Origin of the sequence: Streptomyces sp. E-08, from assembly GCF_049913095.1 — a bacterium.
Classification (GTDB): Bacteria; Actinomycetota; Actinomycetes; order Streptomycetales; family Streptomycetaceae; genus Streptomyces.
In genome coordinates this window covers 5,829,894-5,887,564 of record NZ_CP183971.1, presented here as the reverse complement: position 1 = coordinate 5,887,564, position 57,671 = coordinate 5,829,894, and the positions used below count along the sequence as shown (strand labels likewise).

At 72.7% G+C, this 57,671-nt stretch carries 43 protein-coding genes, 1 pseudogene and 2 riboswitches (2 of these 46 cut by a window edge); of the genes and pseudogenes, 19 read left to right on the top strand and 25 right to left on the bottom strand.

From position 1 onward, the window contains the following. From ACN9MM_RS27275 to ACN9MM_RS27250, 6 genes are all read right to left on the bottom strand, one after another. Positions 1-325, bottom strand: the beginning of a protein-coding gene (locus ACN9MM_RS27275) for an ABC transporter permease (protein WP_426366267.1). It extends 674 nt beyond the left edge of the window; 325 of the gene's 999 nt are visible here — the first part of the coding sequence; its start codon is at positions 323-325; its stop codon lies off the left edge, out of view. A 114-nt stretch (positions 326-439) separates the two neighbouring features. Then, positions 440-2,203, bottom strand: coding sequence for an ABC transporter substrate-binding protein (locus ACN9MM_RS27270; RefSeq protein WP_426366265.1), 1,764 nt, complete (start codon positions 2,201-2,203; stop codon positions 440-442). A 110-nt stretch (positions 2,204-2,313) separates the two neighbouring features. Beyond that, the gene (locus ACN9MM_RS27265; protein ID WP_382870071.1) at positions 2,314-3,333 is read right to left on the bottom strand and encodes an ABC transporter permease; all 1,020 of its coding nucleotides are present in this window, start codon (positions 3,331-3,333) and stop codon (positions 2,314-2,316) included. A gap of 362 nt (positions 3,334-3,695) precedes the next feature. Next, positions 3,696-4,487, bottom strand: coding sequence for an enhanced serine sensitivity protein SseB C-terminal domain-containing protein (locus ACN9MM_RS27260; protein WP_426366264.1), 792 nt, complete (start codon positions 4,485-4,487; stop codon positions 3,696-3,698). A gap of 78 nt (positions 4,488-4,565) precedes the next feature. After that, on the bottom strand, positions 4,566-5,306 hold the full coding sequence (locus ACN9MM_RS27255; RefSeq protein ID WP_382870067.1) for an enhanced serine sensitivity protein SseB: 741 nt from the start codon (positions 5,304-5,306) through the stop codon (positions 4,566-4,568). Positions 5,307-5,601: 295 nt separating this feature from the next. Further along, on the bottom strand, positions 5,602-6,261 hold the full coding sequence (locus ACN9MM_RS27250) for an AAA family ATPase (protein WP_426366262.1): 660 nt from the start codon (positions 6,259-6,261) through the stop codon (positions 5,602-5,604). A 162-nt stretch (positions 6,262-6,423) separates the two neighbouring features. After that, positions 6,424-6,523: riboswitch (glycine riboswitch) on the top strand. 1 nt (position 6,524) lies between these two features. Next, positions 6,525-6,623, top strand: a riboswitch (glycine riboswitch). Between the two features lie 61 nt (positions 6,624-6,684). Between ACN9MM_RS27250 and gcvT the strand changes: the two genes are divergently transcribed. The 4 genes from gcvT (at position 6,685) to ACN9MM_RS27230 (ending at position 11,097) form a co-directional block, all read left to right on the top strand. Further along, positions 6,685-7,809, top strand: a complete 1,125-nt coding sequence (gcvT, locus tag ACN9MM_RS27245) for a glycine cleavage system aminomethyltransferase GcvT (RefSeq protein ID WP_426366260.1) — start codon at positions 6,685-6,687, stop codon at positions 7,807-7,809. A gap of 77 nt (positions 7,810-7,886) precedes the next feature. Further along, on the top strand, positions 7,887-8,264 hold the full coding sequence (gene gcvH / locus ACN9MM_RS27240) for a glycine cleavage system protein GcvH (protein ID WP_426366259.1): 378 nt from the start codon (positions 7,887-7,889) through the stop codon (positions 8,262-8,264). A gap of 31 nt (positions 8,265-8,295) precedes the next feature. Continuing rightward, positions 8,296-9,564 (top strand): serine hydroxymethyltransferase, encoded by a 1,269-nt coding sequence (gene glyA, locus ACN9MM_RS27235; protein ID WP_383798347.1) that lies wholly within the window; start codon positions 8,296-8,298, stop codon positions 9,562-9,564. Between the two features lie 162 nt (positions 9,565-9,726). Further along, entirely contained in the window at positions 9,727-11,097 is a 1,371-nt protein-coding gene (locus ACN9MM_RS27230) for an L-serine ammonia-lyase (RefSeq protein ID WP_426366257.1), read from the top strand. Between the two features lie 112 nt (positions 11,098-11,209). Here the strand turns inward: ACN9MM_RS27230 and ACN9MM_RS27225 are convergent, their stop codons facing one another. Next, positions 11,210-12,430 (bottom strand): FAD-dependent monooxygenase, encoded by a 1,221-nt coding sequence (locus tag ACN9MM_RS27225; protein ID WP_426366256.1) that lies wholly within the window; start codon positions 12,428-12,430, stop codon positions 11,210-11,212. 312 nt (positions 12,431-12,742) lie between these two features. Between ACN9MM_RS27225 and ACN9MM_RS27220 the strand changes: the two genes are divergently transcribed. Both ACN9MM_RS27220 and ACN9MM_RS27215 read left to right on the top strand, forming a co-directional pair. Then, positions 12,743-13,732: an ABC transporter ATP-binding protein gene (locus tag ACN9MM_RS27220; RefSeq protein ID WP_426366254.1), complete on the top strand. Its 990-nt coding sequence runs from the start codon at positions 12,743-12,745 to the stop codon at positions 13,730-13,732. Further along, positions 13,729-14,607: an ABC transporter permease gene (locus ACN9MM_RS27215; RefSeq protein ID WP_426366252.1), complete on the top strand. Its 879-nt coding sequence runs from the start codon at positions 13,729-13,731 to the stop codon at positions 14,605-14,607. Before ACN9MM_RS27220 ends, ACN9MM_RS27215 begins: the two co-directional genes overlap by 4 nt. Here the strand turns inward: ACN9MM_RS27215 and ACN9MM_RS27210 are convergent. Further along, positions 14,592-14,807: an EF-hand domain-containing protein gene (locus tag ACN9MM_RS27210; protein WP_426366251.1), complete on the bottom strand. Its 216-nt coding sequence runs from the start codon at positions 14,805-14,807 to the stop codon at positions 14,592-14,594. The two genes, ACN9MM_RS27215 and ACN9MM_RS27210, sit on opposite strands and share 16 nt — an antisense overlap. A gap of 74 nt (positions 14,808-14,881) precedes the next feature. On the opposite strand from ACN9MM_RS27210, the gene ACN9MM_RS27205 reads away from it, so the two are divergent. Continuing rightward, positions 14,882-15,520, top strand: coding sequence for a GNAT family N-acetyltransferase (locus tag ACN9MM_RS27205; protein ID WP_361736020.1), 639 nt, complete (start codon positions 14,882-14,884; stop codon positions 15,518-15,520). A gap of 116 nt (positions 15,521-15,636) precedes the next feature. Here the strand turns inward: ACN9MM_RS27205 and ACN9MM_RS27200 are convergent, their stop codons facing one another. The 6 genes from ACN9MM_RS27200 to ACN9MM_RS27175 form a co-directional block, all read right to left on the bottom strand. Further along, the gene (locus ACN9MM_RS27200; RefSeq protein ID WP_426366249.1) at positions 15,637-16,815 is read right to left on the bottom strand and encodes a YncE family protein; all 1,179 of its coding nucleotides are present in this window, start codon (positions 16,813-16,815) and stop codon (positions 15,637-15,639) included. Continuing rightward, positions 16,815-17,579, bottom strand: coding sequence for a polysaccharide deacetylase family protein (locus ACN9MM_RS27195; protein ID WP_426366247.1), 765 nt, complete (start codon positions 17,577-17,579; stop codon positions 16,815-16,817). The genes ACN9MM_RS27200 and ACN9MM_RS27195 overlap by 1 nt, the downstream gene beginning before the upstream one ends. A 386-nt stretch (positions 17,580-17,965) precedes the next feature. Further along, entirely contained in the window at positions 17,966-18,472 is a 507-nt protein-coding gene (locus tag ACN9MM_RS27190; RefSeq protein WP_382870010.1) for an ATP-binding protein, read from the bottom strand. Between the two features lie 119 nt (positions 18,473-18,591). Next, positions 18,592-19,359, bottom strand: coding sequence for an enoyl-CoA hydratase/isomerase family protein (locus ACN9MM_RS27185; protein ID WP_376515348.1), 768 nt, complete (start codon positions 19,357-19,359; stop codon positions 18,592-18,594). Positions 19,360-19,440: 81 nt separating this feature from the next. Further along, positions 19,441-20,703: a L,D-transpeptidase gene (locus tag ACN9MM_RS27180; protein ID WP_426366245.1), complete on the bottom strand. Its 1,263-nt coding sequence runs from the start codon at positions 20,701-20,703 to the stop codon at positions 19,441-19,443. A 347-nt stretch (positions 20,704-21,050) separates the two neighbouring features. Further along, positions 21,051-22,292 carry an Ig-like domain-containing protein gene (locus ACN9MM_RS27175; RefSeq protein ID WP_426366243.1) on the bottom strand — a complete coding sequence of 414 codons (1,242 nt, stop codon included), beginning with the start codon at positions 22,290-22,292 and terminating at the stop codon, positions 21,051-21,053. A 164-nt stretch (positions 22,293-22,456) separates the two neighbouring features. Between ACN9MM_RS27175 and glgX the strand changes: the two genes are divergently transcribed. Beyond that, positions 22,457-24,661: a glycogen debranching protein GlgX gene (gene glgX / locus ACN9MM_RS27170; protein WP_426368839.1), complete on the top strand. Its 2,205-nt coding sequence runs from the start codon at positions 22,457-22,459 to the stop codon at positions 24,659-24,661. Between the two features lie 533 nt (positions 24,662-25,194). On the opposite strand, the gene ACN9MM_RS27165 is transcribed toward glgX, so the two are convergent. From ACN9MM_RS27165 to ACN9MM_RS27150, 4 genes are read right to left on the bottom strand one after another with little or no spacing between them, the layout of a single operon-like run. Then, entirely contained in the window at positions 25,195-25,836 is a 642-nt protein-coding gene (locus tag ACN9MM_RS27165; RefSeq protein WP_426366242.1) for a response regulator, read from the bottom strand. Continuing rightward, positions 25,833-27,131 carry a sensor histidine kinase gene (locus ACN9MM_RS27160; RefSeq protein ID WP_426366240.1) on the bottom strand — a complete coding sequence of 433 codons (1,299 nt, stop codon included), beginning with the start codon at positions 27,129-27,131 and terminating at the stop codon, positions 25,833-25,835. Before ACN9MM_RS27160 ends, ACN9MM_RS27165 begins: the two co-directional genes overlap by 4 nt. A gap of 15 nt (positions 27,132-27,146) precedes the next feature. Next, positions 27,147-27,896 (bottom strand): ABC transporter permease, encoded by a 750-nt coding sequence (locus ACN9MM_RS27155; protein WP_426366239.1) that lies wholly within the window; start codon positions 27,894-27,896, stop codon positions 27,147-27,149. After that, positions 27,893-28,795: an ABC transporter ATP-binding protein gene (locus ACN9MM_RS27150; RefSeq protein WP_426366238.1), complete on the bottom strand. Its 903-nt coding sequence runs from the start codon at positions 28,793-28,795 to the stop codon at positions 27,893-27,895. Before ACN9MM_RS27150 ends, ACN9MM_RS27155 begins: the two co-directional genes overlap by 4 nt. Before the next feature lie 137 nt (positions 28,796-28,932). Between ACN9MM_RS27150 and ACN9MM_RS27145 the strand changes: the two genes are divergently transcribed. Beyond that, entirely contained in the window at positions 28,933-30,711 is a 1,779-nt protein-coding gene (locus tag ACN9MM_RS27145; protein WP_426366237.1) for an ABC transporter ATP-binding protein, read from the top strand. After that, positions 30,708-32,507, top strand: a complete 1,800-nt coding sequence (locus ACN9MM_RS27140; protein ID WP_426366235.1) for an ABC transporter ATP-binding protein — start codon at positions 30,708-30,710, stop codon at positions 32,505-32,507. Before ACN9MM_RS27145 ends, ACN9MM_RS27140 begins: the two co-directional genes overlap by 4 nt. 3 nt (positions 32,508-32,510) lie before the next feature. Here the strand turns inward: ACN9MM_RS27140 and ACN9MM_RS27135 are convergent. After that, positions 32,511-34,009: pseudogene (locus tag ACN9MM_RS27135) on the bottom strand (MFS transporter). A 132-nt stretch (positions 34,010-34,141) separates the two neighbouring features. Between ACN9MM_RS27135 and ACN9MM_RS27130 the strand changes: the two are divergent. The 4 genes from ACN9MM_RS27130 (at position 34,142) to ACN9MM_RS27115 (ending at position 39,497) form a co-directional block, all read left to right on the top strand. Then, positions 34,142-35,035, top strand: coding sequence for a TetR/AcrR family transcriptional regulator C-terminal domain-containing protein (locus tag ACN9MM_RS27130; protein ID WP_426368838.1), 894 nt, complete (start codon positions 34,142-34,144; stop codon positions 35,033-35,035). Positions 35,036-35,239: 204 nt separating this feature from the next. After that, positions 35,240-37,264: a M4 family metallopeptidase gene (locus tag ACN9MM_RS27125; protein ID WP_426366234.1), complete on the top strand. Its 2,025-nt coding sequence runs from the start codon at positions 35,240-35,242 to the stop codon at positions 37,262-37,264. 75 nt (positions 37,265-37,339) lie between these two features. After that, the gene (locus ACN9MM_RS27120) at positions 37,340-37,996 is read left to right on the top strand and encodes a response regulator (RefSeq protein ID WP_426366232.1); all 657 of its coding nucleotides are present in this window, start codon (positions 37,340-37,342) and stop codon (positions 37,994-37,996) included. Continuing rightward, positions 37,989-39,497, top strand: a complete 1,509-nt coding sequence (locus ACN9MM_RS27115) for a sensor histidine kinase (RefSeq protein ID WP_426366231.1) — start codon at positions 37,989-37,991, stop codon at positions 39,495-39,497. The genes ACN9MM_RS27120 and ACN9MM_RS27115 overlap by 8 nt, the downstream gene beginning before the upstream one ends. A 38-nt stretch (positions 39,498-39,535) precedes the next feature. Here ACN9MM_RS27115 and glgP read toward each other — a convergent pair whose 3' ends face one another. The 6 genes from glgP to ACN9MM_RS27085 form a co-directional block, all read right to left on the bottom strand. Then, positions 39,536-42,091, bottom strand: coding sequence for an alpha-glucan family phosphorylase (gene glgP, locus ACN9MM_RS27110; protein ID WP_426366229.1), 2,556 nt, complete (start codon positions 42,089-42,091; stop codon positions 39,536-39,538). A gap of 98 nt (positions 42,092-42,189) precedes the next feature. Continuing rightward, positions 42,190-43,524: an FAD-dependent monooxygenase gene (locus ACN9MM_RS27105; protein ID WP_426366228.1), complete on the bottom strand. Its 1,335-nt coding sequence runs from the start codon at positions 43,522-43,524 to the stop codon at positions 42,190-42,192. Positions 43,525-43,557: 33 nt separating this feature from the next. Next, positions 43,558-44,664, bottom strand: a complete 1,107-nt coding sequence (locus ACN9MM_RS27100) for a monodechloroaminopyrrolnitrin synthase PrnB family protein (RefSeq protein WP_426366226.1) — start codon at positions 44,662-44,664, stop codon at positions 43,558-43,560. Between the two features lie 113 nt (positions 44,665-44,777). Then, entirely contained in the window at positions 44,778-46,214 is a 1,437-nt protein-coding gene (locus tag ACN9MM_RS27095; RefSeq protein ID WP_426366225.1) for an MFS transporter, read from the bottom strand. Further along, a complete protein-coding gene (locus tag ACN9MM_RS27090; RefSeq protein ID WP_426366223.1) occupies positions 46,211-47,641 on the bottom strand; it encodes a 4-hydroxyphenylacetate 3-hydroxylase family protein in 1,431 nt (476 codons plus the stop codon). Before ACN9MM_RS27090 ends, ACN9MM_RS27095 begins: the two co-directional genes overlap by 4 nt. Positions 47,642-47,778: 137 nt before the next feature. Next, positions 47,779-48,777 carry an AraC family transcriptional regulator gene (locus ACN9MM_RS27085; RefSeq protein WP_426366221.1) on the bottom strand — a complete coding sequence of 333 codons (999 nt, stop codon included), beginning with the start codon at positions 48,775-48,777 and terminating at the stop codon, positions 47,779-47,781. A gap of 118 nt (positions 48,778-48,895) precedes the next feature. On the opposite strand from ACN9MM_RS27085, the gene ACN9MM_RS27080 reads away from it, so the two are divergent. The 5 genes from ACN9MM_RS27080 to glgB all read left to right on the top strand — a co-directional run. Next, entirely contained in the window at positions 48,896-49,837 is a 942-nt protein-coding gene (locus ACN9MM_RS27080; protein ID WP_426366220.1) for an SDR family oxidoreductase, read from the top strand. A 328-nt stretch (positions 49,838-50,165) separates the two neighbouring features. After that, entirely contained in the window at positions 50,166-52,151 is a 1,986-nt protein-coding gene (locus ACN9MM_RS27075; RefSeq protein WP_426366219.1) for an alpha-1,4-glucan--maltose-1-phosphate maltosyltransferase, read from the top strand. Continuing rightward, complete coding sequence (treS, locus tag ACN9MM_RS27070) at positions 52,148-53,842, top strand: maltose alpha-D-glucosyltransferase (protein WP_382872795.1); 1,695 nt, start codon at positions 52,148-52,150, stop codon at positions 53,840-53,842. The genes ACN9MM_RS27075 and treS overlap by 4 nt, the downstream gene beginning before the upstream one ends. A gap of 246 nt (positions 53,843-54,088) precedes the next feature. After that, on the top strand, positions 54,089-55,432 hold the full coding sequence (locus tag ACN9MM_RS27065; protein ID WP_426366218.1) for a maltokinase N-terminal cap-like domain-containing protein: 1,344 nt from the start codon (positions 54,089-54,091) through the stop codon (positions 55,430-55,432). A 184-nt stretch (positions 55,433-55,616) separates the two neighbouring features. Then, positions 55,617-57,671: the 5' portion of a 1,4-alpha-glucan branching enzyme gene (gene glgB / locus ACN9MM_RS27060; RefSeq protein WP_426366217.1), read on the top strand. It continues 180 nt past the right edge of the window; 2,055 of the gene's 2,235 nt are visible here — the first part of the coding sequence; the start codon lies at positions 55,617-55,619; its stop codon lies off the right edge, out of view.

The window sequence follows — 57,671 nt, the reverse complement described above, 5'->3', positions numbered from 1 at the left end:
TGCTCCAGACGTCCTGCTCGGTACGGAACGAGTACCCGAAGCAGGGCGCGGCGCAGTGGATGGTGTCGCCGCCGCCGGTGTAGTCCCGGCCGACGAAGATGCCGGAGACGAAGTGCCAGAACTGCACCAGGATCGGCTCGTCCAGGCCCAGCTTCTGCCGGATGGCCTCGATGGAAGCCGGATCCGCCTGCTTGCCGACGAACATCGCGGCAGGGTCGCTGCCGGTCATCTTGGGGATGAGGAAGAAGATGCTGAGCGTCACCAGTGTGACGACGAGCAGCATCACGACGACTGCGAAGAGCCGTCGGACTATGTATGCAAGCATGCGGTCGGCCGGCCGGCGGCCGGGGAACCCGATCGGGTTCCCCGGCCGCCGCCAACGGCCATCACCTGCCCTTCGGACCTGGCGGCGGGTGGTGCGCCGGTGAAGCGGGTCGGATTACTTGACGACGCCGAGCGACGCGTAGTCGTAGCGGCCGTTGTAGGCGTCCGCCGTGTAGACGTTGGTCAGCCGGGAGCTGCGCCAGATGATGTTCTTCTCGTGGGTGAAGGGCAGGTAGACCGCGGCCTCCGACACCTTCGTGTTGATCTGCTTGTAGAGCTCGCCGGCCTTGGCCGGGTCGGTCTCCTTCAGCGCCTGGTCGAACAGGCCGTTGACGGCCTTGTCGTTCAGCTCCGAGAAGTTGTTGTTACCGCTCTGGAGGATGAAGCGGCCGTCGACCAGCGGCTGGAGGAAGCCCTGACCGGTCGGGAAGTCGGCGCCCCAGCCCATGATGATGATGCCGTAGCCCTTCTCCTTGACCACCTTCGGCGAACCGATGATGCCCGAGGTCTGGGCTCCGTCGAACTGGTCGATCTGGGCGTCGATGCCGACGGCCTTCAGCGACTGCTGGAGGGACTCGGCGGTCGCGATCTCGATCTTCTTGTTGTTGCGGACCGCGATCGTGGTCTTGAAGCCGCCCGGCTTACCGCACTTCTTCAGCGCCTCCTTGGCCTTGGCCAGGTCCGGGGCGCCACCGAGCTTGCCGTACGGGTCGGCCTTCGGGTCGGCACCCTTGATCGCCGGCGGCAGCATGTTGGAGGCGATGTCGCCACCGGCCTGCGGGCCACCACGGGCGGTCTGGAGGGACTTCGAGTCGGCGGCGTAGATGATCGCCTTGCGGCACTCGATGTTGGGGATCACCGTCTGCGGGAAGACCGCGTAGCGGATGAAGCCCGTCTGCGGGTTGTCGACGTTGTCCTTGTGCTGCTGGAGGACCTTCTGGCGCGCGGCGGCGCCGACGCCCGTCGCGTTGATGTCGAGGTCGTACTCGCCCTCGACCAGACGGTTGTCCATGTCGTCGGCGTTCGTGGTGAACGTGACGCTGATCTTGTCCGGCAGGGCCTTGCGGACGGTGTCCGTCTTGGCGTCCCACTTGTCGTTGCGGACGAGCTTGATGGACTTGTTGGGGGTGTAGGAGTCCCACTTGTACGGGCCGGAGGAGAAGGGCTTCAGGCCGTACTTGGCCTTGGTGTCCTTGTCCTGGCGGACCGGGGAGGCGGCCGGCATGGCCAGCATCTGCAGGAAGTCACCGTTGGCGACCGGCAGCTTGAAGACGATGGTCTTGTCGTCCGGGGTCTCGATCGCCTTCAGGCCGAGCTTGTCCGCGGAGGTGTCCTTGTACGGACCCTTGTACTCGCCCTTGGGGTCGAGGACCTGCTGGAGGTAGATCGGGCCGCCGGAGATGACGTCCTGGGCCCAGATGCGCTCGATGCCGTACTTGATGTCCTTGGAGGTGATCGGCTTGCCGTCCTCCCAGGTCACCCCGTCCTTCAGCGTGAAGGTGTAGGTGAGGCCGTCGGCCGAGACCTTGCCGGCGTCGGTGGCGAGGTCCGGGACCAGCTCGGTGGAGGCGGCGCCCGGCTCGGCCTTGAAGGTGACGAGCTGGCGGGTGTAGTAGCGGGCGAAGTCCCACACGAAGCCGTAGTAGCCGCGCTGCGGGTCCCAGTTGTCGGCCTCCTGCGAGCCGATGAACTTCAGCTCGCCGCCCTTCTTGTCGGACGCGTTGGCGACCTTGTTCACGGCGGCGTTGAAGCCGGCCGCGCCCGCCTTGCCCTTGTCGCCACCGTCGCCGTTGCCGCCGCCACAGGCGGTGGTGACGACCATCGTGGCCGCGGCAAGCAGCGCGCCCGCGGCGATTCTGCGCTGAGAGCTCTTCAGCATGGGTCCAGCAACCTCCGGGATAGTGGCGGGGCCGTCACGGCGGTCCGCCGATTGGGGTGGGCCTCCTGTCGCCTGCGGCAGGGGCGGTCTTGCGTGTCGTCGGCGAACGATCAGCGGGAGCCCTTCGGGTCGAGCGCGTCACGCACGCCGTCGCCGAAGAGGTTGAACGCCAGAACGGTGATGAAGATCGCGAGGCCGGGAATCACCATGAACAGGGGATCCGACTCGTAGGTGGTGATGGCCGTCGACAGCATCTGGCCCCAGGAAGCGGTGGGAGGCTTCACACCCGCGCCGAGGAAGCTGAGCGCCGCTTCGGTGAGGATGTTGGTGGGGATCATCAGGGTCGCGTAGACCATGATCGGGGCGAGCAGGTTGGGCAGCAGCTCGCGGCGCAGGATGTAGAAGCGTCCCGCGCCCAGGCTCTGGGCGGCCTCGACGTACTCGCGGTTGCGCAGCGAGAGGGTCTGGCCGCGGACGATGCGGCCGACGTACGGCCAGCCGAAGAAGCCGATCACGACGACGAGCGCCGCGATGCGCACGCCCGATCCGTCCAGGCCGAGGAGCTCGTTGGGAAGCACCGAGACCAGGGCGATCGTGAAGAGCAGCTGCGGGAACGCGAGCATGACGTCCATGATCCGGCTGAGGGCCGCGTCGACCCAGCCGCCGAAGTAACCGGCGATGACGCCGAGGACGGTGCCGAGGAAGACCGCGAAGACCGCAGCGAGGAAGGCGACGAGCAGCGAGATCCGGGCGCCGTAGACGATCCGGCTGAAGACGTCGCGGCCGTTGACGGGCTCGACGCCGAAGAGGAAGTCGGAACTGACGCCGCCCCAGGAGCCGATCGGCGTACCGAACAGCGGGTCGATCTGGTCCTCGTGGAACTCGTCCGGCGGGTGGCCGAGGAGGCCCACGATGACCGGCGCGAAGATCGCGACGAGGATGAGGAAGACGACGACGAAGGCGCCCGCGAGGGCCAGCTTGTCGCGCTTGAGACGGGTCCAGGCGATCTTCCAGGGCGAACGCCCCTCGATCGCCGTGCCGGAGTTGTCCGGAGTGCCGGGAGCGTCGGGCGCGCCGTCGACGGTGGCGGTCGCCTCGCCCGCACTCGTCTCGTGCAGTGGTGCCGTCATCGTGGTGAGGACCCCTCTCGGCCGCCGGTAGCCGGCCCTTGCCCGCCGCGGGTAGCGGCTCGGTGGAACAACATGCTGGGCACCTGCTCGAAAGGAGCCGAACGCCCGGTGTTCCGGGGAGTCTTCAATGCGCTTGTGATCACCCGCCAGCCCTGACGGGGAATGTTTGCTCAAACGTGATGCGGTGCTGCGACTTCCGTTATCCGGACGTCGCGATCATGTGAGCGGACCAACCGGGGCCCTCTTCCCCGCAATCGGACATGCCGCTCAACTCGTGCCGTGTCCTGCCGTATCGGGGTGAACGAAGGCCTCCGGAGCGGACTCCGGAGGCCTTTGCCGACAAGGGGGACACGAGGGACGTCTCAGTATCCGGACGGGGTCTGTGGCGGGTATCCGTACCCCGGCGCGGCGGCCGAACCGCGCCCGGCGTGCGCCTCGCGGTCGTAGAAGGGACGCGCGTTCGCCCGCAGCCAGAGCGCCACCGGGTCGTACGCGTCGGAGAGGGCGACCGTCGAGACGGGTAGCCCGTCGGGGACGGAGCCGATCGACTGCCGCATCATCGAGCGGACCGTGTCGACGGCCGCGGCGGAGGTGTCGTACAGGTCGAGACCGATGGCGAGGTACGGGGAGCCGAGCGCCGGCTGCACCCAGCCGCGGCGCAGTGCCCGGACGGCCGGGGTGCGGTGCGCGTTCTGCGTGAGCAGGGCGTAGAACTGGGGCATCTCCAGGGCGGGCTCGGTGACGCGCAGCGGCCCGGCGGGCATCCGGTCGAGACCGGTGGCGATGCGCCGCAGGTCGGCCCAGGGGATGCCGACGCCGCCGTTGGGGGCGTGCGGATTCAGCCAGACTCCCCAGCGGTCGGGGTAGAGCGCGCGGGCGATGTCACGGCCGGTGACGAGCTCGTGGGCGCGGTTCCAGCCGGAGGCGGCGAGTTCCTGGGCGGAGGTGACGCAGGGCGCGTAGCCGAAGCCGTCGACCTCCATGTTCCCGTACTGGGCGTCGGGCGCGCCGGGGGCACCCTGCCAGAGCAGCATCCAGAGCTCGCCGTCGGCGAGGGCGTGCAGCAACTGCTCGTACGCGTCGTAGCGTCCGGGTGCCACCTGCCCCAGCATGTGCTCGACCGTCCCGGTCGAAGCGGTGCCTGACGCGCTCACCCTGGGTCCCGCCCCTCTTCCGTCCACCACGTACGTCTGTCCAGCGATCCAGTCAGTTCAGCTTAAACAGGGGGCCGCTCACACGGCGGCGCGCTGGTAGAAGGGACGCACCCGCTCCAGCATCCAGTCGCCGACCGGGTCCTGCGCCATGTCGAGCAGGATCAGGTTGACCGGCCAGGCGACCTCGACCCGGCCGAGGGCCCGGCCCAGGGCGTCCAGGGGGGCGTTGCGGTCGACGCCGTCCCAGCCGGCCAGCTGGACGCCGACGAAGAGGGCCGGTTCGGTGCCCTCGACGCTGGCGAGGGCGCGGCGGGCGGTGACGACGACCCCGGTGGCCTCGAACTCCGCGGAGGCGGCTGCGAGGAAGTCGACCGGGTCGTCCTGCCAGTCGGGCTCGAAGAGCCGGACGCGGCCGCCGCTGGCGGGGCCGTCGAGCGGGGTGCGGCCCGCGCGGCAGAGCTCGGCGACGGCGGGCGGGGGCAGCGGGACGCCGACGGTGCCGCCGGGGTTCACGGCGATGCCGAGCTGCGGGGGCAGGCCGCGGGCGAAGTCACGGGCGGGGGCGACGGTGAAGGACATGTGGTCGCCGACGCACGCGAGGAACTGCTGCTCGGAGCTGAAGACGGGGACGTAGGCCGCGCCGTCGATCTCCAGGGTGGCGAGGTCGAGGCCGGGGCTGTCGGGGCCGCCGCCGTTGGGCAGGGGCACCCAGACCGGGCTGCGGCCCAGCACCTCGACCAGCCGGCCGCCGGCCCCGGGGTTGCCGAGTGAGGCGGCAAGGACCTCTTCGAGCTCGTTGCCCGGCCACGTCACGTCCACGGTCGCGTTTCCCCTTCTCGCACAGCCTGCCGCACCGGCCGCCGGGCAGCACCCTAACGCCGCCCCGGTGCCGCCGTGGCCAAAAGGGAAGGGTACGGGCGTCCCGGGACGGGCCGGGACGCCGGCCGCGCCCGGGACGCCGTCTCGGGCGGACGCCGTCTCGGGCGGACGCCGTCTCGGGCGGACGCCGTCTCGGGCCACCTCGCCCGCCTCGGCCCGGCCCCGTCTCGGGCGGGCGCCGTCTCGGGCCGCCTCGCCTCTCGGCCCGGCCCGGCCTGAGACGGGCCGCCCCGTCTCAGGCCGCCTCGCGGAAGCCGATCCGGTGGAGGGAGTCGGCCGCGTCCCGGTCGAGGAGGGTCACCGAGGCGCAGCCGTGCGGCAGGCTGCCGGACTCGGCGGCCCGCAGGAGCCGGCCGACGGCCCGCCGGTGGCGCGCGAAGGCGTACACGGAGACGCCCCGGCCCCGGGCGTGCTGGCCGGCCCGCGCGGTGTCCGGGGTGACGTCGAGGAGGACCAGGTGCAGGGCCCGCCCGCGCCGTCTCGCCTCGCGGGCGAGCCAGCCGCGCACCCAGGACTGGGTGCCGCAGTCGTGGACGATCACGCTCGCGCCGGAGCGCAGGACGCGGCGCAGCCCGGCGTAGTGCGCGATCCGGACGAGGGGACGGTAGAGGGCGTACGGGAGGAGGCGCGGCATGCGGGCCTCCCAGCGCTCGCGGGCGTCCTGGGAGTCGATGCCGCTGTCCTCGGCGGCGCGCCTCATCAGGGTGGACTTGCCGCTGCCGGGCAGCCCGGAGACGACGACGAGGTCGCCGGCGGCGAAGGTGAGGGCGCGGGGGCCGCGGCCGCCGCGCTCGCGCAGGTCCCGCAGGAGGCGGCCGCGGCGGCTCCGGGCGCGGGCCCGCTGGGACGGTATGCCGGTACTGGTCGCGTATGCGCCGGTGTGCTGGATCCTCATCGCGCTCTCCCCCTGTCGGGTCTCAGGAGACCTGAGGAGACCCTTGCCCACGAAGTGTAAAGAATCGGTAATGCGACACAAGCGATTTGCCCCGCCGACACCGCGTGCAATGATGTGCGCGCCAGGCGCGCACAGTCGCCGCACAATCGCATACCGGCCGCTCGAATCCGCGCGGGAGAGTTCCGGACCGCCGAGCGCGTCCGGACGCCGAAGGAGCAAGACCCTCCCTTGAATCTCTCAGGCCCCGTACCGCGTGGATGAGGCAGATCTGAAAAGCGGGACACCCTGCCGTGTCCCCACCCAAGGTGCAAGCCGAGGATGCCCTCGGTGAACCTCTCAGGTTCCATGACAGATGGGGAGGACGTCCTCGCCCGTCATGTGTTTTCGTCACCGATCACGCCCTTGGGACCCGGGAGCCACCCCATGAGCACTGCCCCCCGTCTGACCGCCCTCGACGAGCTGCACCGTTCGCTGGGCGCGACCATGACCGACTTCGCCGGCTGGGACATGCCGCTCCGGTACGCCAGCGAGCGCGACGAGCACAACGCCGTCCGCACCAAGGCCGGTCTCTTCGACCTCTCGCACATGGGTGAGATCACGGTCACCGGTCCGCAGGCCGTGGAGCTCCTCGACCACGCCCTCGTCGGCAACATCTCGACCGTGGGCAACGGCCGCGCCCGCTACACGATGATCTGCCGGGAGGACGGCGGCATCCTCGACGACCTGATCGTCTACCGCCTCGGCGAGACGGAGTACATGGTCGTCGCCAACGCCTCCAACGCCCAGGTCGTCCTCGACGCCCTGACCGAGCGCGCGGCCGGCTTCGACGCCGAGGTGCGCGACGACCGTGACGCGTACGCCCTGATCGCGGTCCAGGGCCCGGAGTCCCCCGGCATCCTGAAGTCGGTCACCGACGCCGACCTGGACGGCCTGAAGTACTACGCGGGCCTGCCCGGCACCGTCGCGGGCGTGCCGGCGCTGATCGCCCGCACCGGCTACACCGGCGAGGACGGCTTCGAGCTGTTCCTGAAGCCCGAGCACGCCGAGGGCGTGTGGCGGGCGCTGACCGAGGCGGGCGAGGGCGTCGGCCTGATCCCCTGCGGCCTGTCCTGCCGCGACACGCTCCGCCTGGAGGCGGGCATGCCGCTGTACGGCCACGAGCTGACCACCGCCCTCACCCCCTTCGACGCGGGCCTCGGCCGGGTCGTGAAGTTCGAGAAGACGACCAACGAGGGCCGCTTCGTCGGCCGCGAGGCGCTGGAGAAGGCCGCCGAGCGCGCCGAGAGCGCCCCGCCGCGCAAGCTCGTCGGTCTGGTCGCCGAGGGCCGCAGGGTCCCGCGCGCCGGCTTCCAGGTCGTCAAGGACGGCGAGGTCATCGGCGAGGTCACCTCCGGCGCCCCGTCCCCGACCCTCGGAAAGCCGATCGCGATGGCGTACGTGGACGCGGCGCACGCCACGCCCGGCACCCCGGGTGTCGGTGTGGACATCCGCGGCACCCACGAGGCCTACGAGGTCGTGGCGCTGCCGTTCTACAAGCGCCAGAAGTGACGCAGTCGTCTCACCCCCGGTCTCATCCCGCGAGACCGACGTTCATCAGTACTCCCCCGATCCAGGAGAATCAGGTCATGAGCAACCCCCAGCAGCTGCGCTACACCAAGGAGCACGAGTGGCTGTCGGACGCCGAGGACGGCGTCTCGACCGTCGGCATCACGGAGTTCGCGGCCAACGCGCTCGGTGACGTCGTCTACGCCCAGCTCCCCGAGGTCGGCGACACCGTCACCGCGGGCGAGACCTGTGGCGAGCTGGAGTCGACGAAGTCCGTGAGCGACCTGTACTCCCCCGTCACGGGTGAGGTCGTCGCCGCCAACCAGGACGTGGTCGACGACCCGTCGCTGGTGAACACGGCTCCGTTCGAGGGTGGCTGGCTGTTCAAGGTGCGCGTCACCGGTGAGCCGGAGGAGCTGCTCACCGCCGACGAGTACACCGCGTTCTCCGCCGGCTGAGACCGGGCCCGAGACCCCTAGGGATCGATTCATGTCGCTTCTGAACACTCCCCTCCACGAGCTGGACCCCGACGTCGCCGCCGCCGTCGACGCCGAGCTCCGCCGTCAGCAGTCCACCCTCGAGATGATCGCCTCGGAGAACTTCGCTCCGGTCGCGGTCATGGAGGCCCAGGGCTCCGTCCTCACCAACAAGTACGCCGAGGGCTACCCGGGCCGCCGCTACTACGGCGGCTGCGAGCACGTCGACGTGGCCGAGCAGATCGCCATCGACCGGATCAAGGACCTGTTCGGCGCCGAGTACGCCAACGTCCAGCCGCACTCCGGCGCCTCCGCGAACCAGGCCGCCCTCTTCGCGATCGCCCAGCCCGGCGACACGATCCTGGGTCTGGACCTGGCGCACGGCGGTCACCTCACCCACGGCATGCGCCTGAACTTCTCCGGCAAGCAGTTCAACGTGGTCGCGTACCACGTGGACGAGGCCGGTCTGGTCGACATGGCCGAGGTCGAGCGCCTCGCCAAGGAGCACCGCCCCAAGGTGATCATCGCGGGCTGGTCCGCCTACCCGCGCCAGCTGGACTTCGCCGAGTTCCGCCGGATCGCCGACGAGGTCGAGGCCTACCTGTGGGTCGACATGGCCCACTTCGCGGGCCTGGTCGCCGCCGGTCTGCACCCGAACCCGGTCGAGTACGCGGACGTGGTGACCTCCACCACGCACAAGACGCTCGGCGGCCCGCGCGGCGGCATCATCCTGGCGAAGAAGGAGTTCGCGAAGAAGCTGAACTCCTCCGTCTTCCCCGGATTCCAGGGCGGCCCGCTCGAGCACGTGATCGCGGCCAAGGCCGTCTCCTTCAAGGTCGCGGCCTCGGAGGAGTTCAAGGAGCGCCAGCAGCGCACCCTGGACGGCGCCCGCGCGCTCGCCGAGCGCCTGGTCCAGGACGACGTCACCGCCCACGGTGTCTCCGTCCTGTCCGGCGGCACGGACGTCCACCTGGTCCTGGTGGACCTGCGCGACTCCGAGCTCGACGGCCAGCAGGCCGAGGACCGTCTCCACGAGGTCGGCATCACGGTCAACCGGAACGCCGTTCCGAACGACCCGCGCCCGCCGATGGTCACCTCGGGTCTGCGCATCGGCACGCCGGCGCTCGCCACCCGCGGCTTCCAGGCCGACGACTTCGCCGAGGTCGCCGACGTCATCGCCGAGACCCTGAAGCCGGGCTTCGACGCGGACAAGGCCGCCGCCCTCAAGGCCCGGGTGACCGCGCTGGCGGACAAGCACCCGCTGTACCCCGGCCTGAAGTAAATTTCGTACCCTTTTGTTCTGCGGCCCGTCTGCGGTCGTTCGCACGAAAGCTCCGGGGCACCGCGCACACTGGACAGTGGGCGCGGTGCCCCGCCCCTTGCTCAGCCCTCGCTGCTCCACCCCGGCAGACAACGGCGTCCAGCCCCCACAAGGAGTCCTCCCGTGGCCATCTCGGTCTTCGACCTGTTCTCGATCGGCATCGGTCCGTCGAGCTCCCACACGGTGGGCCCCATGAGGGCTGCCCGGATGTTCGGCCGCCGGCTGAAGAACGAGGGCCTGCTCGCCCACACGGCGAAGATACGAGCGGAGCTGTACGGCTCGCTCGGCGCCACCGGCCACGGCCACGGCACCCCGAAGGCGGTCCTGCTGGGCCTGGAGGGCAACTCCCCGCGCACGGTGAACGTGGAGACCGCCGACGCCGAGTTCGAGCGGATCAAGGCGGGCGGCCGGATCAACCTGCTCGGCGCGCACGAGATCCCCTTCGACTTCGACGCCGACCTGATCCTGCACCGGCGCAAGGCGCTCCCGTACCACGCCAACGGCATGACCGTCTTCGCGTACGACGCGGAGGGCGGCCTCGTCCTGGAGAAGACCTACTACTCGGTCGGCGGCGGCTTCGTCGTCGACGAGGACGCGGTGGCCGGCGAGAACCCGATCGTCCCCGACGACACCGTCCTGAAGTACCCCTTCCGCACCGGCGACGAGCTGCTGCGCCTCGCGAAGGAGACCGGCCTGTCGATCTCCGCGCTGATGCTGGAGAACGAGAAGGCCTGGCGCACCGAGGACGAGATCCGCGCCGGTCTCCTGGAGATCTGGCGGGTCATGCAGTCCTGCGTCTCGCGCGGCATGTCCCGCGAGGGCATCCTGCCCGGCGGCCTGAAGGTCCGCCGCCGCGCCGCGAACCTGGCCCGCAAGCTGCGCTCCGAGGGCGACCCGAAGATGCACGCCATGGAGTGGATCACGCTCTACGCCATGGCCGTGAACGAGGAGAACGCGGCGGGCGGCCGGGTGGTCACCGCCCCGACGAACGGCGCGGCCGGCATCATCCCCGCCGTCCTGCACTACTACACGAACTTCGTGCCGGGCGCCGACGACGACGGCATCGTCCGCTTCATGCTGGCGGCGGGCGCGGTCGGCATGCTCTTCAAGGAGAACGCCTCGATCTCCGGCGCCGAGGTCGGCTGCCAGGGCGAGGTCGGCTCGGCCTGCTCGATGGCGGCGGGCGCGCTCGCCGAGGTCCTCGGCGGCTCCCCGGAGCAGGTGGAGAACGCCGCCGAGATCGGCATGGAGCACAACCTGGGCCTGACCTGCGACCCGGTCGGCGGCCTGGTGCAGATCCCGTGCATCGAGCGGAACGGCATGGCGGCGGTCAAGGCCGTCACGGCGGCGAAGATGTCGATGCGCGGCGACGGCAGCCACCTGGTCTCCCTCGACAAGGTCATCAAGACCATGAAGGAGACGGGCGCCGACATGAGCGTGAAGTACAAGGAGACGGCGCGCGGCGGTCTCGCGGTGAACATCATCGAGTGCTGAGGTCGTAGGCCCTGACCAGCGCGTTTCCATCTTCGGCGCGGTCAGGGCCTTCCCCGCCCGCACGGCGGAGGGTCCCCGGGACCGGCCGTTTCCGTTTCCGTCGTGCCGCCGCTCACGCCGGGGCCGGCACCACGCTCCGGCCCGTCTCGTGGGCGTACAGCATCGCCCGGTCGCGCAGGGCCGCGTGGACCGCCATGCGGGCGTCCCTGCGGCGCTGCGCCGGGCCGTCGGGCAGGTGCAGGATGCCGGCGTTGCCGCGCGAGCCGCGCTGGATCTCGGCCGTGCGCGGGATCCGCAGCGCCTGGTAGCGGTCGAGCCGGGCCGCGGTGGTCGCCGCCGCCGGGTCCGCCAGGCAGGCCGCCAGGTCCATCGCGTCCTCGACCGCCTGGTTGGCGCCCTGCGCCATGAACGGCAGCATCGGGTGCGCCGCGTCGCCGAGCAGGGTGAGCCGGCGCGAGGACCAGACGTCCAGCGGCGGACGGTCGTGCAGCGCCCACTGGTGCGTCGACCCGACGGCGGCCACGACGTCCGCGACCAGACCGGTCCAGCCGCCGAAGACCGCGCGCAGCGCCTCCGGGTCGCCCGGGGCCGACCAGGACTCGCCGGGCGACTCCGTCATCGGCACGGTGGCCGCGAAGCTCAGGTACTCCCCCGCCGCGACCGGGTAGCAGACGAAGTGCCCGCCGGGGCCGAGCCAGAGGCGCACCAGGGGCTCGCGGGCCGTGTCCGGGAGGGCGTCCACCGGCACCAGGCCCCGGTAGATGCCGAGCCCGGCGAACTCCGGGTCGTCGCGCCGGAAGGCCTCGCGGACCGTGGAGTGGATGCCGTCGGCGCCGACCACCAGCTCCGCCCCGCGGACCGTCCCGTCCTCGAAGGTCAGCCGGACGCCCTCGGGCCCGGTCTCCCGTGCCTCGCTCAGCCGCTCGCCGAGCTTGAGGGCGCCGGGGTCGACCAGGGACAGCAGCGCGTCGTGGAGGTGGGCGCGGTGCACCGCGTAGTACGGGGCGCCGAACATCCGCTCGCACTCCGCGCCCAGCGGCGTCCGCGCGATCGGGCGCCCGCTCCACCCCCGTACCTCCATGGCCTCGATCGCGACCGCCCGCTCCCGCAGGGCCGGGCCGAGGCCGAGCCGCAGCAGCGGCCGGACGGCGTTCGGCGAGAGCTGGACGCCCGCCCCCACCTCGGCGAGCCGCCGCGCCTGCTCGTACACCGTGTACGGAACGCCCAGGGAGGAGAGCGCACCGGCCAGGGCCAGGCCGCCGATGCCGGCGCCGACCACCGAGACGTGCGGCCGCTCCTCCGCCCCCCACTCGTCCAGATCTCCGAACCGCACCTTGGGACCGCCTTCCGCGTCGCTGCTGTGTCGGCACCGCCGGCGTCGCCGGCCGCGGTCTCCCCCGGGTCCGGCCGTCCGCCGCATCCCGAGCATGGGCGGGCCCCCCGCCCCCGGCAACGCGGGTCACGGTCCGCGCTGACAACTGTCGCGGCTTCCATGACGTCCGTCACCGGCGCCCCGGCGCGCCCGCCCGGGGGCCCCGCCCCGCGCCTAACGTCGAGGCCGCGCCCCGGAGTCCGTCTGCGGGCGACGACCCCACGACGTCCCACGACACCGGGAGAGACAGATGACACGAGCCGAGGGACCGCGGTGACCGCCGCGGTGGCCGTCGAAGGCCTGCAGAAGCGGTACGGCGACCACGAGGCCGTACGCGGAGTCGACTTCACCGTCTCCGAGGGCGAGATCTTCGCCCTGCTCGGGCCGAACGGCGCGGGCAAGACCACCACCCTGGAGATCCTGGAGGGCTTCCGCGACCGCGACGGCGGCCGCGTGGAGGTCCTCGGCCGCGACCCCGGCGTCAAGGCCGACGGGCACTGGCTGCGCGGCCAGGTCGGCCTGGTCCTCCAGGACATCGCCGTCGAGCCGTACCTGTCGGTGCGGGAGACCGTCGCGCGGAACGCCGGCTACTACCCGGACCCGCGGAACGTCGACGAGCTCCTCGACCTCGTCGGTCTGGACGAGAAGAAGGGCGCCAAGGTCAAGGACCTGTCCGGCGGCCAGAAGCGCCGCCTCGACCTGGCCCTCGGCGTCGTCGGCCGGCCGCGGCTGCTCTTCCTCGACGAGCCGACCACCGGCTTCGACCCGAACGCCCGCCGCGGCGCCTGGGACGTCGTGCGCAACCTGCGCGACGACGGCACCACCATCGTCCTCACCACCCACTACATGGACGAGGCGCAGGCCCTCGCCGACTCGGTCGTGGTGATCGCCGAGGGCCGGATCGTCGCCTCCGGCACGCCGGACACGCTCGGCGGACGCGACAGCGCCCAGACCCGGATCCGCTTCGCGCTGCCGGCCGGCGCCTCGCTCGCCGACGTGCCCCTGCCGGTGAACGACGTGGAGGACGGCCTCGTGACGGCCGAGACGACGGAGCCGACGGCCGCGCTGCACCGGCTGACCGGCTGGGCCCTGGACCGGGGCGCGCCGCTGGACCGGCTGACCGTCGAGCAGCCGACCCTCGAGGACGTCTACCTGAGCCTGACCAGCGAGTACGTACAGCAGGAAGCCTCCTCGCCGTCGTCCGCGCGGGGGCGCAAGGCGCCCGCGGGACGTGGGCGCCGACCCGGACGGAGCCGCTCATGACCACCCTGATCCCCCCGACCGCCGAGACCGCCGCGGCGGCCCCGTCCGTCCGCGCGGACGCGCCCCGCGAGCGGAACCCGCTCGCCCTGCTCGGCCACCAGATCCGCTACGAACAGCTGTCGTTCTGGCGCAACCCTCAGTCGATGGTCTTCACGTTCGTGCTGCCGATCGTCATCATCGGCATCTTCGGCGCCGTCTTCAGCGGCAGCGAGGGCCAGGACTTCTTCTTCGGCCTCACCGGCATGCAGTACTACACGCCGGTCATCGCCGCCGTGTCCGTACTCGGCGCCTGCTACGGCCAGTTGGCGATCGTGCTCGCGATGCGCCGGCAGACCGGCGTCCTCAAGCGGCTGCACGCCACCCCGCTGCCCGCCTGGGTGTACTTCGCGGGTCTGCTCGTGCACTGCGTGGTCGTCAGCATCGTGGACGTCGCCCTCGTCTTCGGCATCGGCGCCCTCTACGGCGTCGACCTGCCCACGCACTGGGGCGCGGTGCTCCTCACCCTGGTGCTCGGCGCGGCCAGCTTCTGCGCGCTCGGCGTCGGCGTGGCCCCGCTGATCAAGAACTCGGAGGCGGCCCCGGCCGTCGTGCAGTTCATCCAGTTCCCGCTGGTCTTCATCTCGGGCAGCTACTTCCCGATCCACGCCGAGCTCCTGAACACCATCGCGGGCCTGCTGCCCGTGAAGCCGTTCAACGACGCGATGCTGGCGCTGTTCACGCACGACGCCGGCTTCCAGTGGCGCGACGTCCCCGGGAACCGGGAACCCGCCGGAAACGACACCGGGCCCCGGGCGGGCGGCAACACGGGGTTGCTGCGCCCACCGGGACCCGGTGGAGGGGCCTGGCGTCAGGCGCCGGCTCAGGCCTTGCTGTAGTGCGCCCAGAACTCGTCCCAGGACAGCACACCGTCGCCGTTGTCGTCGCGCTGCTTGATGAGCACCGCGGCGACCGTCTCGGTGACGTTGAAGTCGCCGTGCTTCGCCATGAGGCTCTTGTACTCCGCGGCGGTGATGAAACCGTCCCCGTCGGTGTCGAAACTGTTGAATGCCCTGCGTGCGTCGTCGATGTCCGCCACTGCGTCCGCCCCTTCTCGGTGCTTGTCTGACGGGGGTCAGATTAGCTGGCTCCCCGGTGCCGGATGATGGGGGCATGAACGACGACGTGGCACGGATCCTGGCAGCGGCCGCCCACGGGGAGTTCCCCCCGCCGGACGGAGCGACGACGGTGGTGCCCCAGCCGGGGCCCCGGGACGCGGGAGTGCTCGCCTTCACGGCCCATTCGGTGGTCTTCACGGACGCCGACCCCGAGTGGGTGCGGGCCGAGCTGGCCGCCACGTCCGCCGACCCGCTGGCGGCGAGCATGAACCCGGCCTTCCTGCTGGCGCTGATGGCCCGCACCGGCCGCCGCATGAACACGATCGACCTGCTCACGGTCGCCGACGCGCTGCCGGGCCCGCCCCCGCTGGAGCTCCGTGAGATCGACGACCCCTCGCATCCCCGGGTGGCGCGGGCCCTGAAGTACCGCGACGACGTCCGGGTGTGGGCGGCGGACGGCGGGGTCCTGATCCTGGGCCGGGGTGTCGCGGGCCGCTGGGAGGCGGCCATAGAGGTGGACGAGGAGGTGCGCCACCGGGGCCTGGGCCGGGCCCTGGCGACGGCCGCCCGCCACCTCACCCCGGGCGACGTGGTGTGGGCCCAGCAGGCTCCGGGCAACGCCCGCAGCGTCCGCGTCTTCCAGGCGGCCGGCTACCGCCCGGTGGCCTCGGAGGCGCTCCTGACGGCCGTCTGACCGGCCCGGCCCCCGGCCGGCCGACCGCCGACCCCGACCCCGACCCGACCCGACCCGGCCCCGACACGCCGACCCCGACCGCCGACCCCGACCCGGCCCGCCCCGGCCCCGGCCCGCTACCGGAAGATGCCGGTGTGGCCGAGGGAGTAGCGGCCGGGCTGGGGGTAGACGGCGAGGCCGTGGGGGCCGCTGCCGACGGGGATGCGGGCGAGCTGCTTCCCCGTCGTGGTGTCGATCGCGTAGACCTCGGAGTCGTAGCGTCCGGCGAGCCACAGGACCTTGCCGTCGGCGGAGACGCCGCCCATGTCGGGGGAGCCGCCGTCCGGGAGCCACCACTTCTTGGTGAGCTTGTTCTGCCCGAAGTCGAAGACGGAGACCGAGCCCTCCCCGCGGTTGGAGACGTACATCTCGCGCGAGTCCCGGCTGATGTAGAGGCCGTGGCAGCCCTTGCCGGTGGGGAGCAGGGTGGGGGTGGTGAACTTCTCGCCGTCCAGGACCCACATGCCGTGGGCCATCATGTCGGCGATGTAGAAGGTCTTGCCGTCGGGGGAGATCTTCACGTCCTGCGGCATGGCGCCGTCGAAGGGCAGTTTCTGCTGGCCGATCACCTCCATCTTCTCGGTGTCGACCTTGAGGAGTTCGCCGGAGAACTCGCAGGAGACGACGAAGTAGCGTCCGTCGGCGGAGAAGTCGGCGTGGTTGACGCCGTAGCAGCTGACCGGGACGGACTTCTTCCGTTCCATGGTGTGCGGGTCGCGGAAGACGAGTTCGCGGTCGAGCGAGGCCATCACGATGGCGTACTTGCCGTTCGGCGTGAAGTAGAGGTTGTACGGGTCGTGGACCTCGACGGGCTTGCCGGCGATGCCGGTGGCGGGGTCGATGGGGGTGAGCGTGTGGCCCCGGTTGTTGTTGACCCACAGGGTCTTCATGTCCCAGGAGGGGACGACGTGCTGGGGCTGGACGCCGACCGGGATGGTCTCGACGACCTGGTAGGTCGTGGGGTCGATGACGGAGACCGTGTTGGAGTTGGTGTTGGGGACGTAGACCCGGGAGGGGAAGTTCCGCACCACCGGGGAGAGCTGGTTCGGCCGGTCGGCGGCGTAGACGTCGTGGGCGTCGAGCGGGGGAGGCATCCCCGGCAGTCCGGCGGGGGCGGCGGCCGGCTTGGGCACGGCGGGGGCGGCCTTCTTCACGGGGGTGGCGCCCTCGGGGTGGTGGGCGCTGCCGCAGCCGGCGAGGCCGGCGAGGAGGGCGGCGGCGAGGAGGGTGCGTGTTCTCTTCGTGACGTGTGCCATCAGCTCAGCAGCTCCGTGGTGGTGACCGCGCTCAGGCCGCGGCGGTCGAGGTCGGCGAGGAGGAGGGGCAGCGCGGCGGCGGTGTCGGGGTAGCCGAAGTGGAGGCTGACGACGGATCCGGCGCGGACCGGCCCGGTGACGTTGCGGACGACGGCCGCGGCGCCGGGTGAGGTGAAGTCGAGGGAGTCGACGTCGTACGAGAGGACGTGCGGGTATCCGGCGCGGCGGGCGGCGCGCAGGACGGCGGGGCCGGCGTGCTGGGTGCGGGAGGGGCGGAACCAGGTGCCGACGGAGCCGGTGAGCCGGCGCAGCCGGGCGGCGCAGGCCTCGATCTCGGTGAGAGCCTCGGCCTCGGTCATGGCGTTGATGTCGATGTGGCGCTGGGTGTGGTTGCCGAGGTCGTGGCCGCCGTCGAGGACGCGGCGGGCCAGGGCGGGGTGTTCGTCGAGCCAGCTGCCGACGGCGAGGACGGTGACGCGGGCGCCGGCCTTCTCCGCCTCGGTGAGGAGCCGGGTGGCGAGGGCGGGGTCTCCCTGGCCGTGGAAGGTGAGGGCGACCCGGGGCCGGTCGCGCGGGCCGTGGGCGATCTCGTCCGGCTGTCCGGGGAAGCGCCGGGGGGCCGGGGCTGCGGCGGGCGCGGGGGCGGGGCTGCGCCCGGCGGCGGGGGCGGGGCGGGGGTCCGTGCCGCAGGCGGTGGCGAGGGCTCCCGCGAGGGCGGCGGCCGCGCCCGCCCGGAGGGCTCCTCGGCGGTCGGTCGGCTTCACGCGACCATTTAAGGGGGATTGCGCCCGATTGGTCATGATTAGGCCAATTCAGGACGTTTACGGGCGCGCGCAGGGCGTCCAGCATGCGGACGACCCCGGGAAACAATCGATGAACCGCATAGCCATTCACTATTTACAAGGCGAGTGCTGCACGTCACCAACGATTCACTGTTGAACTGTCCGTTTTTGACCCACCTTGCCCCGGTAGGGACTTTTGGCGGCAAGGCCACCTGTCTGCCATAGTCGGAGACACGACCCCCATTGACCCGGGCCAGGTCGACATAGCGGCCGTGGATACACCCCCCCGTCCACGGCGCACCACACGAAAGCCCCCACGCGCCTCACCACGGCGCACGGGGGCTTCCGTGCGTCCGGGGCCACGGGGATCAGGGGCGGTCCGCGACCCGCATCTCGAACCACGTCGTCTTGCCGCGGGGCGCCAGGTCGACGCCCCAGCGGTCCGCGAGCTTGTCGACCAGGAAGAGCCCCCGTCCGCTGATGTCGAGCTCGTGCACCGGCATCAGACAGGGCAGTCCGCGCGAGGGGTCGCGCACCTCGATCCGGATCCAGCCGCGGCGCCGCTGTAACCGGAGGGCGAAGACCCGGGCGCCGGTGTGCCGGACGGCGTTCCCGACGAGCTCGGAGACGAGGAGCACCGCGTGCTCGGCGATCTGCGGGCCCAGCCCCCACTGCCGGAGCACCACGTGCTGGGTGAGCCTGCGGGCCACCCACGCGGACTCGGGGCGGGACGGCAGCCGGACGTCCTCATCGGCGGGGTTGCCGTACAACTCCACCTGTTCGGCGGCCTGTTCGTCATCCGCGGCCGGTGACCACCGCGGCGCGGCGGCGCTCGCGCGCTGCCGCGGTTGTTCCCTACCCTCCAGGCCCGACATGCCCCCCATCATGGCCGCACGGAGCGGTCCGCGGGGGCCGTTCCGGTGGAATCGGCCCCCACTCGTGAAGGAACGTCACCCGTCCCGTGAAGGATCACCGTCCGCCCCGTGAGGGAGCGTCAGGCGAACTTCGCCTTGCCCGGGCCCTCCTCGACGAAGCTGCGCATCCCCCGCTCGCGGTCCTCGGTGGCGAACAGTCCGGCGAACCAGGTGCGCTCGATGGCGAGACCGGTGTCGATGTCGGCCTCGAGACCCTGGTCGATCGCCTCCTTCGCGGCCCGCAGGGCGACCGCCGGGCCCTGCGCGAGCTTCGCGGCCCAGGCGTGCGCCTGCTCGTACACCTCGGCGGCCGGGACGACCCGGTCGACCAGGCCGAGCGTGAGGGCCTCGTCGGCCTTCACCATCCGGCCGGTGAAGATGAGGTCCTTGGCCTTGGAGGGGCCGACGAGACGGGACAGGCGCTGGGTGCCGCCCGCGCCGGGGATCAGGCCGAGGAGGATCTCCGGCTGGCCCAGCTTGGCGTTGTCGGCGGCGATCCGGTAGTCGGCGCAGAGCGCCAGCTCGCAGCCGCCGCCGAGCGCGTAGCCGGTGATCGCGGCGACGACCGGCTTGGGGATGCGGGCGACGGCGGTGAAGGAGTCCTGGAGGGCGCGCGAGCGCTTGACCATGGCCACGTGGTCCATGACCTGCATCTCCTTGATGTCCGCGCCGGCCGCGAACACCTTCTCGCCGCCGTACAGGACAACGGCCCGCACGTCGTCGCGGTCGGTCGCCTCCTGGGCCAGCTCGCGCAGCCGGTCCTGGGTGGCGACGTCCAGGGCGTTCATCGGGGGGCGGTCGAGGCGGATCGTGCCGACGCCTTCGGCGACTTCGAGGTTCACAGTCATGGGGAAAGGTTAGTGTCCGTTAACGCCGACGGGCCCGGTGCTGTTGCTCACAGCACCGGGCCCGCACTCAGTCGCGTACGACTAGGCGATCCACTCCGACCAGTCCATGTTCCAGCCGTTGAGGCCGTTCTCCGGGGTGATCTGCTTGTCCTTGGAGTTCTTCACGACCACGACGTCGCCGATGATCGAGCTGTCGTAGAACCAGGCCGCCGGCATCGAGCTGTCGCCCGCACCCCGCGCGTCCTGCAGACCGACGCAGCCGTGGCTGACGTTCGCCGAGCCGAAGGTGGAGGAAGAGGCCCAGTAGTTGCCGTGGACGAAGGTGCCCGAGTTCGACAGACGCATCGCGTGCGGCACGTCCTTGATGTCGTACTCGCCGCCGAAGCCGACCGTGGCCCCGTTCATGCGGGTCACCTTGTACTTCTCGCTGATGACCATCTGACCGTTGTACGTGGTCGTGGACGGCGCGCCCGCGGTGATCGGCAGCGTCTTGATGATCTTGCCGTCGCGCTCGATCCTCATCGTCTTGGCGCTCGCGTCGACGGTGGAGACCTGGCGGCGGCCGATGGTGAAGGAGATCGTCTTCTTCTGCTTGCCGTAGACGCCCGGGCGGCCCTCGACGCCGTCCAGGTTCAGCGCGACCGTCACCTTGGTGCCGGCGGCCCAGTAGTCCTTGGGACGGAAGTCGAGGCGGTCGTTGCCGAACCAGTGGCCCTCGATGTCGACGGCCGGGACGGCCGTCACCTTGATGGCCTTCTCGACGGCCTCGGGGTCGGTGATGCCCCGGGTGAAGTTGATGGACACCGGCATGCCGACGCCGACGGTCGAACCGTCCTCGGGCGTGTACTGGCCGATGAAGGTGTTCTTCGGGACGAGCGTGGTGAAGGTGGTGTCCTTCGCCGACTCGCGGCCGTCGGCGTCCTTCGCGATCGCGTGGACCTTGTACTGCGTGGCCGCGGACAGGTGCGCGGTCGGCGACCAGCTCGCGCCGTCCGCGGCGAGCTTGCCCTCGACCTCGGCGCCCTTGGAGTCGGCGACCGTGACCGTGGTCAGCTTGCCCTGCTCGGCGGTGACCTTGAGGACCCCGCTGGTGGCGACCGAGTCGGCGCCGTCCTTCGGAAGGATCGTCACGACCGCCTGGGAGGCCGCGTTCTCCTGCTTGCCGCCGCCCTGGGCCGCCGGCGCCTGGCCCCCCGCACCCCCGCCGCCGGTGGCGGTCTCGCCGCCGCCGCAGGCGGTCAGCACCAGGAGCATCGCCCCCGCCGTCAGGGCCTGCAGCGTGACGCCCCCGCGCCGCCGCCGCCCGCTCTTGACCGATGCCCCCGATATCGGCTGCCCGTTCACTGTGGTCGTCTCCCCTCGCACGGCCTGGCTGCGCCACGGCCCCACCCCCGTGCGCATCCATCCGCGCACACAGCGCTAGATAATCACACCGCAGGACACGAAAGTTCTTCGTGAATGTCACCGTTCCGTCCCGATCGGCGTGCTAGGGGGGGGTGTCTTGTCGATCAGGCCGGATCAGGGAGCGGCGTCTGGTGCCGTGCATCGCAAGGCGGAGGAGGGAGGCAACGCGGAGCGTTGTCGACCGACGACAACGCGGCGAGGCGCGGCACCAGACGCCGCGAGCCCGGCCTGATCGGCAAGACACCCCCTAGGGCCCCCGGGGACGTGCGCGGGCGGACGCGCCGGGATCAGCGCAGCGCGGAGCCCGCCTTCCACCCGCTCCAGTCCAGGTTCCAGCCGCCGAGGCCGTTGTCGGGGGCGACCTCCTTGTCGCGGGAGTTGACCACCTCCACCACGTCGCCGATGAGCGTCCGGTCGAAGAACCAGCCCGCCGGCGAGGTCGCGCTGCCGCCCTTCTCGTCCCGTAGGCCCACGCAGCCGTGGCTGACGTTCGCGGAGCCGAAGGTGGACGCGTCGGCCCAGTAGTTGCCGTGCAGGAAGGTGCCCGAGTCGGTCAGGCGGATCGCGTGCGGCACGTCCTTGATGTCGTACTCGCCGCCGAAGCCGACCGTCCTGCCGTCCATCCGCGTCACGTCGTACAGCTCGGTGACGACCATCTTCCCGTTGTACGTGGTGGTCTTCGGCGCGCCCGCGGTGATCGGCACGGTGGCGAGGACCTCGCCGTTCCTGCGGACCTCCATGGTGTGCTCCGCGGCGTCGACCAGGGACATCTGGGAGCGCCCGACGGTGAACCCGACCGTCTTGCGCTGGATGCCGTACACCCCGGGCGCCCCCTCGACGTCCCGCAGACCGAGCTCGACGGTGACCTCGGTGCCGGGCCGCCAGTACGCGGCGGGACGGAAGTCGAGCCGCTCCTTGCCGAACCAGTGGCCTACGACCTCCACCGGTGGGTCCGAGGTGACGCGGATGGCGCGCTCGACCTCGGCCCGGTTCTCGATCGGCATGTTGAAACCGAAGGAGACGATCATGCCGGTGCCGACCGTGGAACGGTTCTCCGGCTTGAAGTAGCCGATGAAGCGGGACTCGGGGACCACCGTGGTGAAGGTGGTGTGCCGGGCCGAGCGGCGCCCGTGCCCGTCGAGCGCGACGGCGTCCACGCTGTACTTGGCGGCCAGCGCGAGGCGTGTGTCCGGCCGGGGCCGCCAGCGCAGCCCGTCCGTCGAGATCTCCCCCGCGACCTCGGCCCGCCGGCCGTCCTCGACCTGGGCGACGGTGACCCGTTCGAGCCGCCCGCTGTCCACCCGCACCTCGACCGGCCCGTCCGACGGCACCGCCCGGCTGCCGTCCTCCGGACTCACCCGGATGACATCGCCCGGGGCCCGCGCCGTGCCCGGCAGGCCGATCCCGTCGCCCCTTCCACCACCCCCGCCGCCGTCCGCTCCAAAGCAGCCCGCGAGCCCCGCCGCCAGCCCCGCCGTCAGTCCCGCCGCCACGAGGGCGCGCCTCGCCCGCTTCCATACAAGTCTCACGCTCGGCCCAACGACAGCCACCCTCCAGGGGAAACGTGCGTGCGGGTCATGTTGGGAGGACGGCCGTGCGGGCAGAACAGGGGGAGAACCACGCGCGGGAGCGGCGGCCGGGACGCCGCCGCTTCCCCGGGTGCGGGCCCGACGAGCCGCGGGAGGCCGGGACGGTGGCGAGCGCAGCCGAGCAGGAGGCGGTACCGGAGCATGCCCTGAAGCGGGCCGGGCCACCGGTGTGGCCCGGGGCGCCGACCCCGCTGGGAGCCCGCTGCCGGGTCGGCCCCGACGGGGTGACGGGCACCAACTTCGCCCTGTGGGCGGGCGGTGCGGAGGCCGTGGAGCTGTGCCTCTTCGACGACTCCGGGACGGAGACGCGGCTCCCGCTGACCGAGCTCACGCACGAGATCTGGCACGGCTTCGTGCCGGGCGTCGGACCGGGGCAGCGGTACGGCTACCGGGTGCACGGCCGCTGGGACCCGTGGACGGGCGCCCGGTGGAACCCGGCGAAGCTGCTCCTCGACCCGTACGCGCGGGCCGTCGACGGCGACTTCGCGGCGCTGCCCCCGGAGGCGTACGGACACGTCCGGGACTGGCCGCAGCAGCACGTGGCCGACACCGTCCGCGACGACCGGGACTCCGCCCCGTACGTCCCGAAGGGCGTCGTCGTCCATGACGACGACGACTGGTCCGACGACCGCAGGCCCAAGACGCCCTGGCAGGACTCCGTCATCTACGAACTGCACGTCAAGGGATTCACCCGGCTGCACCCGGGCATCCCCGAGCACCTGCGGGGCACGTACGCCGGGCTCGCGCACCCCGCCGCGATCGACCACCTGGTCCGGCTCGGCGTGACCGCGGTCGAACTGCTCCCCGTGCACCAGTTCGCGCACGAGGACCACCTGCTGCGGCGCGGGCTGCGCAACTACTGGGGCTACAACTCCCTCGGCTACTTCGCCCCGCACGCCGGCTACTCCTCCTCGGGGACCGCCGGGCAGCAGGTCGGCGAGTTCAAGCGGATGGTGCGGGCGCTGCACGCGGCCGGGATCGAGGTCATCCTCGACGTCGTCTACAACCACACCGCGGAGGCGGGCGAGCTGGGCCCCACCCTCTCCCTGAAGGGCATCGACAACCGCGGCTACTACCGGCTCCAGTCCGACGCCCGCCGCTACGCCGACTACACCGGCTGCGGCAACACCCTGCACGTCGTGCAGCCGCAGGTCCTCCGCCTCATCACCGACTCCCTGCGGTACTGGGTGACCGAGATGGGCGTGGACGGCTTCCGCTTCGACCTGGCGGCGGCGCTGGCCCGCTCGATGCACGACGTCGACATGCTCTCCCCCTTCCTGGCGGTCATCGCCCAGGACCCGGTCCTGCGCCGCGTGAAGCTCATCGCGGAACCCTGGGACGTGGGCAACGGCGGCTATCAGGTGGGGGCCTTCCCGCCGCTCTGGACCGAGTGGAACGACCGCTACCGGGACGCCGTGCGGGACTTCTGGCGCGGGGCGCTGCCCGACGTACGGGACCTCGGCTACCGGCTGTCCGGCTCCAGCGACCTGTACGCCTGGGGCGGGCGCCGCCCGTACGCCTCCGTCAACTTCGTCACCGCCCACGACGGCTTCACCCTCCGCGACCTCGTCACGTACGAGCGCAAGCACAACGAGGCCAACGGCGAGGGCAACCGGGACGGCACCCACGACAACCGCTCCTGGAACTGCGGGACGGAGGGCGAGACCGACGACCCCGCGATCAACGCGCTGCGCCTGCGCCAGCAGCGCAACCTCCTCACCACCCTGCTCCTGTCCACCGGGGTCCCCATGCTCGTCGCCGGCGACGAGACCGGCCGCACGCAGGGCGGCAACAACAACGCGTACTGCCAGGACAACGAGCTCAGCTGGCTCGACTGGTCGCTGCCGGACGACCCGGGCCGGGGCGGCCTCCTCGCCCTGACCCGCCGGCTCCTCGCACTGCGCCACCGCCACCCCGTCCTGCGCCGCCGGGCCTTCTTCTCCGGCCGGCCGCAGGGCGCGGACGGGCTGCGGGACCTGGCCTGGTTCACCGCCGAGGGCGCCGAGATGACGGAACGCGACTGGTACGCGCCGACGGCCACGCTCGGCCTCTACCTGTCGGGCCGGGACATCCCGGGCCGGGACGAGCGGGGCGAGCAGATCACCGACGACAGCTTCCTCGCGGTCCTGCACGCGGGCTCCCGCCCCCTGGAGTTCCGCCTCCCGGGCCCGCCCTGGGCGGAGACGTACGAACTCGTCGTCGACACGGCGAGGGAGGACCAGTCGGAGGCACCGGCCACGTCGCACCCGGGCGGCGGGACGATCACGGTGGGGGCGCGGTCGATGGTGCTGCTACGGGTGAGGGCGTAGCCCTGCGTCGTGGCCGGCGCCCCCCGTTGTGGGCGGTGCCCACCCCGTTGTGGGCCGGCGCCCACCCCCGTTGTGGGCATGCGTTCCGCCGGGGCGATGGGGGTCCCCCCTGCTCGAGCGAAGCCGAGAGCTTGGGGGAGGGTGGGCACAACGGAACGGCGCCCCTGCCGGCGCCCGAGGCTTACGCGCCCGGACCCGCACCCGTTGCGCACCGAGCAAGGGGTGCGGGTCCAGGCCCAGGGAGCGGAGGCGCCGCACAGGGCGCCGTCCCGTGTGCCCACCCGTCCCGCCCAGCGGGACGATTGCCCACACGGCAGCGGGCGAAGGCCCACACGGGCAGCGGGCGACGGGCACGCGCATGGCAGCGGGCGACGGGCACCGCCCGCCAGGGCGCGGGTCCCACGCGACGGCGGGGCACCGCCAGGGCGCGGGCCCGGGCGACAGGCACCGCCCGGCGCGGGCGCACGCGGCGGTGCGGCCCACACGGGCAGCGGGCGCGGGACCACGCGACGGCGCGGCCGCGGGCTGGTTCTTCAGGGGCCGCCCAGGATTCCTCGGTCGTAGGCCGTGGCGACGGCCGACGCGCGGTCGTTCACGCCGAGCTTCGCGTAGATGTGGGTGAGGTGCGTCTTCACCGTCGCCTCGCTGATGAACAGCTCCGCCGCGATCGCCCGGTTCGCCGTGCCCTTCGCGACGAGGGCGAGGATCTCGCCCTCCCGGGCGGAGAGCGCGGCGCCGGCAGCGGCCGGCGCGCGGACGGCGGTGACGAGCCGGGAGGCGACGGCCGGGGAGAGGACCGTGCGGCCCTCGGCGGCGGCCCGTACCGCCGCGAACAGCTCCTCGCGGGGCGCGTCCTTCAGGAGGTAGCCGGTGGCGCCGGCCTCGATCGCCGGGAGGGTGTCGGTGTCGGTGTCGTACGTGGTGAGGACGAGGACCCGGGAGCGGGCGCCGCGCCGGCCGAGCTCGGCGATCGCGTCCACTCCGCCGCCGCCGGGCATGCGCAGGTCCATGAGGACGACGTCGGGGTCGAGTTCCAGGGCGAGTTCGACGCCGTGGACGCCGTCGGGGGCTTCGCCGAGGACGCGGAAGCCGGAGCCCTCGGCGTCGAACATGCCGCGCAGGCCGTCCCTTACGACGGGGTGGTCGTCGACGATGAGGAGCGTGATGTCGGTCATGGCCCGCCCAACGGTACGCGAGCGGAGATCGCCGTGCCCTCGCCGGGCGCGGTCTCCACGGCGACCGTGCCGGCGAGGCGCTCGGCGCGGGCCCGCATGCCGTCGAGTCCGAACCCGCCGCCGTCGCCCCGGCGTTCGCGGCGGGCGAGGGGATCGAAGCCGCGGCCGTCGTCCCGTACGTCGAGGGTGATCTCGTCGCCCATGTAGGAGAGGGTGACGCCGGCCCGGGCGGCCCCGGAGTGGCGCGCGGCGTTGGACAGGGCCTCCTGGGCGATCCGCAGCAGGGTCGCGGCGACCTCGTCGTGCAGCGGCGCCTCGGTGCCGGTCACGGTGAACCGGGTGTCGACACCGGTGCGTTCGGCCCAGTCGGCGACCGTCTTGCGGAGGGCCTCCGGGAGCTCGTCGTGCTCCAGGGCGACCGGGCCGAGGTTCCGCACGGACCGGCGGGCCTCGCCGAGGCTGTGCCGGGCGAGGTCCGCGGCCCGGCGCAGGTGTGCCTCGGCGCGCTCCCCGTCGGGCGCGGCGGACGCCGCCTGGAGCTGGGTGACGATCCCGGTGAGGCCCTGGGCGATGGTGTCGTGGATCTCGGCGGCGAGCCGGCGCCGCTCGTCGGCGACCCCGGCCTCGCGGGCCTGGAGGAGGAGTTGGGCCTGGAGGGTCGAGTTCTCGGCGAGGGCCTGTTCGAGGCGGGTGTTGGTGCGGCCGAGTTCGGCGATGGTGGCGGCCCGCTCGGCGGCCTTCTCGGCGTCCTTCTCGGCGAGGTGGGAGAAGCCGAGGGAGAGGACGCCGTTGAGGCCGAGGAGGCCGCCGAAGGCGAGCCACTGGACGAGGGAGGTGGGCGGCAGGCCGCCGGACTGGGAGCCGGCCATGGTGACGGCGGTGACGAGGATCCCGGCGTGGGAGAGGCGGCGCGGCAGCAGCTGGACGGCGTCGAAGTAGCCGACGCAGGCGTAGATCGCGAAGAACGGGTTGAGCCAGGTGAGGGCGAACGCGATCCCGGTGCGGACGGCGAAGTGGGTGACGGAGGCGGGCCCGGGAGCGCCCGGCACGAGCACGAGCGCGGCCCCGGGGGTGCCGTCGTCCCATCCGGAGGCCGCGACGATCCGCGCGCACCGCACGTGCCACACCACCTGGAGGAGGAGGGCCGCCCCGACCAGCGCGGCGGCGGTCACCCGCTCCGTACGGTCCATGAACAGGTCCGCCGACCCCACGGCGATCACGGTGGCGACGCCGAGCAGTCCGTACGGTCCCCAGCGGAAGAACTGCCGCCAGCGTTCCTCGACGGTGGTGGGCACCCCGCCGCCCCCTCTCTACTCCCAGCGGAACCAGCGCACCGCGGCACCGGTCAGCGCGGCCGTCCACAGGGCCATCACCCCGAGCGCGGCCCAGCCGGGCCAGCCGCCCGCGGCGGCCGCGTCGAGGGCCTCGGACGCGGCGCCCAGCGGGGTGAACCCGACGATCCGCTGCAGCGTATCGGGCATGGACTGGACCGGGACCCAGACGCCGGCCGTGAACATGGAGGGGAAGAAGACGGCCGAGCCGACGGCGGTGGCGATCTTCTGGGTCCGGGACACCGCGCACACGGCCGCGCCGAGGGCCAGGACGCCGGCGACGGCGAGCAGCAGGGCGAGCGCGTATCCCGCGAGGTTCTCCGGCAGGGCGACGCCGAAGGCGAGCCGGCCCACCGTGATCGCGAGCAGCGCGGAGACGAGCGCGGCGGCGCCGTGCAGCACGAGCTGGGCGGTGAGCAGCGTCCCGGGCCGGACGGGGGTGGTGGACATCCGGCGGAGGATGCCGCGTTCGCGGTAGGCGGCGAGGACCGGGGGCATGGCCTGGAGCCCGGACATGATCAGTGCGAAGAGCACGGACACGGGGACGTACACGTCGATGACCCGGCGCCCCCCGAGGTCCTCGGACGCCTCCCGGAAGGAGGGGATCAGGCCGAGGATCACGAGCAGCACCGTGGGCGAGATCATCACCCAGAACAGGGCGCCGGGTTCACGGCCGAAGAGGCGGAACTCGGTGCGCAGGACGGTCACGGCGGGGCTTGAGGTGCTCATCGGTCGGTTCCCGTCAGGTCGAGGTAGGCGTCGTCGAGGGTGGCGTCGGCGACCCGCAGCTGGCCGGCCATGACGCCCTCGCGGGCGAGGAGGGAGACGAAGGAGGCGACGGTCTCCTCCGTGCCGGCGACGACCGTCCGGCCGTCCGCCGTCGTGACGGACACCGCGCCGGGCAGGGCGCGCAGTGCCTCCGGGTCGAGCGGGGTGTCCGCGTCGAAGGAGATCTCCCTGGCGGCCGAGGCGCGCCCGATCAGCCCGTCCGGGGTGTCGAGCGCGGCGATCCGCCCGCGGTCGAGGACGGCGATCCGGTCGCAGAGCCGCTGCGCCTCCTCCATGAAGTGCGTGACGAGCAGCACGGTCACCCCGGAGTCCCGGAGGGACTCCACGAGCGACCACACCTCGCGGCGGGCCCGCGGGTCGAGGCCGGTGGTGAGTTCGTCGAGGACGACGACCCGGGGGTCGCCGAGGAGCGCGAGGGCGATGAACAGGCGCTGCTTCTGCCCCCCGGACAGCTTCCCGAACCGGGTCCGCAGGTGCGGGAGGAGCCCGAGCCGCTCGGCGAGCTCCTGCCGGTCGGCGGGCCGCTCGTAGAAGGAGGCGTACAGGTCGAACGCCTCGCGGACGGTCAGCTTGGCCTGGAGTTCGCTCTCCTGGAGCTGCACCCCGAGCACCCGGGTGAGCTCGTCGCGCCGGGTGCCGGGGTCGTACCCGCACACCCGGACCGTCCCGGCGTCGGGGGTCCGCAGTCCCTCGACGCATTCCACCGTGGTGGTCTTGCCGGCGCCGTTGGGGCCGAGGATCCCGAAGATCTCCCCCTCGCCGACCTCGAACGAAACCCCGTCGACGACCTTCCGGCCGCCGTACGTCTTGTGCAGTCCCCGCACCTCGATCGCTGTCATGTCCCCAGCCTGCCGAGCGGGCGCGTTCCCGCCCATCGGCCATCGCGCTCGAACCGGCATCAACCGATCGGCTGATGCCGGGGTACGACCGAAAACCGGATGAGCCGCGACAGGCGTGAACCGTATGGTCGGACCTGATGCCCGAGAAACCGAAGCCCCCGCGCCCCGACCGGTCGACAGTCCGCGTCCTGCTCCGCCTCTGGCCGTACGTGCGGCCCGTCCGGGGCCGGCTGTTCACGGCCGCGATCGTCGCGATCGTCGCGTCCTGTCTGTCGCTGGTGATCCCGCTCGTCCTGAAGTGGCTGGTGGACGGCCCCGTCGCGGACCGGGACCCGGGGGGCGTGTGGCTCGGGGCGCTGTACCTGCTGCTCCTCGGGATCACCGAGGCCGTCCTGTTCGGCTACCGCCGCTGGCTGGTGGCGCGCCCGCTGTCCTCCGTGGAGGCCCGGATGCGCGCCGACCTGTACGGCAGGCTCCAGCGCCTGCCGATCGCCTTCCACGACCGCTGGGCGTCCGGACAGCTGCTCTCGCGCGGTACGACGGACCTGATGCTGGTCCGCATGTTCCTGGCCTTCCCGCTGACCTTCCTCCTGGTCAACGCCGTGACGATCCTCGCCGGTTACGTCCTCCTGATGGCCCAGGACTGGTCCCTGGGCCTGCTGCTGCTCACGCCCGTGCTCCCCCTGGTGCTCGTGTCCAACCTCTTCGAGCGGCGGTACGGGGCGGTGGCGCGCACCGCGCAGGACCAGGTCGGCGACCTGACGACGGTCGTCGAGGAGAGCGTCCTCGGCATCCGGATCGTGAAGGGCTTCGGCCGGCACCGCAGCCAGGCGCGGGCGTTCCGCGAACTCGCCGGACAGCTGCGCGGCACGGAACTGGCCAAGGCCCGGCTGCTCGCCATGATCTGGGCGGTCATCACCGCCGTACCGGAACTGGCCATCGGCGCGGCCCTCGTGCTGGGCACGGTGCAGGTCGCCGACGGGGACCTGTCGGCGGGCACCCTCGTCGCGTTCCTGTCGACGGCCCTGGCACTGCGCTGGCCGGTCGAGTCGATCGGCTTCCTGCTCGCGATGAGCCAGGAGGCGGCCACCGCGACGGAACGCTACTTCGAGGTGATGGACGCGGCGGAGGAGCCGGAGACGGCCGGGATCGCCGGGACCGGCGGCACCCCCGACGGGGTCCGCTTCGAGAACGTCACCTTCCGCTACCCGGACGCCCCCGACGGGACACCGCCCGTCCTGGACGGCATCGACCTGCACATCCGCCCCGGCGAGACCCTGGCCCTGGTCGGCGGCACGGGCTCCGGCAAGACGACGCTCACGGCCCTCGTCCCGCGCCTGCACGAGGCGACGGCCGGCCGCATCCTCCTCGACGGCGAGGACATCGCCCTCATGGAACGGCAGAGGCTCCGCGCCCTCGTCTCGATGGCCTTCGAGGAGCCGACGCTGTTCTCGGCGAGCGTCGGCGAGAACGTCCTGATGGGCGCGGAGGGAGCCGGCGACCCGGAACTCCGCCGCGCCCTGGACGTCGCCCAGGCGGACGGCTTCGTGGACCGGCTCCCGGACGGCACGGCGACCCAGGTCGGCGAGCAGGGCCTCAGCCTGTCGGGCGGCCAGCGCCAGCGCCTCGCCCTGGCCCGCGCGGTGGTCGGCCGGCCCCGGTTCCTGGTCCTGGACGACCCGCTCTCGGCGCTCGACGTCCACACGGAGGCCCGGGTCGAGGCGGCCCTGCGCGAGGTGCTCCGGGAGACGACGGCCCTGGTCGTGGCGCACCGCCCGTCGACGGTGATGCTCGCCGACCGGGTCGCGCTGCTCTCGCGGGGCAGGATCACGGCCGTGGGCACCCATCAGGAACTGCTGCGCTCCAGCACCGAGTACGCCTGGCTGATGTCCGGCGAAGGGACCGAGAACCGATGACGGACACCCCGGCCGACCCCTTCGACCGCGACGACCTCCCGGCGCCCCGGGGAGCGACGGGCGCCCTGCTCGGCTCCCTGCTGCGCACCCACCGCTCCCGTCTCGTGATCGCGGCCCTGATCCTGCTGCTCCGGGAGGCGGCGCTCCAGGCGGGACCGCTGCTCGTCGCGTACGCCATCGACCGGGGGGTCCCGGCGTTCCGCGCCGGTGACCACGGCCCGGTGATCGCCGTGGCGCTCGGCTACCTGCTCTGCGCGAGCCTCTCGGGCGTCCTGCAGTACGCGTTCGTGCGCGGCGCGGCCAGGATCAACCAGGACGTGCTGCTGGATCTGCGCGGCAGGATCTTCCGCCACGCGCAGCTCCTGAGCGTCGACTTCCACGAGCGGTACACCTCGGGCCGGCTGATCTCCCGCTCGACCACGGACGTCGAGTCGCTGCGCGAACTGCTCCAGGAGGGCCTCCAGGAGCTGATCGGCGTGGTCCTCTCCTTCGCGTCGATCTCCCTGATCCTCCTCTGGCTCGACCGGGGCATCGGAGCGGTGGCGGTGGCCAGCTTCCTCCCGCTGTACCTCCTCGTCCGCGTCTACCAGGCACGCGCGGGCAGGGTGTACGCGGCGCGTTCCACGGCGATCGCGGGCGTGATCGTGAAGTTCGCGGAGACGATGAACGGCATCCGCCCGGTCCGCGCGTTCCGCCGCGAACGGGCCAACGACGCCGAGTTCGCGAGGCTGAACCACCGCCACGAGCGCAGCAACGGCGACGCCCTCCTCGAAATGGCCCGTTACGTGGTCGGCTCCCGCCTGGTGGCGAACACGGCGGTCGCCGGCATGTGCCTGTGGGGTGCGTACCGCGTGGCGGCGGGATCGCTCGAACTGGGCGTCCTCGCGGCGGCGGTGCTCTACATGCGCCGCCTGTACGACCCGATCGACCGCCTCGGCATGTTCCTGAACTCGTACGAGTCGGCCGCGGCGTCCCTCGCCAAGATCGCCGGCCTCCTCGCGCAGGAACCGGGGGTCCCGGAGACCACCGCGCCCAAGGAGCTGCCGCCCCGCTCGGGCGGTCGCGCGATCACCTTCTCCGGCGTCGGCTTCGGCTACCGGACGGGCGGCGAGGTCCTGCCCGCGTTCGACCTGACGATCCCGGCGGGCCAGACGGTGGCGGTCGTGGGCGCGACGGGCGCGGGCAAGTCGACCCTGGCGAAGCTCCTGGCCCGCTTCTACGACCCGACCGCGGGCCGCGTGGAGCTGGACGGTGTGGACCTCCGCGACCTCACCACTCCCGACCTGCGGCGCAGCGTGGTGATGGTGACGCAGGAGGCCTTCCTGTTCTCGGGCACGGTCGCGGACAACATCGCGATCGGCCGCCCGGACGCGACGCGCGCGGAGATCGAGAACGCGGCGAAGGCGATCGGGGCGCACGACTTCATCACCACGCTCCCGGACGGCTACGACACGGACGTCCGCAAGCGCGGCGGCCGCATCTCGGCCGGCCAGCGCCAGCTGGTGGCCTTCGCCCGCGCGCTCCTGGCGGACCCGGCGGTCCTGATCCTGGACGAGGCCACGAGCTCCCTCGACGTGCCGGGGGAACGGGCGGTGCAGCGGGCGATGGACACGGTCCTGGCGGGCCGTACGGCGGTGGTGATCGCCCACCGCCTGTCCACGGTCGAGGTGGCGGACCGGGTCCTGGTGATGGAGGCGGGCCGGATCGTCGAGGACGGCCACCCGTCGGCCCTGGTGCAGGGCGACGGCCACTACGCGGGCCTGCACCAGGCCTGGCGGGACAGCCTGGTGGGGTGAGGGTCAGCGGCCGGCCGGGCCGCTGACCCGCACCACGACCAGTGACACGACGGCGGCCGCCACCATGAGCAGGGCGGCCCCCAGGGCGGCCCCGGACATGGCCTCGACGAACGCGGAGCGCGCGGCCTCGACGACGTCCGGGGCCGAGCCGAGCGCACCGCCCAGCGTCTCCCGGGCGGCGGCGGGCGCGGCGGCGGGCATCGCCGACGTGTAGACGGCGGCCCCCACCGCGCCCAGCAGGGCCATGCCGAGCGCCCCGCCGAGTTCCGAGCCCGATTCGAGGACGGCGGCGGCGGCACCGGCCCGCTCGGGCGGCGCGGCTCCGAGGGCGAGCTCGTTGGCGAGGGTCATCGCCGAGACGAGCCCGGAGGCGTAGACGGCGCCGGCCACGAGGACGGCCCAGAAGGGCGTGGCGCGGTCGACGGTGGCGAGCCACCCGAACCCGGCGGCGGCCACGAGGAACCCGCCGGCCATGACGTGGGCCCGGTCGACCCGCTGGGCGAGGGCGGCGGCGACGGGCGCGGCGACCATGACGCCACCGGCGGGGACGAGGCTCCACAGGGCCGCTTCGAGCGGGCTCTGCCCGAGCACGGACTGCAGGTACTGGGTGAGGAAGACGGCGAACCCCACGGTGGCGGCCATGGCGAGCAGATTGACGACGAGGGACCCCCCGTAGGCGGGGTTCCGGACGAGCCGGAGATCGACCATGGGGTGGTCGAGCCGCGCCTGCCGCCGTACGAAGACGAGCCCGAGGAGCAGGCCCACGGCGATCCCGAGGCCCGGCAGGGGGTCCCACCCGTCCTTGGCGAGCTCCTTGATGCCGTACACGACGGGCAGGAGCGCGCCGAGGGACAGTACGGCGCTCACGAGGTCGAACCTTCCGGGACCCCCGGAGCCCTTGGACTCGGCGAGCAGCGGCGGCGCGAGGACCAGCAGCAGCACCATCGCGGGCAGGTTGATCAGGAACACGGATCCCCACCAGAAGTGTTCGAGGAGGGCGCCGCTGACGACGGGTCCGAGGGAGATGCCGGCGGCCATGACGGTGGTCCACAGGGTGACGGCCCCGGCCGCTGGGCCGGGTCCTGGAAGAGGGTGCGGATCAGGGCGAGGGTGGACGGCATGAGGCAGGCTCCGGCGACGCCGAGGAGCGCGCGTGCGCCGATGAGGGCCCCGGGGCTGTGGGCGTAGGCGGCGGCGACGGAGGCGGCGCCGAAGAGGGCGGCGCCGGAGAGCAGGAGCCTGCGGCGCCCGGCGCGGTCGCCGAGGGCGCCCATGGTGACGAGGAGTCCGGCGAGCACGAAGCCGTACATGTCGAGGATCCACAGCTGCTGGACCGCGCCGGGCCGGAGGTCGGCCGCGATGGAGGGGATCGCGAAGTAGAGGACGGAGACGTCCATGGAGACGAGGAGGAGCGGCAGCATGAGGACGCCGAGGGCGGTCCATTCACGCCGGCCGGCGCGGGTGGGCCCGGACGTCTGCCGGGGGTCTGCGGTGAGTGCCATGGGAGCACCGAAGCGACTCCGGGGCGTACGGCGCCACGGTCGCCCTAGTGCACCGCCATCGACTGTCGTGAAGCCCCAGGTCATACGGATGTACGCCGCTCAGGTGCACTAGTACACTCCCGCCCCGTGACCATGGAGCCGCCCTACCTGGGCATCGCCGCCGAGATCCGGCGCCGTGTCCGGGCCGGGGAACTGGCCCCGGGCGGCCGGGTGCCGTCCACGCGGGCGATCACGCGGGAGTGGGGCGTGGCGATGGCGACGGCGACGAAGGCGCTGGCGGTGCTGCGCCAGGAGGGCCTGGTCCGGATGGAGCCGGGGGTGGGCACGGTGGTCGTGGACCCGGCGCGGCACCCGGGGACGCCGTCCCTCACGCGGGCCCGGATCGTCCGGGCGGCGCTCGAACTGGCCGACTCCGAGGGCCTGAACGCCCTGACGATGCGCCGGCTCGCGACGCTGCTGGGCACGTCGGCGATGGCGCTCTACCGGCATGTTCCGGGCAAGGGCGAGCTGGTGCGGCTGATGGCGGACGAGGCGTGCGGGGAGGTGCCGCTGGGTCCGGTGCCGGCGCACTGGCGGCCGGGCCTGGAGCGGGCGGCGCGCTGGCTGCGCGGGGTGTACGCGCGGCACCGCTGGATGGCGCAGGCGATGGCGTCGTTCACGCGCCCGGTGGCCTCGCCGAACGCGATGGCGTACACGGAGTGGGTGCTCGCGGTGCTGCGGGGGACGCCGTTGACGTCGTCGCAGAAGCTGCACACGCATCTGACGCTGTTCGCGTTCGTCCAGGGACTGGCGCTGGCGGACGACCTGGAGGAGCAGGCGCGGCTCGACACGGGACTGTCGGACGACGAGTGGATGGAACAGAACGAGCCACGCTTCGACGCGATGCAGTCGGCCCGCCCGTATCCCCTCCTCGACGCGGTCACCCGTGACGGCGGCTTCGAGCTGAGCCTGGAGACGCTCTTCGAATTCGGGCTCCGGCGAACGTTGGACGGCATCGGGACCATGATCGACGAAACGTCCGGTTAACGAACACGGTCATACGAGCAGCGGACGATTTCCGGCCAACTTCCTGACGCGGTCCTGACAGGTCCCCGTCATTCCTGCCACTCTCTCCCCGGTTGTTCGCACCACAGTTCACCGCTTCACCCGAACGTGCTCCACAGCTCTCCGTGCACCGCCCGGACGGACTCACCCAAGGCCGCCGGTACCCCCCTCGCATTAGGAGTCTGCGTGAGATCCACGCCCAGCCGCCGCGCCACCGCGACCGGCGCTCTGATCGCCGCCGCCGCCATGCTCACCATCGGTGTGCAGGCCGGCACCGCATCCGCCGGCACCGACACCTTCGCCGCGGCCCCCAAGGCGCTGTCCGCCGGCAAGGCCAACCCCGGCAAGCTCCCGGCCGACCTCTCCCCCGCCCAGCGCTCCGCGCTCATCAAGGCGGCGGACGCGGACAAGGCCGCCACGGCCAAGTCCCTCGGCCTCGGCGCCCAGGAGAAGCTGGTCGTCCGCGACGTCGTCCAGGACCGCGACGGCACGACCCACACGCGCTACGAGCGCACCTACGCCGGACTGCCCGTCCTCGGCGGTGACCTGATCGTCGCCGAGACCAAGGCCGGCGCCACCACCGGCGTGATCAAGTCCAACCGCGCCGAGCTCAAGGGCGTCGACCTCTCCGCCGCCGTGGCCCCGGCCGCCGCGGAGAAGCAGGCCCTCGGCCGCGCCGCCGCGGAGGGCTCGAAGAAGGCCGCCGCCGACCGCGCCCCGCGCAAGGTCGTCTGGATGGCCCAGGGCGCGCCCGTCCTCGCGTACGAGACCGTCGTCGGCGGCCTCCAGCACGACGGCACCCCGAACGAGCTGCACGTCGTGACGGACGCCAAGACCGGCGCGAAGCTCTACGAGTGGCAGGGCGTCGAGAACGGCATCGGCAACACGCAGTACAGCGGCCAGGTGACCCTCGGCACCGCGCCCTCGTACACGCTGACCGACACCGGCCGCGGCAACCACAAGACGTACAACCTCAACGGTGGTTCGTCCGGCACCGGGACGCTGTTCACCAACACCACGGACACGTGGGGCAACGGCCTCCCCTCCAACAAGGAGACGGCCGGCGCCGACGCCCACTACGGCGCCGCGCTCACCTGGGACTACTACAAGAACGTGCACGGCCGCTCCGGCATCCGCGGTGACGGCGTCGGCGCGTACTCCCGGGTCCACTACGGCAACGCCTACGTCAACGCGTTCTGGCAGGACAGCTGCTTCTGCATGACGTACGGCGACGGCTCGGGCAACAGCAAGCCGCTCACGTCCATCGACGTGGCCGCGCACGAGATGACCCACGGCGTCACGGCCGCCACGGCCAACCTGACCTACAGCGGCGAGTCCGGCGGCCTCAACGAGGCCACCTCGGACATCTTCGCCGCGGCGGTCGAGTTCTACGCCAACAACGCCAACGACAAGGGCGACTACCTCGTCGGCGAGAAGATCGACATCAACGGCGACGGCACCCCGCTGCGCTACATGGACAAGCCGAGCAAGGACGGCGCGTCCAAGGACTCGTGGTACTCGGGCATCGGCTCCGTCGACGTCCACTACTCCTCGGGCCCGGCGAACCACTTCTTCTACCTGCTCTCCGAGGGCAGCGGCGCCAAGGTCGTCAACGGCGTGAGCTACAACTCGCCGACCTCCGACGGCCTGCCGGTCACCGGCATAGGCATCGACAAGGCCCGCCTGATCTGGTTCAAGGCGCTCACCACCAAGTTCGGCTCGTCGACCAACTACGCCGGCGCCCGCACGGGCACCGTCGCGGCGGCCACCGAGCTGTACGGCGCGGGCAGCGCCGAGGTCACGGCCGTCGAGAACGCCTGGGCCGCGATCAACGTCGGCTCCCGCCCCGGCGGCCCCGGCGGCGGCACCGTCTTCACCAACGACGCCGACGTCTCCATCCCGGACAACGGCGCCGCGGTCACCTCGTCGCTGACGGTCTCCGGTGTCGCGGGCAACGCGCCCTCGACGCTCAAGGTCGGCGTGGACATCGTCCACACCTACATCGGTGACCTGGTCGTCGACCTGATCGCCCCCGACGGCTCGGTCTACAGCCTGAGCAACCGGGCCGGCGGCAGCGCGGACAACATCAACCAGACCTACACCGTGAACGCCTCCTCGGAGGTCGCCAACGGCGTCTGGAAGCTCCGCGTCCAGGACAAGGCGTCGATCGACACCGGCTACATCAACAGCTTCAAGCTGACCTTCCCGTAAGGCCGGAACGAAGCAACGGGCGCCCGGAGGGAACCTTCCCTCCGGGCGCCCGCCCGTCTGCATACCCTGAACGGCATGATCAGGGTGCTGCTTGCCGACGACGAGACGATGATCAGGGCCGGGGTGCGCGCCATCCTCGCCACCGACCCCGGGATCGAGGTGGTGGCCGAGGCCGGCGACGGACACGAGGCCGTGGAGCTCGCCCGCGAGCACCGCCCCGACGTGGTCCTGCTCGACATCCGGATGCCCCGGCTCGACGGGCTCGTCGCGGCCGAGGAGCTGCGCGCGACGGTCCCCGGCGCGGCCGTCGTCATGCTCACCACCTTCTCCGAGGACGCCTACATCGCGCGGGCGCTGGGCAGCGGCGTGAGCGGCTTCCTCCTCAAGTCCGGGGACCCCCGGGAACTGATCGCCGGGATCCGGGCGGTGGCCGGGGGCGGCGCGGCCCTCTCCCCCACGGTCGCCCGGCGGGTCATCGACACCCTCGGCGGCGAGAGGTTCACGCGCGCCGCCGAGGCGCGCTCCCGCCTCGAACCGCTCACCGGCCGCGAGCGCGAGGTCGTCGCGCTGCTCTGCGCCGGACTCTCCAACCAGGAGATCGCCGACCGCATGTACGTCGTCGAGGGCACGGTCAAGGCCCACGTGAGCGCCGTCCTCGGCAGGCTCGGTCTGCGCAACCGGGTCCAGCTGGCCGTCCTCGCGTACGAGGCGGGCCTGGTCCCCGATGCGTGAACGGGCCCGGGAGCACCTCTTCGACCTGGGGCTCTGGCTGCTGCTCTGCGTGCCCGTACTGCTGAAGTCGGACCCGAACGACGGCGGGAGCCGGCCGGAGGTCGTCGTCGGCGTGGCACTCCTCGGCGGCTGTGTCGCGGCCGCCCGGCGGTGGCCGCCGGTGCCGATCGCCGTCGTGGTCGCGGTGAGCCTGTCCTCCACCCTGGAACTGTTCACCGCCTCGTACAGCCTGGCGCTGATCGCCTTCGGCTATCTCGCGGGCAGGCGGGAGGAGCGGACCCGGGCGGCGCTGTGGCTGTTCGGCGCGGTCGCCGCGGCGGGACTGCTCCTGGCGACGGTCACGGGCACCTCCCTCGGCCAGTGGTTCACGCTGCTGCTCACCCTGGCCCTCGCGGTCGTGGCGCCCTGGCTGATCGGCCGGTACGTGCGGCAGTACGACCGGCTGGTGCGCAGCGGCTGGCAGCTGGCCGACCGGATGGAACGGGAGCAGGCGGCCGTCGCCGACCGGGAGCGGCTGCGGGAGCGGTCCAGGATCGCCGGCGACATGCACGACTCCCTCGGCCACGACCTGGCCCTGATCGCGGTCCGCGCGGGCGCCCTGGAGGTCGATCCGGTGCTCGGCCCCGACCAGCAGGACGCGGCCGGCGAGCTGCGGCGCGCTGCTGCGGACGCGACCGCCCGGCTGCGGGACATCATCGGTGTGCTGCGCGAGGACGACGCCGGGGCGCCGACGACCCCGTCCGGGGAGACCGTCGAGGAGCTGACGGCCCGGGCCCGCGCGTCGGGCCTCGACGTGACGCTCGCCCCGACGCCGGTACCGAAGCTGCCGGGGATGTCGGGCCTGGCCCTGCACCGGGTCGTCCAGGAGGGTCTGACGAACGCGGCCAAGCACGCGCCGGGCGCGGCGGTCTCGGTCGAGGTCGCCCAGGACGCGGCGGAGGTGCGGGTCCGGGTGGTCAGCGGCCCCGGCACGGCGGGCGTGCCGGGGCCCTCCGGCGGGAGCGGGCTCGTCGGGCTCGCCGAGCGGGTGCGGCTGGCGGGCGGTGCGCTGGCCCACGGGGTCACCGGGGACGGCGGGTTCCGTCTGGAGGCCGCCCTGCCCCGGAACCCCCCGGCACCACTGCCGGCCGCGCCCACCTCGGCGCGGGAGCTGGACCGGGCCCGCCGCGAGGTCCGCAAGGGCCTCGCGCGGGCGATCTGGATCCCGCTGGCGCTCCTCGTCGCACTCGGCTTCCTGATGGCGGGGGTCGCCCTCTGGACCCAGCACCAGTCGTACCTGGAGCCGGAGGACTACGCCCGGATGCGGATCGGCCAGTCGCTCCCGGAGCTCTCCGAGGACCTGCCCGACCGCCCGCTGGACGGCCCGCCGCAGCGCGTCCCGGCGGAGCCGCCCGGCATGGACGAGTGCCGGTACTACCGGTCCACGATGCTGGCCGCGATCCCCGTGTACCGGCTCTGCTTCACCGGCGGGCACCTCGCCGACAGGGCCGAGGTGCCGTAGGGGGTGCCCCTGCCGGTCAGGCCGGGCGGACGCCGCCGCTACCTCAGCAGTACCCCCGCCCCCTCCCCCGACGTCTCCTCCGGAAGGGCGGCGAGGCCGAGTTCGGCCGGGTGGGCGAGCAGCGGGTGGGCGGGCAGGACGCGGACAGTGCAGCCGAAGAAGCCGGTCCGGTCGAGCTCCAGGGTGCCCGCGTAGGGCAGCCGTCCCTCCAGGTCGGGGCCGCCCGCCGGCTTGAGGGTGACGGTGCGGGTGGCGGCGAGGGTGTCGTCGGCGTCGACGCGGCCGGTGACGGCCTGCACCTCGACGTCGTCGGGGCCGAGCGCGCCGAGCGCGACCCGGACCCGGACGACGGGCGTGGCGCCCAGCTCGGCGTCGGCGAGGTCGTCCGCGAGCCCGTCGCCGACCTCGACGTGGTCGACGGCCACCTTGGACCAGGCCTCCCGGACCCTGGCCTTCCAGCCGGCGAGTTCCCGCGCCCGGTCCGGGGTCAGCGCCCGGCGGGCGCCGGCGGCGGGCACGTACAGCCGCTCGACGTACTCGCGGACCATGCGGTCGGCGAGCACCTTCGGGACGAGGTCGGCGAGGGTGCGCCGGACCATGGCCGTCCAGCCGGCCGGCACCCCGTCGGGGCCCCGGTCGTAGAAGCGGGGGGCGACCCGGCGTTCGATCAGCTCGTAGAGGGCGGCGGCCTCCAGGTCGTCGCGGCGGTCCTCGTCGGCGGCGGCCGCGCCGTCGGCGGTGGGGATGGCCCAGCCGAAGTCGGGCCCGAACCACTCGTCCCACCAGCCGTCGAGGACGGACAGGTTGAGGCAGCCGTTGAGGGCGGCCTTCATGCCGCTGGTGCCGCAGGCCTCCAGGGGGCGCAGCGGGTTGTTGAGCCACACGTCACAGCCGGGGTAGAGGCCGCGGGCCATCTCCATCCCGTAGTCGGGCAGGAAGACGATCCGGTGGCGGACCCGGGGGTCGTCGGCGAACCGGACGAGTTCCTGCACGAGCCGCTTCCCGCCGTCGTCGGCGGGGTGGGCCTTGCCCGCGACGACGAGCTGCACGGGCCGCTCGGGGTGGAGGAGCAGCGCTCGCAGCCGGTCCTTGTCCCGCAGCATCAGGGTGAGCCGCTTGTACGAGGGGACGCGGCGGGCGAAGCCGATGGTGAGGACGTCGGGGTCGAGGACGGATTCGGTCCAGCCGAGTTCGGCGGCGGCGGCGCCGCGCTGCCGCCAGGAGGCCCGCAGCCGCTCCCGTACGTCGGTGACGAGCCGTTCGCGGAGGGTGCGGCGCAGCTCCCACAGCTCCCGGTCGTCCGCGTCCGGGGAGAGCCGGGTGACCTCGGGGGCGACCCAGGTGGGGGCGTGGACGCCGTTGGTGACGGAGGTGATGGGGACCTCGTCGGTGTCGAAGCCCGGCCAGAGTCCGGCGAACATGGAGCGGCTGACGGCGCCGTGGAGGGTGGAGACGCCGTTCGCGCGCTGGGCGAGGCGCAGGCCCATGGCGGCCATGTTGAAGACGCCGGGTTCGCCGCCGAGCGGGGTCTCGTCGCCGAGGGCGAGGATCCGGCCGAGGTCGACGCCGGGGAGGGCGCCGTCGTCGCCGAGGTGGCGGGCGACGAGGGACCGGTCGAAGCGGTCGATGCCCGCCGGGACGGGCGTGTGGGTGGTGAAGACGGTCCCGGCCCGGACGGTCTCCAGGGCACTGTCGAAGTCGAGCCCCTCGCCCTGGAGTTCACGGACGCGTTCGAGGCCGAGGAATCCGGCGTGGCCCTCGTTGGTGTGGAAGACCTCGGGCGCGGGGTGGCCGGTGAGCCGGGTGTAGGTGCGGACGGCACGGACGCCGCCGATGCCGAGGAGCATCTCCTGGAGGAGCCGGTGCTCGCTGCCGCCGCCGTACAGCCGGTCGGTGACGGACCGTTCGCCGGGGGCGTTCTCCTCGACGTCGGAGTCGAGCATGAGGAGCGGTACGCGGCCGACCCGGGCGATCCACAGGTGGGCGTGGAGGCTGCGACCGCCGGGCAGGGCGAGGGTGATCCGGGCGGGGGTGCCGTCGGCCTCGCGGAGCAGGCCGACGGGCAGCTCGCCGGGGTCGAGGACGGGGTACTGCTCCTGCTGCCAGCCGTCCCGGCCGAGGGACTGCCGGAAGTAGCCGTGCCGGTAGAGCAGGCCGACGCCGATCAGCGGGACGCCGAGGTCGCTCGCGGACTTGAGGTGGTCGCCGGCGAGGATGCCGAGGCCGCCGGAGTACTGGGGCAGGGCGGCGGCGACGCCGAACTCGGGCGAGAAGTAGGCGACGGCGGCCGGGGCGTCGCCGGGCCGGCCCTGGTACCAGCGGGGGGCGTGCAGATAGCGGTCGAGGTCCTCGGCGGCGGCGCGCAGCCGGGCCAGGAACTCCTGGTCGGCGGCGAGGGCGGAGAGCCGGGGCGCTTCGAGGGCGCCCAGGACCCGGACGGGATCGGTGCCGGCCGGGCCCTCGGGGGCCAGGGACGCGAAGAGCTCCCGGGTCGGCTCGTGCCAGGACCACCGCAGGTTGTGCGCGAGGTCGGCGAGGGGTCGAAGGGTGTCGGGGAGGACGGGACGCACGGTGAATCGACGGATTGCCTTCACGTTGTCCACCTTCGCAGGCGAGTACGGAGCGGAGCGGGCGCACCACGCTGTGTGCCACCAAGACGGTAGGGCCTGTCCGCCCGGCGGGCCACGGGGCGTCAGGGGGAGGGGACGGCGGCCTCGTACGGGGAGCCCTGGTTGACGGTGACCGGGTCGAAGGCGCCGGTGGCGGCGTACCGTCCGGCGATGGCGGCGAGCTCCTCGGCGGGGATGACCTGGTGGATGTCGGTGAAGCCGTGGGGGGCGCGCGCGTGGGCGAGGTTGATGACGGCCTCGGGGCCGAGCTGCCGGTTGGCGTGCTGGAGGGCGGTCATGGCGGGGCGGCGCTCGCGTTCGTACGCGGCGAGGCCCTCGGCGGGGTCGGGGTGCCGGGCGAGGGCGTGGGCGAGGGCTCGGGCGTCGACGATCGACTGGGTGGCCCCGTTGGAGCCGATGGGGTACATGGCGTGGGCGGCGTCGCCGATGAGGGTGGTGCGGCCGTGGGTCCACCGGTCGAGGGGTTCGCGGTCGACCATCGGGTACTCGTGCGCGGTGTCGGCGGCGCGCAGCACGTCGGGGAGGCTGACGCCGTCGAACTCCCAGCCCTCGTAGTACGGGAGGAAGGTGTCGACGGGGACGGCGCGGTTCCAGTCGCCGCGCGGGCCGTCCTCTCGGACGGCGCCGGGGGTGTCGGCGGGGCGGGCGAGCGCCCAGTTGACGAGGACCTCCCGGCCCGGTCCGGTGGGCCGGCCCATGGGGTAGACGACGGCCTTCTGACGGTCGTCGCCGGCGATGAGCATGAAGGAGCCGACGGCCCGTGCGGGCATGCGGGACACTCCCCGCCACACGAGCATCCCGTTCCACGGGGGCCCGCCCTCCGCCGGGTTCAGCGCGGCGCGGACGGCGGAGCGGATGCCGTCGGCGCCGACGAGGACGTCGGGTTCGAGGGAGGCCCGGCCGCGGACGGGCCCGTCGCGGTGTTCCAGGCGGAGCCGGGGCCGGCCGTCCGGGAGCAGTTCGAGGCCGGTCACCTTGACGCCGGTGACCAGGGCGGCGGTGCCGAGCCGGGCGCGGACGGCGCCGGCGAGGACCTGCTGGAGGTGGCCGCGGTGGATGGACAGCTGGGGCCAGCGGTAGCCGGCGCCGAGGCCGCGCGGTTCGCGGGATATGAGGCCGCCGGAGCGGTGGTAGTAGCGCAGTTCGCGGGTGCGCAGTGCGCCGGCCTCCAGGGCGTCGAGCAGGCCGAGCGCGTCGAGTTCGCGGACGGCGTTCGGCATCAGGTTGAGTCCGGCGCCGACGGGGCGGACGGCCGCGGCGGCCTCGACGACCGTGACCCGCTCGAATCCGGCGGCGTGCAGCGCGAGGGCGGCGGTGAGTCCGGCGATGCCGCCGCCGGCGATCACGATGTGCGGGCTGTGACCGTAGGGGGTTCCGTACGGGGTGTGGGGGGACATCTCGACTGCTCCTTCGCGCCGGTGGGGCCTGTCCTACGCGGCCGTCGGGCCGACGGGAGCCCCGGCGGGAGTGCGCCGCGCGGTCGCGCGGCGCACCATGGTCTCGTTCTCCCTGGTCAGGTCCAGGATCGAGCGCAGCAGCGCGACGGGGGCCCCGCCGCTGCCCTCCTCGTACAGGCGCACCTCGTCGCTGTACGCCTTGCGGGCGATGCCGAGGTGCCGGGCCCGGAAGGTCTTCAGGATCCGAAGGACGCGGCCGAGCGCCTCGGCCGAGTCGGCGAGCGCTGGCGGCAAACTGTCGGCGCCCTCCCAGCTGACGGCCGCCGACAGTTTGCCGACGGCGGAGATCCCGCCGCGGTGCCGGGCGTGGAAGGCGCGCCAGGACGGCAGGGCGTACGGCAGGGACTCGGCGAGGAAGGCGTCGTAGGCGGCGTCGGAGCGGTCGCACTGCCAGAGCGTCAGGTCGACCAGCCAGAGCGGGACCTGCGCGGCGGCCGGGCCGAGGTAGGCGCGGCCGTCGATCTCGACCTCCTCGAAGTACGGGCGGAGGGTGACGGCGAAGTAGGCGGGCGGGACCTTCGCGACGGTGAGGTCGATGGAGTCCACCATCGCGCGCACGTGGCCGGCGATGCGGTCGAGGGCGGCAGCGAAGCCGGGGTCGTACGGTTCGAGGCGGGCGACGCGGGCGCAGTCGTCGAGGGCGGCGACGAGTCCGGGGAAGACCATCCGTACCGCGTCCTGGAGGAGGGCCTCGGTGGGGTGGCCGGTGTAGGTGCGGCGGCGGGGGCCCTTGGGGTTCCAGGTCGTGTAGTGGTGGACGGTGTCCCGGGGGATCATGTCCGTGCGGCGGCCGAGGAGTTCCAGGACGGGCAGCGCCTCGGGCACGGCGGCGAGGGGCTGTACGCCGTGCCGTTTGAGGGAGCCGAGGAGGATGCCGAGGTCCCGCATCGCGGCGAGGGCGCCGCCGACGTTCCAGTGCGCGGCCCGTTCGAGGTCGGGGACCAGGGCGCGCAGGGCGACGGTCAGCGCGGCGGCGTCGGCACGCGCGTTCATGGCGGGCACCGCGGCGAGCAGGGCGTCGGCGCCCAGCGGGTCGGCCGCGCGTATCTCCTCGGTCGTGTGACGCGGGTCGCCGAGCAAGTCGGGGCTCCTTCTTCCGGGGGCTGGTCGTGGGCGTCGCGCTGCCGGTCCGGTCGGGACGGGTCCGGGCGGTGCCGGAACGGGCGGTGCCGGTCCGGGTGGTGCGGCGCCGGTCAGTACGGATCGGGCACCCGGTCCTCGGGTGCAGCGGCCCGCTCGGGGAGGTGGAGGCGTACGGAGAGCAGGGCGGCCAGGGCTGCGAGGGCCGCGCCGGTGAGCAGGGCGGCGCGGAAGCCGGCGGTCTCGGCGGCGGCCCGGGCCCCGGCCCCGGCGGTGTCTCCGGTACGGCTGGTGGCGACGGCGACGAGGACGGCGAGGCCGAGGACGGAGCCGAACTGCTGGCCGGTGTTGACGAGTCCGGAGGCGAGTCCGGTCTCCTCGGGCGCGGCCTCGGCCGTCGCGGCCACGTTGGTGGTGACCATGACCAGCGGCAGCGCGGCGCCGAGGAGGAGGCTGGGAGCGAGGACGGTGCTCGCGAACGTGCCGTCCGGGGTGAGGGCCAGGGCCAGCCAGAGGGTCCCGGCGCACAGCAGGACGAAACCGAGGGTCATGGCCCGGTGCAGGCCGATGCGGAAGATGATCCGGCCGGTCTGCGGGGCGACCGCGACGACGACGAGGGAGAGCGGCAGGAGTCCGAGGCCGCCGCCGAGGGGCGCGTACCCGAGGACGCTCTGGAGGTAGAGGCTGACCAGGAAGAACATCGGGAACAGCGTGGTCTGGGCGAGCGCGGCGAGCACGTTGGCCAGGCGGAGCGCGGGCCGGGCGAGGACGGACGGCGGGACGAGCGGGGCGGCGGCCCGGGTCTCGACGGCGGCGAAGGCGAGCAGCAGCGCCAGGCCCGCTCCGCCGGCGCCGAGGGTGCGGGCGGAGAGCCATCCGGCCCCGGCGCCGCCGACGAGGGCGTAGGCGACGAGGCCGAGGCCGGCGGTGGCGGTGAGTGCCCCGGTGAGGTCGAAGCCGCCGCCGGACGCCGCTCCCGTGCGGGGGGCGAGGACGCGGACGGCGAGGACGGCGAGGACGGCGGCGAGGAGCACGTTCAGCCAGAACGTGGCGCGCCAGCCGAGGAGGTCGGTGAGGACGCCGCCGAGGACCGTGCCGAGGACCCCGCCGAGACCGCCCATGGCGGCGAAGGCGCCGAGGGCCTTGTGCCGGGCGGGGCCGTCGGGGAAGAGCAGGAGCAGCAGCGCGAAGGCGGCGGCCGCGGCGAGCGCGGCGCCGACGCCCTGGGCGGCGCGGGCCGCGACGAGGGCGTCGGCGCCGGGCGCGAGACCACCGGCGGCGGAGGCGACGGCGAGCAGGCCGAGGCCGCCGAGGAAGACCCGCCGGTGGCCGAGGAGGTCGGCGACGCGTCCGCCGAGGAGGAGGAGCCCGCCGAAGGTGATGAGGTAGGCGTTGGCGACCCAGGAGAGGCCGTCGGCGCCGGAGCCGAGGTCCTCGCCGACGGACGGCAGGGCGACGTTGACGATCGCGGTGTCCATGATCAGCAGCAGTTGGGTGGAGGCGAGCAGGGCGAGCGCCCCGCGCCGCGGGCCCGGTGGTGGCGTCGTCACCGGGTCGTCCCCAGGCCGTAGCCGTCGAGGCAGGCCTGGGCGAGGCTCTCGCACTCCCCCGCCGAGCCGGCCCAGGTCTGCATGGTCAGGTAGACGTGCGGGGCGCCGTGGTAGAAGCGCTCGTACTGCTCGTGGCGGCCGGCGAACTCCGAACCGAGGGCGTCCCAGGCGAGTTTGAGGAGTTTGACGCGGTCCTCGGCGGGGTGGCCGGGCGTCGCGAAGTAGCGCCGGACCAGCGGCCCGAGTTCGGGGTGCAGGAGGTCGCGGCCGCTCGCCGGGAGCTGGACGAGGGCGCCGCCGGCGAGGAGCCTGATGTCCTGGACGGCGCGCGGGTGGAGCTCGCCGGCCATGATCCGCTGGGCGAAGGAGATCTCCTGTCCGGGGCGGACGCCGCCGCGCCCGCCGTCGACCTGCTCGTAGGAGGCCTCGGCCGCCAGGACGAAGGCCTTGGCCTGGGCGACCATGCCGAGCAGCCGGCCGACGGCCTGGGTGACGGCCGGCAGTTTCTCGGTGCCGTTCGAGCGGGTGAGGAGGATCGCGAGGCCGGTGAGGAACTCCAGTTTGGTCCAGAAGCGGGTGGCGGACTGGTGGACCAGGTTGAGGTAGGCGGGGGTCTGCCACCAGATCGCGCCGGTGGTGGCCGGGTCCCGGTAGGTGAGGACCCGTTCCCAGGGCACGAAGACGTCCTCGCAGACGAGCATCGCGTCGTTCTCGTCGTACCGGGAGGAGAGCGGCTGGTCGAAGACGGAGCGGGCGCGTTCCTCGTAGGAGGTGCGGGAGATCAGCTTGAGGCCCGGGGTGTCGAGCCGTACGGAGAAGGTGACGGCGTGCTCGGTGTCGTCGGGGGCGAGCGGCTCGATGGTGCCGACGAGGAGTTCGTCGGCGAATACCGCGCCGGTGCCGATGGTCTTGGCGCCGCGGACGACGATCCCGCCGTCGCCTTCCTCGACCACGCGCAGGGTGAGGTCGTCCCCGCCGTGGCCGGAGGGCGGGTTGGTGAGGGTGAACGCGGTGTGCAGGTCGGCCTCGGTGAGCCGTCGGTGGAAGGCGAGGGCGTGCTCGGCGCCGTCGAAGTCCCCGCCGGTGAAGACGGCGGGCGCGGCGGCGAATCCGGCCGCGCCGGCGGCCATGTAGTCGGGGGTGCGGCCGAGGAAGCCGTAGCTCGCCCGCGCCGTGGTGCGGAAGGCGCGGCGGCGGGCCACGAGGTCCTCGTACGAGCGGGGCACGGTGCCGGCGCGGCGCACCCCGCCCCGGACGAGGACGGGGCGGTGCACGGGGTCGTCGGCGAGGTCGTACAGGCCGGCGAAGGAGGCGGCGGAGGCCCGGAAGGCGGGGTGGGCGGTGACGTCCTCGACCCGCTCTCCGTCGAGCCAGACCTCGCGCCCGTCGCGCAGCCCCTCCAGATACTCCTGCCCGGACCTCGTCACCGGTGTCGCCTCTCCTCGGGTGCCACGGCTGTGCCGGTCCCGAGCCTGTCCGGGGGCGCACCGGCCGGACAATGAACGTCCGTCCAGGTGTCCTTAAGATCCGTCCAGGGGCTCCCGAAGATGTCAGGTCGGGCGGATCAGGCGGCCCTGGCCTCCCCCGCCCTGTACTCGCCGGGGGTCACCCCGAACCACTTGCGGAACGCGAGGTGGAAGCCGACGGCGCTGCGGTAGCCGACGCGGGCGGGCACGGCCGACTGCGGGAGGGACGTCTCGGTGAGCAGCCGGCCGGCCTCCTGCATGCGGCGGCCGGCGAGGTACCGGGCCGGGGAGTCGCCGACCAGGTCGCGGAAGGCGGCGGTGAACGCGGAGCGGGACATGCCGACCTCCCGGGCGAGGGCGTCGATCGTCCACGGTTCGGCGAAGCGGGTCGCCATCATGACGACGGCGCGGCTGATCCCGGGGTGGCGGAGCAGCGGCAGCGAGGCCGGGTTCCCGGCGACTTCGCGGAGCAGCGGGCGGAGCGCGAGGACGAGCGCCATCTCGAAGGCGCGCAGCGTGATGAGGCGGTCGCCGGGGCCGACCGGCCGGTCGGGTGCGGCGAGCAGCCGGAGGGTGTCGCGGAGCAGCGGTTCGCGGTCGACCTGGGGGCCGTCGAGGACGAGGGCCCAGGGCAGCGAGGTGTAGAGCCCGGTGGCGGCGCTGGCGTCGTAGTGGAGCCCGGCGCACAGGAGGCGGCTCTCGGGTCCGCTGCCGTCGATGACGATCTCGCCGGAGGTGCCGGGCTGCCGTTCGGGCAGGACGGCCTTGAGCGGGACGCCCTGGCGTTCGGGCCGGTCGGAGAGGCGGTGCGCGGCGCCGGTGGGGAAGACCACGAGGTCGCCGGCGTGGAGTTCGACGGGGGTCTCGTCGTCGGTGGTGATCCAGCAGTCGCCCTCGACGACGTAGTGGAGGACGGCGCAGCTGCGTTCGGCGTCGCCCTCGATGGCCCAGGGGGCGCGGACGTGCCAGCGGCTGTCGAAGACGCCGGTGAGCCGCAGGGGTTTGAGGAGTTCGCTCAGGAGGTCCTCGTGCTCGCCCCCGTCCAGGGGGTCGCCGGTGTCGTGCCGGTCGTGACGGTCGGTTCCCACGGTTTCCATGGACGATCCTTCAACTTCCGCCCCGGTTTGTTAATTGAACGGCCGAAGCCACCGCGGCGAGCCTGGAGGGACGCCGACACGGCAGCGGTGACAGCCTATCGAAGGGCCTCAGACACACATGTCCAGTGAGATTCCGATGCGGGTGGCGGTCGTGGGCGCGACCGGCTTCCAGGGCGGCGCGGTGGCGCGCCTCCTCGCCGAGCGGCACCACCGGGTGCGGACCCTGACCCGGCGCCCGGAGGCGGACCGGCCGCCGCTCCCCGGGGCCTTCTTCCTCTCCGGGGACCTGGGGGTCCCGGGCGACGTGCGGCGGCTCTTCGCGGGGTGCACGCACGCGTTCGTCACGATGCCGCTGGTGTACGACGAGACGCGGGTCGAGGCGTACGCGCGGAACATCGCGGAGGCGGCGCTCGCGGCGGGCACGTCCCGAGTCGTGTTCAACGCCAACACCCGTCTCCCGCTGGGTCCGACGGACGTCGCGGCCTTCGAGACGCGGCGGCTCGCGGAGCGGGTGCTGCGGGACAGCGGCGTGCCGCTGGTGGTGGTCAGGCCGCCGGTGTACCTGGACAACCTGTTCTCGCCGTGGAACGGGCCGGCCCTCGTGGACGACGGCGTCCTCGCCTATCCGCTGCCGGAGTCCGCGCGGACGGCGTGGATCTCGCACCGGGGCCTCGCGGAGGCGGCGCTCGCCGCGCTGTCCCGGGAGGACCTGGAGGGCCGGACCTTCGACATCGGCGGCGAGCGCGCCCTGACGGGCCGGGAGCTCGCGGCGGCGTTCGGCCGGGGACTCGGACGGGCGGTGCGGTACGAGGAGCTGGATCCGGCCGTGTTCGAGCGGGGCCTCGCGCAGCTGCTCGGCCCCGAGTCGGCGGCCGGGGTCGCCGGGGTCTACCACTACATGGCGACCGGGGCGGACCCGCTCCTCATGGCGGACGACGACGGGGTGTCGTCGGAGGTCCTCGGCCTGGAACAGGCCCCGGTGGAGGAGTGGGTGGCCCGCCAGCCCTGGCAGGTGTGGTCCACGGAGGCGGACACCCCGGACACCTCGCCGCGCCCCTGACCCCGGACCCCGGATCGAGCCCCGCCCCACAAAGGCGGGGCTTCTTTCTTGTCCGGGTCGCGTGCTTGCCGATGTGCCTACGCCCGAGTAGTTAACAAAGCGCCGGATTGCCCACCCGAGAACCGGGGGAAGGCTCCTCCGGTACCCCCGTCCGAACCGCCGCCTCCGAGCGATCCGTACATCCCGGTTCATCCCTGTGGACCCGCCATCCGAGTGAACGCGGACAGGAGCCGTCATGCCCGCAACCCGCCGGCCGCCGACGGAGCTAGAAAGAGCGAACCACCACCCGCACCCCCGTAACCCGTCAGGTGATGCTGTGAATCCGCTCATGGGACGCATTCCCGTACTGGACGTCCGCCCGTTGGTCGACTGTGGCCGGCGGCCCGCGAAGGCGGTGGCCGGAGAGACCTTCGAGGTGACGGCCACCGTCTTCCGCGAAGGGCACGACGCGGTCGCCGCCAACGTCGTGCTGCGCGGCCCGTCGGGCCGCCCCGGTCCCTGGACGCCGATGCGTGAACTGGCCCCGGGCACCGACCGGTGGGGTGCCGAGGTCACCCCGGACGCCGAGGGCTCGTGGACGTACACCGTGGAGGCGTGGAGCGACCCGGTGGCGACGTGGCGCCACACGGCCAGGATCAAGATCCCGGCCGGGATCGACTCCGAACTGGTCCTCGCCGAAGGCGCCGAGCTCCACGAGCGGGCCGCCAAGGGCGTCCCGAAGAAGGGCGGCGGCCGGGAGGCGGTGCTCGCGGCGGCGGACGCCCTGCGCGACGGTTCGCGCCCGGCGGCGGTGCGGCTCGCGGCGGCGCTCGCCCCGCGCGTGGTCGACGCCCTGGAGCGCCACCCGCTGCGCGAACTGCTGTCCTCCTCCCCCGCGTTGCCGCTCCAGGTGGAGCGCGAGCGGGCCCTGTTCGGCTCCTGGTACGAGTTCTTCCCGCGCTCGGAGGGCGTACGGAAGGTGAAGGGCCGTACGGTCCCCGGGAACTTCCGCACCGCCGCCGAACGGCTCCCCGCGATCGCGGCGATGGGCTTCGACGTCGTCTACCTGCCGCCGGTGCATCCGATCGGCGAGACCCACCGCAAGGGCCCGAACAACTCCCTTTCGGCGGCGCCGCACGACGTCGGCGTGCCGTGGGCGATCGGCTCCCCGGAGGGCGGGCACGACGCGCTCCACCCGGACCTGGGCACCTTCGAGGACTTCGACGCCTTCGTGGCGCGGGCCCGGGAGCTGCGGATGGAGGTCGCGCTCGACTTCGCGCTCCAGTGCTCCCCGGACCACCCGTGGGTGGAGAAGCACCCGGAGTGGTTCCACCACCGTCCGGACGGTTCGATCGCGTACGCGGAGAACCCGCCGAAGAAGTACCAGGACATCTACCCGATCGCGTTCGACGCCGACATGGACGGGATCGTCGCCGAGACCGTGCGGGTGCTGCGGCACTGGATGGACCACGGGATCCGGATCTTCCGCGTGGACAACCCGCACACCAAGCCGGTGGTGTTCTGGGAGAGGGTGATCGGTGAGGTCAACCGGGCGGACCCGGACGTGATCTTCCTGGCGGAGGCGTTCACCCGGCCCGCGATGATGCGGACGCTCGGCGCGATCGGCTTCCAGCAGTCGTACACGTACTTCACCTGGCGCAACACCAAGGAGGAGCTGACGGAGTACCTGACCGAGCTGTCCGGGGAGACGGCCGCGCAGATGCGGCCGAACTTCTTCGTGAACACCCCCGACATCCTGCACGCCTACCTCCAGGAGGGCGGCCGGCCCGCGTTCGAGGCGCGGGCGGTTCTCGCGGCGACGCTGTCGCCGTCCTGGGGCATGTACGCCGGGTACGAGCTGTGCGAGAACACCGCGCTGCGGGACGGCAGCGAGGAGTACCTCGACTCGGAGAAGTACGAACTGCGCCCGAGGGACTGGGAGTCGGCGGAGCGTGCGGGGGCGACGATCACCCCGCTCATCACCGCCCTGAACCGGATCAGGCGCCGCCACCCGGCCCTTCGCCGGCTGCGGAACCTGTCCTTCCACGAGACCGACAACCCGCAGGTGATCGCGTACTCGAAGCGCTCGGGTTCGAACATCGTTCTGGTGGTCGTCAACCTCGACCCGCACCACACCCAGGAGGCTTCACTCTCGTTGAACATGCCGGAACTCGGCCTCGACTGGCACGAGACCGTGCCGGTGCGCGACGAGCTCACCGGCGAGACCTATCACTGGGGCAGGGCCAGTTACGTGCGCCTGGAACCGGGTGTCACACCCGCGCACGTCCTCGTCCTGCGACCGTCCCCGCAGACCGGAGGGTCACCCACATCATGACTGTCAACGAGCCCGTCCCCGACACCTTCGAGGACACCCCCGCCAAGGACCGCGATCCCGACTGGTTCAAGCGGGCCGTGTTCTACGAGGTCCTGGTCCGCTCCTTCCAGGACAGCAACGGCGACGGCGTCGGCGACCTGAAGGGCATCACGTCCAAACTGGACTACCTCCAGTGGCTGGGCGTCGACTGCCTCTGGCTTCCGCCGTTCTTCAAGTCCCCGCTGCGGGACGGAGGCTACGACGTCGCCGACTACACCTCGGTGCTCCCCGAGTTCGGCGACCTGGCCGACTTCGTGGAGTTCGTCGACGCCGCCCACCAGCGCGGCATGCGCGTGGTCATCGACTTCGTCATGAACCACACCAGCGACCAGCACCCGTGGTTCCAGGAGTCGCGGCGCGACCCGGACGGCCCGTACGGCGACTACTACGTCTGGGCCGACGACGACAAGCAGTACGCGGACGCCCGGATCATCTTCGTCGACACCGAGTCCTCCAACTGGACCTTCGACCCGGTCCGCAAGCAGTACTACTGGCACCGGTTCTTCTCGCACCAGCCGGACCTCAACTACGAGAACCCGGCCGTGCAGGAGGAGATCCTCTCCTCGCTGAAGTTCTGGCTGGACCTGGGGATCGACGGCTTCCGGCTCGACGCGGTGCCGTACCTGTACCAGCAGGAGGGCACCAACTGCGAGAACCTCCCCGCCACCCACGCCTTCCTGAAGCGGGTCCGCAAGGAGATCGACGACCACTACCCGGACACGGTGCTGCTCGCCGAGGCCAACCAGTGGCCGGAGGACGTCGTCGACTACTTCGGCGACTTCCGCTCGGGCGGCGACGAGTGCCACATGGCCTTCCACTTCCCGGTCATGCCGCGCATCTTCATGGCCGTGCGGCGCGAGTCCCGCTACCCGGTCTCCGAGATCCTGGCGAAGACCCCGGAGATCCCGTCCGGCTGCCAGTGGGGCATCTTCCTGCGCAACCACGACGAGCTCACGCTCGAGATGGTCACGGACGAAGAGCGCGACTACATGTACGCCGAGTACGCCAAGGACCCGCGCATGCGGGCCAACATCGGCATCCGGCGGCGGCTCGCCCCGCTCCTCGACAACGACCGCAAGCAGATGGAGCTGTTCACCGCGCTGCTGTTCTCGCTGCCCGGCTCGCCGGTGCTCTACTACGGCGACGAGATCGGCATGGGCGACAACATCTGGCTCGGCGACCGGGACGGGGTGCGGACCCCGATGCAGTGGACCCCCGACCGGAACGCGGGCTTCTCCTCCTGCGACCCGGGGCGGCTGTACCTGCCGGCCATCATGGACCCGGTCCACGGCTACCAGGTGACGAACGTCGAGGCCGGGATGGCGTCCCCGTCCTCGCTGCTGCACTGGACGAAGCGGATGATCGAGATCCGTAAGCAGAACCGGGCCTTCGGGACGGGGACGTACACGGAACTCCCGGCCTCCAACCCGGCGGTGCTCGCGTTCCTGCGGGAGGACGGCGACGACCTGGTCCTCTGCGTGAACAACTTCTCGCGGTTCGCTCAGCCGACCGAGCTCGACCTGCGCCGCTTCGACGGCACCCGGCCCGTGGAGCTCATCGGCGGGGTGCGGTTCCCGGCCATCGGTCAGTTGCCGTACCTCCTGACCCTTGCGGGACACGGCTTCTACTGGTTCCGTCTCAAGAAGGCCTGAGCGGGCGCCAGTTCCCGCTCGAACCGGGGTGGGACGGTTTCCCCCGTCCCACTCTGGGCACTGTGAACGACACACGATCCACGCCACGATTCAGGTCCATCCGGGCCTTCTTGCCGGGCCCATACGGATCTTCCCTTTCCGACACGTCCCGCACATCCGGACAGCCATAGCCGCAATCCGGGACACTCTGCGCATTTGAACGCACATGAAAGCCACTTGCGCGCCCCGGGGAAAGGACGCGATGCCATGCCGGAGACCGCATCCACCACCCGGGCCCCGGACGCCCTCCTTCCGTCCCTCGCCCCCCTGCTCCACGAATGGCTGCCACGGCAGCGCTGGTTCGCGGGCAAGGGCCGCCGGGTCACCGGATTCACGCTGGACGCGGCCACCGAGCTGCTGCCCCTGGACGGCGCGGGACCCGGTCTGCTCCATCTGCTCGTACGGGTCGAACAACCCGGCCGCCCGGCCGGGACGCCCGCCGACTGCTACCAACTCCTCCTGGGCGTACGGAGCCAGCTCCCGCCCCGCCTCGCCCCCGCCCTGATCGGGCGGATCCGGCAGGGCCCGCTCGCCGGACGGGCGGTGTACGAGGGGCTGCGCGACCCGCGCCTCGCGGGCCTCCTGTACGAGCGCCTGCGCTCCCCGGGCCGCACGGGCCCGCTGCGCTTCCACGCCACCACGGCCCTGCCGCCCGCACTGGCCCCCCGCATGCTCGACGCCGAGCAGTCCAACTCGTCGCTGGTCTACGGAGATTCGTTCATCCTGAAGATCTTCCGGCGGGTCAGCCCGGGAGCCAACCCGGACCTGGAACTGCCGCTCGCCCTCGCCGGGGCAGGCTGCGCCCGGGTCCCGGCCCCGGTCGCCTGGTTCGAATCGGGGGCCGCCACCCTCGGCGTCCTCCAGCCCTACCTGCGGGACTCCCGGGACGGCTGGCGGCTCGCCCTCGACGCGCTCGCCGACGGACGGGAGTTCACGACGGAGGCGCGGGCCCTGGGCCGTGCGACGGCGGAGGTCCACCTGGCCCTCGCCACCGCCCTGCCGACCCGGCGCCTCGCCCGCTCCGAGACCGAGCAGCTGGCCGCCGCGATGGACCGCCGGCTGCACGCGGCGGCGCAGGCCGTCCCGGCGCTGCTGCCGTACGTGCCCGGCCTGCGGGCCGTGTTCGCGGCGGCGAGCGGCGGGGCGGCGGTCCAGCGCATCCACGGCGACCTGCACCTCGGACAGACCCTGCGCGGCTCCGACGGCGGATGGGCGGTCATCGACTTCGAGGGCGAACCGGCGAAGCCGCTGGACGAGCGGCGCAGCCCCCAGCCGACCGTCCGGGACGTCGCCGGGATGCTCCGGTCCTTCGACTACGCGGCCCGCACCCACCGGCCCTGGAACGCGGACTGGGCGGCGCGGTGCCGGGCGGCGTACTGCACGGGCTACGCGGAGGCGGCAGGGGCGGATCCGCGGGCCGACCCCGCACTCCTGCGGGCCTACGAGACGGACAAGGCGGTGTACGAGGTCGTGTACGAGGCCCGGCACCGGCCGGACTGGCTCCCGGTCCCGATGTCGGCGATCGAACGTCTGTCGGCCACCACCCCATGACCCGTCCCACGCGAGCCCGCGCCCCCTGCGGGCCCGCACCACCCACACCGCCGTGCCCGTCGCCCACCGCGGTGCGGGCAGGGCGCCGCCCGCGGCCGTGCCGCCCCCCGTTCGGCCGAGTTTCCCCCTGCCCCGCAGCACCGTTGCGCAGACGTACCCCCCGTACCCCCCAGGAGGCCCCCCCGTGACCGCCCGATCCGCAGGCAAGACGGCCGGCAAGACGCCCCGTAAGGCGCCCCCGCTCGACCCCGGCGACCGGGCCCGGCTGCTCGCCGGGGAGCACCACGACCCGCACGGCGTGCTCGGCGCGCACCCCGTGAAGGGCGGGGTCGTCGTCCGGGCGCTGCGCCCGTGGGCGAAGGAGGTCGCGGTCCTGGCCAAGGGCAAGCGGCTCCTGATGGACGACGACGGCGACGGCCTGTTCTCGGTGCTCGTCCCGCTGCTCCGCAAGGTGCCCGCGTACGAGCTGCGGGTGCGCTACGACGGCGACGAGCTCGCGGTCCAGGACCCGTACCGCTTCCTGCCGTCGCTCGGCGAGCTGGACCTGCACCTGATCGGCGAGGGGCGGCACGAGGAGCTGTGGACGGCGCTCGGCTCCCGCCCCATGACGCACGAGGGGGTCGCCGGCACCCGGTTCGCCGTGTGGGCGCCGAACGCGCGCGGGGTGCGGGTCACGGGTGACTTCACGCACTGGGACGGCACGGCGCTGCCGATGCGGTCGCTGGGTTCGACGGGCGTGTGGGAGCTGTTCGTGCCGGGGGTCGGCGAGGGCGCCGTCTACAAGTACGACATCGCGCGGCCCGACGGCTCGCACACGGTCCGCGCGGACCCGATGGCCCGCCGAACGGAGTGCCCGCCGAACACCGCGTCGATCGTGACCGAGTCGCACTACACGTGGGACGACGCGGAGTGGATGGAGCGGCGCGGATCGCGCCCGCCGCACGAGGCGCCGATCTCCGTCTACGAGGTGCACCTGCCGTCCTGGCGGCCGGGTCTCACCTACCGGCAGCTGGCCGAGCAGCTTCCCGCGTACGTCCGCGACCTCGGCTTCACGCACGTGGAGCTGATGCCGGTCACCGAGCACCCCTTCGGCGGGTCGTGGGGCTACCAGGTCACCGGCTTCTACGCGCCGACCGCCCGCATGGGCACCCCGGACGACTTCCGGTTCCTGGTGGACGCGCTGCACCGGGCCGGGATCGGCGTGCTGATGGACTGGGTCCCCGCGCACTTCCCGAAGGACGACTGGGCGCTGGCGGAGTTCGACGGGCGTCCGCTGTACGAGCACGAGGACCCGCGCCGCTCGCACCATCCCGACTGGGGGACGCTGGAGTTCGACTACGGCCGCAAGGAGGTGCGGAACTTCCTCGTCGCCAACGCCGTGTACTGGTGCCAGGAGTTCCACGTGGACGGGCTGCGGGTCGACGCGGTGGCGTCGATGCTCTACCTGGACTACTCGCGGGAGCACGGCGAGTGGCTGCCGAACGAGTTCGGGGGCCGGGAGAACCTGGACGCGGTGCGTTTCCTGCAGGAGATGAACGCGACCGTCTACCGCCGCTGCCCCGGTGTCGTCACCTTCGCCGAGGAGTCGACGGCCTGGGACGGGGTGACGCGGGCGACGGACCAGGTGGGTCCGGGCGGCCACGGCGGTCTGGGCTTCGGGATGAAGTGGAACATGGGCTGGATGCACGACTCGCTGGAGTACGTGCAGAAGGAGCCGGTGCACCGCAAGTACCACCACCACGAGATGACGTTCTCCATGGTGTACGCGTACAGCGAGAACTACATCCTGCCGATCTCGCACGACGAGGTGGTGCACGGCAAGCGGTCCCTCGTGTCGAAGATGCCGGGCGACTGGTGGCAGCAGCGGGCGAACCACCGCGCCTATCTGGGCTTCATGTGGGCGCATCCCGGCAAACAGCTGCTCTACATGGGGCAGGAGTTCGCGCAGGGCGGCGAGTGGTCGGCGGACCACGGCCCGGACTGGTGGCTGCTGGATCCGGCGTACGGGGCGGAGGCGGACCACCGGGGGGTGCGGGATCTGGTCCGGGACCTGAACACGCTGTACGCGGCGACGCCCTCGCTGTGGGAGCGGGACACCGTCCCGGACGGTTTCCAGTGGGTGGTGGGGGACGCGGCCGAGGACAACGTCTTCGCGTTCCTGCGGTTCGACGCCTTCGGTTCGCCGCTGCTCGCGGTGTCCAACTTCTCGCCGGTGGTGCGGCACGACTACCGGCTCGGC

What these genes read in the sequence shown, in the direction of transcription:
- ACN9MM_RS27270 (WP_426366265.1), bottom strand. Translation starts at nt 2,203, where the DNA reads ATGCTGAAGAGCTCTCAGCGCAGAATCGCCGCGGGCGCGCTGCTTGCC.
- ACN9MM_RS27265 (WP_382870071.1), bottom strand. Translation starts at nt 3,333, where the DNA reads ATGACGGCACCACTGCACGAGACGAGTGCGGGCGAGGCGACCGCCACC.
- ACN9MM_RS27250 (WP_426366262.1), bottom strand. Translation starts at nt 6,261, where the DNA reads ATGAGGATCCAGCACACCGGCGCATACGCGACCAGTACCGGCATACCG.
- gcvT (WP_426366260.1), top strand. Translation starts at nt 6,685, where the DNA reads ATGAGCACTGCCCCCCGTCTGACCGCCCTCGACGAGCTGCACCGTTCG.
- gcvH (WP_426366259.1), top strand. Translation starts at nt 7,887, where the DNA reads ATGAGCAACCCCCAGCAGCTGCGCTACACCAAGGAGCACGAGTGGCTG.
- glyA (WP_383798347.1), top strand. Translation starts at nt 8,296, where the DNA reads ATGTCGCTTCTGAACACTCCCCTCCACGAGCTGGACCCCGACGTCGCC.
- ACN9MM_RS27215 (WP_426366252.1), top strand. Translation starts at nt 13,729, where the DNA reads ATGACCACCCTGATCCCCCCGACCGCCGAGACCGCCGCGGCGGCCCCG.
- ACN9MM_RS27205 (WP_361736020.1), top strand. Translation starts at nt 14,882, where the DNA reads ATGAACGACGACGTGGCACGGATCCTGGCAGCGGCCGCCCACGGGGAG.
- ACN9MM_RS27200 (WP_426366249.1), bottom strand. Translation starts at nt 16,815, where the DNA reads ATGGCACACGTCACGAAGAGAACACGCACCCTCCTCGCCGCCGCCCTC.
- ACN9MM_RS27190 (WP_382870010.1), bottom strand. Translation starts at nt 18,472, where the DNA reads ATGTCGGGCCTGGAGGGTAGGGAACAACCGCGGCAGCGCGCGAGCGCC.
- ACN9MM_RS27185 (WP_376515348.1), bottom strand. Translation starts at nt 19,359, where the DNA reads ATGACTGTGAACCTCGAAGTCGCCGAAGGCGTCGGCACGATCCGCCTC.
- ACN9MM_RS27165 (WP_426366242.1), bottom strand. Translation starts at nt 25,836, where the DNA reads ATGACCGACATCACGCTCCTCATCGTCGACGACCACCCCGTCGTAAGG.
- ACN9MM_RS27155 (WP_426366239.1), bottom strand. Translation starts at nt 27,896, where the DNA reads ATGAGCACCTCAAGCCCCGCCGTGACCGTCCTGCGCACCGAGTTCCGC.
- ACN9MM_RS27150 (WP_426366238.1), bottom strand. Translation starts at nt 28,795, where the DNA reads ATGACAGCGATCGAGGTGCGGGGACTGCACAAGACGTACGGCGGCCGG.
- ACN9MM_RS27145 (WP_426366237.1), top strand. Translation starts at nt 28,933, where the DNA reads ATGCCCGAGAAACCGAAGCCCCCGCGCCCCGACCGGTCGACAGTCCGC.
- ACN9MM_RS27140 (WP_426366235.1), top strand. Translation starts at nt 30,708, where the DNA reads ATGACGGACACCCCGGCCGACCCCTTCGACCGCGACGACCTCCCGGCG.
- ACN9MM_RS27130 (WP_426368838.1), top strand. Translation starts at nt 34,142, where the DNA reads ATGGAGCCGCCCTACCTGGGCATCGCCGCCGAGATCCGGCGCCGTGTC.
- ACN9MM_RS27120 (WP_426366232.1), top strand. Translation starts at nt 37,340, where the DNA reads ATGATCAGGGTGCTGCTTGCCGACGACGAGACGATGATCAGGGCCGGG.
- ACN9MM_RS27115 (WP_426366231.1), top strand. Translation starts at nt 37,989, where the DNA reads ATGCGTGAACGGGCCCGGGAGCACCTCTTCGACCTGGGGCTCTGGCTG.
- ACN9MM_RS27105 (WP_426366228.1), bottom strand. Translation starts at nt 43,524, where the DNA reads ATGTCCCCCCACACCCCGTACGGAACCCCCTACGGTCACAGCCCGCAC.
- ACN9MM_RS27085 (WP_426366221.1), bottom strand. Translation starts at nt 48,777, where the DNA reads ATGGAAACCGTGGGAACCGACCGTCACGACCGGCACGACACCGGCGAC.
- ACN9MM_RS27080 (WP_426366220.1), top strand. Translation starts at nt 48,896, where the DNA reads ATGTCCAGTGAGATTCCGATGCGGGTGGCGGTCGTGGGCGCGACCGGC.
- ACN9MM_RS27075 (WP_426366219.1), top strand. Translation starts at nt 50,166, where the DNA reads ATGGGACGCATTCCCGTACTGGACGTCCGCCCGTTGGTCGACTGTGGC.
- treS (WP_382872795.1), top strand. Translation starts at nt 52,148, where the DNA reads ATGACTGTCAACGAGCCCGTCCCCGACACCTTCGAGGACACCCCCGCC.
- ACN9MM_RS27065 (WP_426366218.1), top strand. Translation starts at nt 54,089, where the DNA reads ATGCCGGAGACCGCATCCACCACCCGGGCCCCGGACGCCCTCCTTCCG.